A 55,975-nucleotide genomic window follows, 5' to 3' on the forward strand; every position below is an offset into this window, starting at 1 on the left:
GTTCTCCAGCGCGAGATCGGGGTCCATCACCGAGCCGCTTCTCCGAACGGGGGCGGCGCCCGGTCCGGTCACTCGTGGCGGTCGCTGGGCGCGCATCCACATGAAGCTGACGTCGTCCACGAATCGGCCGTACGACTCCCCGCCACGGTCGCCGGCGACCAGCCGCAACAGACCCGCGTTGGCATACGGCGTGCCCCATGGTGTCACGATGATCCCGCCCGGACGGGTCTGCTCGATCCAGGCGCGGGGAACGCTCCGTACCGCGGCCGTCGAGTGGATGCGGTCGTACGGCGCCCCGGAAGGCCACCCGGCCAGGCCGTCCCCGACGACGCGTCGGGGGGCGAAGCCCGCCGCCTTCAGTCGCTTCGCGGCCTCCGTCGCGATCTGCGGGTCGACCTCCACGGTCGTCACATTCTCATCGCCAAGACGTCCTGCGAGCAGAGCACTTGTCCACCCCGTACCGGTGCCGACGTCCAGCACGGTGTCACCGTCGAACACATCCAGATGGCGAAGCATGGTCGCCACCAGGGAAGGCATGGACGCCGAGGACGTCGCGACTCCCGGTCCGCCCTCGGCTCCGTCGTCCAGCTGCGTCACCACGACGCCGTCGGCGTTGACCAGTTCCCACCAGTCGCCACCGGCGTCCCCCTTGACGACCCGGCGGTAACCCGCGGGAGAGGCATCGTCCGGAGCCCATACGGCGTCCGGGACGAAGGCCGACCGTGGGGCGCGCGCGAACGCGCCTCGCCATCCCTCGTCCAGCGCGCCCGTCGAGATCAGACCGGCGGTCAACCGCTCGTAGCCGTCCATGGACCAGCGCTCACTTCTTCGGCGGAATGGGTCTGGTCCACCGGCCGTCGGACTCCTTCGGAGTCTGCTTCTGATCCCCGTCGCTTCCGCCCTTGCCATCTCCATGCGTGCCCACGAACGGTCCTCCTCTCACGTCCCGATTACCTATCGTTCAGCCACAGATGGGACATTACCCACTCCGCTCCTTGACCAAAGGGGCGCGCTGGAGCACACCGGTGTCCTGTCGTCGTGCCGTCGCACTCCCCTGAGGACCACCACACCGGCCCGCCCCCGGCCTCGCGCGTTCCGCGCGCCACGGGACATGCGAGGAGCCCCACGGCCGTGTGCGCGCCGTGGGGCTCCGTCGTCGGGGCGCTTGGCCCCCCTGCGCTACGCCCAGGTGATCAGGCGCTTCGGCTGCTCCAGGATCGCGGCGATGTCCGCGAGGACCCGGGAGCCCAGTGCGCCGTCGACCAGGCGGTGGTCGAACGAGAGCGCCAGCGTGGTGACCTGGCGGGGCTTCACCTTGTCCTTGTGGACCCACGGCTGGAGCTTGATCGCGCCGACCGCGAGGATCGCGGACTCGCCCGGGTTGAGGATCGGCGTACCGGTGTCGACGCCGAAGACGCCGACGTTGGTGATCGTCACCGTGCCGCCCTGCATGGCCGCCGGGGTCGTCCTGCCCTCGCGGGCCGTGGACACCAGCTCCCCCAGCGCTTCGGCCAGTTGGGGCAGCGTCTTGTCCTGCGCGTCCTTGATGTTCGGGACGATCAGACCGCGCGGGGTCGCCGCCGCGATGCCCAGGTTGACGTAGTGCTTGAGGACGATCTCCTGGTTCGCTTCGTCCCAGGCCGCGTTGACCTCGGGGTTCCGCTTGATCGCGACCAGCAGCGCCTTGGCGATGAGGAGCAGCGGGTTGACCCGCAGACCCGCCATGTCCTGGTCGGACTTCAGCTCCTCGACCAACTTCATCGTACGCGTCACGTCGACGGTGATGAACTCCGTGACATGCGGCGCGGTGAACGCGCTGCCGATCATGGCCGCCGCCGTGGCCTTCCGTACGCCCTTGATCGGGATACGGGTCTCCCGGCCGGTCGCCACGCCGGCCGCCTGGGCCGCCGTCGCCGGTTCGGCGACCGCGACCGGAGCGGGAGCGGGGGCAGGTGCCACGGCCGCCGGTTCGGTGGCCGTGGCGGGAGCCGTCGCCGCGTGGACGTCCTCGCGCGTGATGATTCCGCCCGGACCCGTCGGCGTGATCGTCGCCAGGTCCACGCCGAGGTCCTTGGCGAGCTTGCGTACGGGAGGCTTGGCCAGCGGACGGGACTGCGGGGGCGTGCCCGCGTGCCCGTTCATCTCCGCCTGAATGGCCGCGGTCGCGGCCTCCGCGGCCGTCGCCTGCTCCGGTACCGAGGCGCCGGGGGCGCCCCTGCGCGCGCGTCGCTTCGTGGACGCCTCGGCGACCCCGTATCCGACGAGCACCGGCGTACGCCCCGTCGGTTCGGCGGGCTCGGCCGGTGCCTCGGCGACAGCGGCGACAGCCGGGGCAGGAGGGGCGACGGGGGCCGGCTCTCCGCTGCCCGGTGCCACGTCCACCGTGATGATGGACGCGCCGACATCGACCGTCGTGCCCTCCTCGAAGCGCAGTTCGTGCACCACCCCGTCGTACGGAATGGGCAGTTCGACGGCCGCCTTCGCGGTCTCGACCTCGCACACCACCTGGCCGTCGGTGACGGAATCGCCAGGCTGCACGTACCACTTGAGGATCTCGGCCTCGGTGAGCCCCTCGCCCACGTCGGGCATCTTGAACTCGCGGTAGCGAGCGGAAGCGCCGGAAGCGGTGGAAGCGGTGGAAGCGGTGGAAGCGGTGGAAGTGTCAGCAGTCATGGTCACGGCACTCCTCAGTACGCGAGCGAGCGGTCGACGGCGTCGAGCACCCGGTCCAGGCCCGGGAGGTACTCGTCCTCCAGCCGGGCCGGCGGATACGGCGCGTGGTAGCCGCCGACCCGCAGCACCGGGGCCTCCAGGTGGTAGAAGCACCGCTCCGTGAGGCGCGCGGCGATCTCCGCGCCGGAGCCGTAGAAGACCGGCGCCTCGTGCACCACGACCAGTCGGCGCGTCTTCTCCACCGACGTCTGGATCGTGTCGAAGTCGATCGGGGACATCGACCGGAGATCGACGACCTCCAGCGACTTGCCCTCCTCCTCGGCCGCCGTGGCGGCCTCCAGACAGACCTTCACCATCGGGCCGTACGCCGCGAGCGTCAGGTCCGTACCCTCCCTGGCGACCCGCGCCCCGTGCAGCGGGCCGGGGATGGCCTCGGCGTTGACCTCGCCCTTGTCCCAGTAGCGCCGCTTCGGCTCGAAGAAGATCACCGGGTCGTCGCTCTGGATGGCCTGCTGCATCATCCAGTACGCGTCCGACGCCGTGGACGGCGAGACGATCTTCAGACCCGCGACATGCGCGAAGAGCGCCTCGGGAGACTCGCTGTGGTGCTCGACCGCGCCGATGCCGCCGCCGTACGGGATGCGGATCACGACGGGCAGCTTGATCTTGCCCAGCGCGCGGGCGTGCATCTTCGCGAGCTGGGTGACGATCTGGTCGTAGGCGGGGAAGACGAAACCGTCGAACTGGATCTCCACCACCGGCCGGTAGCCGCGCAGTGCGAGACCGATGGCCGTGCCGACGATGCCCGACTCGGCGAGCGGGGTGTCGATGACGCGGTCCTCGCCGAAGTCCTTCTGCAGGCCGTCCGTGACCCGGAAGACGCCGCCGAGCTTGCCGACGTCCTCGCCCATGATCAGGACCTTCGGGTCGGTCTCCAGCGCTTTGCGGAGCGACTCGTTGATCGCCTTGGCGATCGGGAGCTTCTGTACGGCCATGGCTACTTGCCCTCCCCGGCGGAACCACTCTGGGTGTCCTCGAACGACGCCTGGTACGCGGCGAACTGCGCGCGCTCCTCGTCGACGAGCGTGTGCCCGTCGGCGTAGACATGGTCGAAGATCGCCATGGGGTCCGGGTCGGGCATGGCCCGTACTACCTCTCGTACCCGCTTTCCGAGCGTCTCGCTCTCCTCGTCCAGAGCCGTGAAGAACGCCTCGTCGGCATGGCCCTCCCGCTCCAGGTAGCGGCGCAGCCGCAGGATCGGGTCCTTGGCCTCCCAGGCCTCCCGTTCCTCGTCCGCGCGGTACTTGGTCGGGTCGTCGGAGGTGGTGTGCGCGCCCATCCGGTACGTGAAGGCCTCGACCAGCGTGGGTCCCTCGCCCCGGCGGGCCCGCTCCAGCGCGGAGCGGGTCACGGCGAGACAGGCCAGTACGTCATTGCCGTCGACCCGGATGCCGGGGAAGCCGTACCCCTGTGCGCGCTGGTAGAGCGGCACCCGGGTCTGCTTCTCGGTCGGCTCGGAGATCGCCCACTGGTTGTTCTGGCAGAAGAAGACCACCGGCGCGTTGTAGACCGCGGCGAAGGTGAACGACTCGGCGACATCGCCCTGGCTGGAGGCGCCGTCCCCGAAGTACGCGATCACGGCCGAGTCCGCGCCGTCCTTGGCGACGCCCATGGCGTAGCCGGTGGCGTGCAGGGTCTGGGAGCCGATGACGATGGTGTAGAGGTGGAAATTGTTGCTGTTGGGGTCCCAGCCTCCGTGGTTCACCCCACGGAACATGCCCAGCAGATTCGTCGGGTCGACCCCGCGGCACCAGGCCACGCCGTGTTCACGGTAGGTCGGGAAGACGTAGTCGTCGTCGCGCAGCGCGCGACCCGAGCCGATCTGCGCGGCCTCCTGGCCCAGCAGTGATGCCCACAGTCCCAGCTCGCCCTGGCGCTGAAGCGCCGTGGCCTCGGCGTCGAAGCGGCGGGTCAGGACCATGTCCCGGTACAGCCCGAGCAGCTCCTCCGGGGTCAGGTCGATCCGGTAGTCGGGATGCTCGACCCGCTCGCCCTCAGGGCTGAGCAGTTGTACGAGCTGCGGCTCGGAACTCTGTGGCTGCGACGTCCTCTTGGCGCTTGCGCGCTTGGTGCCGCTGCTGCGTCGCGGCTTGCGAGCGGCAGTGCTCTCCACGGTCACGTGCGTGCTCCTCCGTCTGTCCGGCCCCCGGGATCTGCCGGGAACCAGTGCGGCTCGCCTGTTTCCGCCGCGCGCACGGGGTGGGTGCGACCCGGTCGGGGACAGGCGTGACAGGTGCCCCGGCGAGCCCTGTCACAGGCACGTTACCCAGTGGATGGCATTACCGCGTAACCCCATCTGACCTGCAATTTTGCTTGGATTTCCAAGTAAATCGCCGAAGTCTGGAACAACCACTGGTCACAGCCTTGCAGGCCGCCGGAACAACGGCACGTTATCCCGCTGATCTCCGGCAGGGAAGGGGTGAATGTGTGAGACTGGATTCTGTGTACAAAGACGAAAAAATTACGGTATTTCTTGTTGACGACCATGAAGTCGTCCGCAGGGGCGTTTTTGAGCTTCTGTCCGTCGAAGATGACATCGAGGTCGTGGGAGAAGCGGGTACGGCCGCGGACGCGACGGCCAGGATCCCGGCGACCCGGCCCGATGTGGCGGTGCTGGATGTCCGGCTGCCGGACGGCAGCGGCGTGGAGGTCTGCCGGGAGATCCGCTCGCGGGACGAGTCCATCAAGTGCCTGATGCTCACCTCGTTCGCCGACGACGAGGCGCTCTTCGACGCGATCATGGCCGGGGCCTCGGGTTACGTACTCAAGGCCATCCGCGGCAACGAGCTGCTGGCGGCGGTACGGGACGTGGCGGCGGGGCGGTCGCTGCTCGACCCGGAGGCGACGGCGCGGGTGCTGGAGCGGCTGCGTACGGGCAACGCCCCCAAGGACGACAAGCTGGCCGGCCTCACCGACCAGGAGCGCAGGATCCTGAATCTGATCGGCGAGGGCATGACCAACCGCGCGATAGGCGGGGAGCTGCATCTCGCCGAGAAGACGATCAAGAACTATGTCTCCAGCCTGCTCGCCAAGCTGGGGATGGAGCGCCGGTCGCAGGCGGCCGCTTATGTGGCGCGGCTCCAGGCCGAGAAGTCCTGACCCGGACTCCGCGGCCGTGCGTACCGGCCGTGCGTACCGCGACTGTGCGCCCCGCGGCCCGGTGCCCGGCGGCTCTGCGCCCCGCGGCTGTGCGTACCGCATCGGGCCCGGTCCTAATCGGGACCTACGTCCCGCGCATCCGGGGCCGCCTCCTCTGTTGGTGACGTCTTCGGTAACGGACAGTGGACGACATGTTCACCGAGGAGCTCCGAGCCATCGATCTGCTCAGCCGGGTGCGGTACGGGCGGGTGGCGACGAGTATGCGCGCGATGCCGTTCGTGGCACCGGCCCGCCATGTCGTGGCCGGCGGGTCCGTACTGCTGTGCATGCACGCGGGCCTCGGCTACCACCGGGCGTGCGGCGGCGGCGTGGTGGCGTACGGAGCGGACAACTTCAGCAGCGACGAGGCGGACCAGTGGTCGGTGGAGTTCACCGGCACCGCCGAGATCATCGAACCGACGGCCCCCGAGGTGGAAATGTTCGGCGCGGGCCCGCACCGCGTGGACGGTGAACCATTCGTTCCTGTCTATATGCGGCTTGCGCCCCAGTTCGTAACCGTACATACGCTCGACTATTCCGTGGAGCGACGAAGCCAACACGTTGCGTGATCTAACATCTGACAAGTGCCGCGCTCATATGAAATCGCCGCACCTGCTGCGACCGCCGTGATCCCCATTCCCGCGCCTGCCGCCGCTCGTGCATCTCGTACCGTGCTTCCCCCCGTACATCCCTCCGCCCCACCGCATCCCTCCGCCCCACCGCACCCGTCCGCCCCGCTCCACCCGTCCGCCCCACTGCACTCCACCCTCCCGCTCCACGCCCCCGCTCCCCCCGTCCGCGCGCTGCTCCGCCGCTACCGGAACGCGGGCGAGCCGCTCTCCTGCGAACCCGTCGCCCAAGGGCTCCTCAACCGCGGCTACCGGCTCCGCACCACCCGGGGCGCCTACTTCCTCAAGCACCATCTGGACGGCGACCGCGACACCATCACCCGCCAGCACCGCGCCACCCAGCGGCTCCAGACGCTCGGCGTGCCCGTCGCCCCGCCCGTCGAGAACGCCGACGGCGACACCGTCGCGGTCATCGGCGGCCACTGCTACGCCCTGCACCCGTGGATCGACGGACGCCATCGCGACGGCTCGCAGCTGTCCACCGCCGGGTCGGGGCACCTCGGTGCGCTCCTCGGGCTGGTGCACACCTGTCTGGAGCGGGTGATGGAGCCGGACCCGCCGGCGCTCGCGTACGACAGCCCCGATCCCGCCGACACCTTCGACCTCATCGATGAACTGCTCTCCCTGGCCCGCGGGCGTACCCGCAGGGACGTCTTCGACGCACTGGCCGAACACCGCCTCATGGAACGCCGGGACCTGCTGGAACTCCACGCCCACCGCAGGCCGCCCCCCGGCACGGAACCGGCCACGGGCTGGGTGCACGGCGACTTCCACCCGCTGAATCTGCTCTACCGGGGCGACGAACCGGTCGCGATCATCGACTGGGACCGGCTCGGCGTACAGCCGCGCGCCGAGGAGGCGGTACGGGCCGCGGCGATCTTCTTCGTCCTGCCGACGGGTGAGCTGGAGCTGACGAAGGTACGGGCGTACGCGCGCGCCTACCGCCGGGCGGCCGGAGCCCGCACCTCCGAACTGGCCGCGGCCGTGCACCGGGTGTGGTGGGAGCGGCTCAACGACTTCTGGATACTGCGCTGGCGCTACCAGTTGGACGACCGAAGGGCCGACCCGCTGTTCGCAGCGGTGTCGGCCCTGGCGGTGTGGTGGACGCGGGAGTACGAGGCGGTGCGCGAGGCCTTCGCCGGCTGATCCCGGCTCAGACCGGCGCGCCGCCCGCCGGTCAGGGAGTGGTGCCTCCGGCGGTGTCGGCGCCGGTGATGGTGCCGCCGGGGGCACCATTGCCGGTGGTCGTGCCGTCGGTGGTGCCTCCGTCGGTCGTGCCGCCGTCCGAGGTGCCCCCGACCGCAGTGCTCCCGTCGGAGGTGCCCCCGACCGCAGTGCTCCCGTCGGAGGTGCCCCCGTCCGACGTGCCCGCGCTCGTCCCGCTGCTGGAGCCGGTCGAACCCGTCTCCGGAGGGCTCGACGGAGCGTCACTCGTCTTGTCGGACTCGCTCGGCGTCTCCGACGGCGTCTCCCTCGGCGTGTAGTCCGGCTGCTGGTTGCCTCCCGTGGAGGTGTCCGGCTCCGTGGTGTCCTCGCTCTGGGTGTCCGAGGGCGAGGGCGAATCGCTCGGCGTCGACTCGCTCGTGCTGCTCGACGGCTTGTCCTCCGTCGTATCGCGGCCGCCGTCCGTATTGCCCATGCCCTGGACCGCGTAGGCCACCCCCGCCACGATCGCGATCACCGCGAGCGCGACGAAGATCCACATCTTGCCGCGGCCGCCGCCGCTCCGGTGCCCGCCGTCGTACCCGCCGTCGTCCGGGTTCTTCGGCGGCAGGATCGGGCCCTGTGACGTGTCGCCGTGCGGCGGGTGCCCCAGCGCGGTCGTCGCGGCCATGCCCATCGCCGGGGTGTTGCCGCCCATGTGCGGCTCGACCACCCCGGTGTTCCACGTGCCCGTATGGCTGCCGTGCTGCTGGAGCATCTGCATTCCGTACTGGATCAGCCCGCGCATCTCCTCGGCGCTCTGGAACCGGTCGTCCGGCTCCTTCGCGAGCGAGCGCATGACCAGGCCGTCCAGCTCGGGCGGCGCCACGTCCGAGACCTCGGACGGCGGGACCGGGATGTCCTGGACATGCTGGTAGACGACCGAGAGCGGGGTCTCGCCGGTGAACGGGGGCCGCAGGGCGAGCAGTTCGTAGAGCAGACAGCCAGTGGCGTACAGGTCGCTGCGGTGGTCGACGGCCTTGCCCAGCGCCTGCTCGGGGGAGAGGTACTGCGGCGTGCCCATGACCATGCCGGTCTGGGTCATCGTCGACTGCGCGCCGTGCAGGGCGCGCGCGATGCCGAAGTCCATCACCTTCACCGCACCGGCGTCCGTGATGATCACGTTCGCGGGCTTGATGTCCCGGTGCACGATGCCGTGCTGGTGCGAGTAGGCGAGCGCCTCGAGCACCCCGGAGACAATGATCAGCGCCTGCTCGGGCGGCGGGGCCTCCGCGCTGACCAGCAGATCGCGGATGGTGCGGCCCTCGACCAGCTCCATCACGATGTACGGGACTGTCTGGCCGTTGACGGTGTCCTCGCCCGAGTCGTACACCGCCACCACCGCGTGGTGGTTCAGCCCGGCGACCGACTGTGCCTCGCGGGTGAAGCGGGCCTTGGAGACCGGGTCCTCGGCGAGATCCGCCCGGAGCAGCTTGACGGCGACGATGCGTCCGAGCCGTACGTCCTCGGCCGCGAACACCTCGGCCATGCCGCCGCGACCCAGACGGTGGGTCATGCGGTAGCGGCCGTCGCCGACCATCCCGCCGACCAATCCGTTGTCGCCCCAGGAGTCCGCCGCATCCGACACTCCGCCGCCTGCTTCGGGTTCGGGTGCCATCAGTCCTCGCCGTCATTTCTGTCCGCGGAGCGCCGACGCGCGCGGGCGCTCCGCAGTATGTCTGTGTGTCTCAGGGGATGTGTCAGGGGATGTGTCAGGGGTGGCTATGCCACATCACGCTACAGCCTCCGTGTGACAGGCCGGTCCAGGATGGACCGGCCATGAAACCCGCTCACGCGGTATCCATGCAAATTCCATGCTTTTCCTGTAACGCTTCCGAGACGCTTGTTGTGCGTACGGTCACGGAACGGGCACCCGGCTTGACGTGTCACTGCCCTGGGGCAGACTTGGCGCGTATTCGCGTAACCGCGGGATCTATTCGACAACGGGTCATCGCGTGACCACCGCGTCAGCGCGCCGAGGGGGAGCACAGTCATGAGCCAGGACGGCGCACGGGGCCGCTACGCGGGTGGTTCGGTCGCGGGTGGCCGGTACCAGCTCCGCGACCTGCTCGGCGAAGGCGGGATGGCGTCCGTATATCTGGCGTATGACGCGGCGCTGGACCGTCAGGTCGCGATCAAGACCCTCCACACGGAGCTGGGGCGCGAGCAGTCCTTCCGTGAGCGTTTCCGCCGTGAGGCCCAGGCCGTCGCCAAGCTGTCGCACACCAACATCGTCTCCGTCTTCGACACCGGCGAGGACGAGCTGGACGGCGCGCTGATGCCGTACATCGTCATGGAGTACGTCGAGGGGCAGCCGCTCGGCTCCGTACTCCAGGCGGACATCGCCCAGTACGGCGCGATGCCGGCCGACAAGGCGCTGAAGGTGACGGCCGATGTGCTGGCCGCGCTGGAGACCAGTCATGAGATGGGGCTGGTCCACCGGGACATCAAGCCCGGCAACGTGATGATGACCAAGCGCGGCATCGTCAAGGTCATGGACTTCGGCATCGCGCGCGCCATGCAGTCGGGTGTGACGTCGATGACGCAGACCGGCATGGTCGTCGGTACGCCGCAGTATCTGTCGCCCGAGCAGGCGCTCGGGCGCGGTGTCGACGCGCGCTCCGACCTCTACTCGGTCGGCATCATGCTCTTCCAGCTGCTGACGGGCAGGCTGCCGTTCGACGCGGACTCGGCGCTGGCGATCGCGTACGCGCATGTGCAGGAAGAGCCGGTCGCTCCGTCCAGCATCAACCGTTCGATCACCCCCGCGATCGACGCGCTGGTCGCGCGGGCGCTGAAGAAGAACCCGAACGAGCGCTTCCCGAGCGCGGAGGCGATGCGCGACGAGTGCGCGCGGGTGCTGCCCGGCGGGCAGGCGGGCGCGCCGGTGATCGTGCAGGGCGTTCCGGGGAACAGCGGCGCGGGCGTGGGCTCCGCGGTCTTCCCGCCGGTGGACCAGTCGATGCAGGCGCCGCCGAGCGTGCAGGGCGTGCAGACGCCGTACCAGCCGGGTCCTTACGGGCCGCCGACGCCCGCCCCGATGCAGACGCCGGGAGCCGGCGCCGGGCCCGGGTACGGCTATCCGCAGACGCCGCCTCCGGCGTACCAGACCCCCTCGCCGACTCCACAGCCGTACACGATCTCGCCCCAGCCGCAGACGACGCCCGGTTCCGGCCATGGCGCGCACGGCGGCGGGCACGGCGGGCACGGTACGCACGGCGGGGGCGGCCGGCCGGGCGGCCGTCGGAACATGCCGGTCATCGTGGGCTCGATCGCGGTCGCGGTCCTCGCGATCGCCGGGCTGGTCACGGCGCTCTCGATGAACAAGGGCGCGGACGACAACAGGACCGTGAATCCGGGCACCGGCTACTCCGCCACACCGGCCTACGGCGGCCACCGGGCCCCGGAGCGGAACCGGACCATCGACGCGTCCGAGTGCTCGGGCGCCTCGGAGGACGGCCTCGACCCGACCAAGGTGACGGTCCCGGATCTGCGCTACAAGGACATCCTCTCGGTGAAGGACTGCCTCCGCGCCGCGGGGTGGACGTGGTCGGAGCCGAAGAAGCAGAACGACGGCACGCAGGCCGAGGACATCGTGACCGGCCAGTACCCGCGGCCGGGCGCCGCCGTGCTGCCCAGGGAGCAGGAGTTCGAGCTGACCATCTCCACGGGGGACCCGGAGTAATCGGCCTGGACAGGCTCTCTTCGTCGTACGTCTCGTACACCGTCGTACGTCTCGTACGCCGTCGTATGTCTCGTACACCCTCGTAAGCCGTCGTACTTGTGAACGACGTGTAGCACGTACGACGGACTACGGAACATCCGAGATGCCGGACTTATCGCCCCATGTGACGCTAGGTCGGTGACTCCAAGGTTCCGCACCTCTTGCGCGATCGCGGTCGCATCCCTGCTGCTGGCCGCACCAGCCGCGTACGCCGAGGAGTCCGCAGCACCCCCGCCGCGCACGTCCGCCGCCCCCGAGCCTCCGGTCCCCTCGCTGGCCGGGCGTCTCGCCGGGGAGGGGAAGATCCGGCCTGGCAGACCGCCGGAGCCGGATTCCGAGGACACGCCACCCGAGGACATCAGTCCGAGCGCGAGGGCCGAGAGCGCGGCCCCCGTACGGCCCGCCCGGCCGTCCTCCCCGGCGAAGCCGCCCGCCCCTTCGCGTAAGCCGTCGTCCTCCGCCTCCGCGCCTTCCGCGCCCGCGAAGCCGTCCGCGTCCGCCCCCGCACGTACGGACGAGGAGGAGGATACGGCGGAGGAGTGGGACGCGGCCGACGAGCCGGGGGAGGGCCAGAGGCCGCCGGAGGACCACGCGGGTACGGACGAGCCGACGGCGTCCGCGTCCGCGCCGTCCGCCGCCGACCGCAGGCCGGACGCGACGGCCCTCGACAGATCGGCCCCCCGGCCGGTTCCCGTACTGACCCTGGGCGCCGGAATCACGCTGCTCGGCCTGGGACTCGGCTTCCTCGGACTGCGGCTCCGACGTCGCTGAAACTCCCCCGCCCTCCCGACTGTCCTCCTTACGGCGTACTTATGAAGTCCGTCTGAGGTCGCTTGCGGGCGCGGACATACTCGGTATACATACTGAGTATGTCCATTCGCCACGGGCTTCTCGCCCTCCTCGAACGCGGTCCGCGTTACGGCTCCCAGCTCCGTACGGAGTTCGAGTCGCGCACCGGCTCCACCTGGCCGCTCAATGTCGGCCAGGTCTATACGACCCTGAGCCGGCTGGAGCGCGACGGCATGGTCGCGCAGGACGGCGAGGACGAGGCGGGCCACGCGCTCTACGTGATCACGGAGACCGGCCGCGCGGAGCTGCGGTCCTGGTTCCGTACGCCCGTCGACCGCGCCAGCCCGCCCCGCGACGAACTGGCGATCAAACTCGCCATGGCGGTCGGGGCTCCGGGGGTCGACATCCGGGAGGTCATCCAGTCGCAGCGGCACCACACCATCCAGGCGATGCAGGACTACACGCGGCTGAAGGCACAGGCTCTGGAAGCCGTGCCGACCGACCGGGACGAGGTGGCCTGGCTCCTCGTCCTGGAACAGCTCATCTTCCAGACCGAGGCCGAGGCGCGCTGGCTCGACCACTGCGAAGTCCGGCTGATCCGGCTCGCGATGGTGCCGGAGCGCGGCGGCAAGGAGTCGGAGGCGCCCTCGGGCAATCCGGCCGCCGGGTCCACGCCCGGATTCACCCCCGTCGCGGCGCCCCTTTCCGCACCGTCCGCCGGCTCGACGGCCGACTGACCGCGCCGCGACCGCGGACACCACCGCTCGCGGCTCCGGCCGCCACCCGAACCACCTGGCCGGAGCCCATGGGCTCCTGGGGCCGACCGCACCACTCCCGCCCCATCTCACTCTTCACACCGAACCGCTCGTACGTGCGCGTACGCCCACAGGGGGGACCCCTCATGGCTCGCAAATCACATCAGCCACAGCCGTCACAGCCGACGTCGCCGCAGCCGCAGCAGCCACAGCCGTCGGGGCAGCAGCAGCCGCAGCAGCCGGGGCGGCACTCGCAGCAGCGGCCCGTGCTCCAGCTCCAGGAGCTGACCCGCGTCCACGGCAGCGGCGCCACCGAGGTGCACGCGCTGCGCGGTATCAACCTCGATGTGTTCCCCGGCGAACTCGTCGCCGTCATGGGCCCGTCGGGCTCCGGCAAGTCCACGCTGCTCACCATCGCGGGCGGCCTCGACAGCCCCACCTCGGGCCGCGTGATCGTCGAGGACACCGACATCACCACCGCCGACCGCAAGAAGCTCGCGGCCCTGCGCCGCCGCAGCATCGGCTATGTCTTCCAGGACTACAACCTGATCCCCGCGCTCACCGCCGCCGAGAACATCGCGCTGCCCCGCGAACTCGACGGCGTCTCCGCGCGCAAGGGCCGCGTCGAGGCTCTGGCCGCGCTCCGGGAGATGGGTCTGGAGGAGCTCGCCGACCGGTTCCCCGACGAGATGTCCGGTGGCCAGCAGCAGCGCGTGGCGATCGCCCGCGCCCTCGTCGGCGACCGGCGTCTGGTCCTCGCGGACGAGCCGACCGGCGCCCTGGACTCCGAGACCGGCGAGTCCGTGCTCGCGCTGCTGCGCACGCGCTGTGACGCGGGCGCGGCCGGCATCCTGGTCACCCACGAGCCGCGCTTCGCGGCCTGGGCCGACCGCGTGGTCTTCCTGCGGGACGGCGCGGTCGTCGACCAGACGCTGCGCAGCCAGGCGGACTCGCTGCTCACGGGCCAGGCGGCCGAGCTGTGAAGAACTGGTTCCACTCCTGGCGCGCCGCGGTACGGATAGCCCGCCGCGACGCCTGGCGCTTCAAGGGACGCAGCTTCCTCGTCCTCGCCATGATCGCGCTGCCCATCCTCGGGGTGAGCGCCGCGGATCTGACCCTGCGCAGCGCGGAACTCTCCACCACGGAGAGCCTGAACCGCGACCTCGGCCGGGCCGACGCGCGGATCTCCGACCCCTCGTTCGGTGGTGTGCCCCTCCTGCAGAACCCGACGGGTGAGGGGTACGCGCCGGTGGGCGACTTCGAGAACAAGCCGTGGCCCGAGGGTCCCGCGGACATCGAGAAGACCATCCCGGCGGGCGCCACCGTTCTGGAGGACACGCTCGGGTCCGGCAAGCTCCGTACCACGCACGGGCTGCTGCACACCGAGATCCGTGAGCTCAAGGCATCGGACCCGATGGCCCAGGGCATCATGCGCCTGGTCAGCGGCCGCTTCCCGGAGAAGGGCGGCGAGGTCACCGCGACCACACACTTCCTGGAGACCAGCGGACTGCGGGTGGGCTCGAAGCTCACCGCACGTGGCCTCGACGCCGACTACCGGATCGTCGGCGAGTACGAACTCCCCAGCTCTCTCGACACCGACCAGGTCAACGCGCTTCCCGGCGCGTTCCTGGCTCCGCTCGACAAGGCGCTGAAGGCCGACGATCTGCCCGGCACGTCCCCGACCACGACGCAACTGGTGAGCGTCTCGGGCGGTTTCACGTGGAACATGGTGCGGGAGGCCAACACCAAGGGCGTCATAGTCACCTCACGCGCCGTACAGCTGAACCCGCCCGCCGACTCGGACGTCCCGCTGTACCAGCTGGACGGCTGGGGAACGTACGAGCAGAGCACGGCGGCCAAGACCGCCGCGATGGCCGCGGCCGGCACCATCGTCGGTCTCGCGATGCTGGAGATCTGTCTGCTGGCGGGGCCCGCCTTCGCGGTCGGCGCCCGGCGCTCGCGCCGTCAGCTCGGCCTGGTCGGGGCCAACGGTGGCGACCGGCGCCATATCCGGGCCATCGTGCTCGGCGGCGGTCTGGTGATCGGTGTCGCCGCGGCGGTCGTCGGTACGGTCCTCGGTGTCGCCCTCACCGTCGCGCTGCGTCCCGTGCTGGAGGACTACCTCGGCCAGCGCTTCGGCGGCTTCGAGATCCGGCCGCTGGAGCTGATCGGTATCGCGGCGCTGGCCGTGCTCACCGGTCTGCTGGCCGCGATCGTTCCGGCGGTCACCGCCTCCCGTCAGACCGTGCTGGCCTCGCTCACCGGCCGGCGCGGGGCGCGCAGGAGCAGCAGGGTGCTGCCGATCCTCGGACTGATCGCGTTCCTGCTCGGTGCCGCGATCGCGCTGTACGGATCGACGATGACCGACCAGTTCGCGATCGTCGCGGGCGGCAGTGCCCTCGCCGAGCTGGGTGTGGTCGCGCTGACGCCGGCCCTGGTGGGTCTCTTCGGCCGGATCGGCCGCTGGATGCCGCTCTCACCGCGGCTGGCGCTGCGTGACGCCGTACGCAACCGGGGGCGCACGGCCCCCGCCGTGGCCGCGGTGCTGGCCGCGGTCGCGGGCACGGTCGCGGTCGCGACGTACGCCGCGAGCATCGATGCCCAGGGCCGGGCCGGGTACACGCCTCAGCTGCCCCACGGCGCGGTCTCCGCCATGCTCGACGAGGGCGGCGGCCGGGATGTCCCGACCGTCCGTACGGCCGTCCAGAAGACTCTGCCCACCGAGACCCGGGCCGATGTGGACCGGATCTCCGTCGGGAGGCCCAGTTGCCCGGCGTACGGCGGCGGGGAGGACTGCGGGCGGTACGAGGTGGTCGTACCGAAGGCCAACCAGTGCCCGCTGTGGATGAGCGACGGAACCGATGACCCCGCGGAGAAGTTCAGCAAGGCCGAGCGGCGCGAGCTGGCCAAGGACTGGCGCTGTAAGGAGAGCGACGTCTACATCAACGTCGAAGGCGGTGTGCTGATCGGTGACGCCAAGCTGCTGACGGTCCTCGGGATCAAGGACGCGGGCGCCGAAACGGCGCTGGCGGACGGGCAGATCGTGTCCTTCGACAAGCGGAACATCGACACGAACGGCAAGATCGGCATCCGCCTGGTCACCGACATCGAGGCCGCCGACGCGGCCAACGAGAAGGGCAAGGATTCGCCGGGCGTCGTCAAGTCCGTCGCGGCGCACCAGGTCGCGGGGTCGCCCAACGCGTACGGCGTCTCGATGATCCTGACCCCGGCCACGGCGAAGGCGGCGGGCTTCAGCACCGTCCCGCTCGGCGCGTACTACTCGACCGACGCCATGCCGAGCGACGCCCAGAAGCAGAAGCTGGACAGCGAGCTCGACAAGACCGGCAGCGATGTGCAGCTCCATATCGAGGGCGGCTACACCAGCGAGAACAGCATCGTGCTGCTGGCGCTGACCGTCTTCGCCGGGCTGGTCACCATCGGTGCCGCCGGTATCGCCACCGGTCTCGCCCAGGCCGACGCCGAGGCCGACCTCAAGACACTCGCCGCGGTCGGCGCCCCGGCGCGGGTCCGCAGGACGCTCAGCGGGTTCCAGTGCGGGGTGGTGGCCGTGATGGGTGTGCTGCTCGGCACGGCGGCCGGGGTGCTGCCCGCGATCGGGCTACGGCTGACGGACCGGCGCGGCCAGTGGAAGTGGTACCAGCAGGCGCTCGACGAGGGCTGGGGCGGCGTCAGCGCACCCAACGTACCGATCGTGATCCCCTGGGGGACGCTGGCCGCGCTGCTGGTCGCCGTCCCGCTGGGCGCCGCGATCCTGGCGGCGCTGGTCACTCGCTCGCACCGGGTGCTCGGCCGCCGGGCGGCGACGTAACCCCACGGCCCCGCCACCCCACAGGCCCGCCCCGCTGACCGCGCGTTTCCCGGGCTGCCCGCGCCATTCCCGCGTGGATGGCCGCGTGGATCGCCACGTGGACCGCCACGAAACCGTGCCCCCGTACGAAGGTCATCCGCCTTGGTACGGGGGCACACCATGTAGTGACGCACATGTGCGAGACAATGGGCGGCATGGAGATGCCGAGGAACGAACGGACGCAGGAGAGCCCCCACGTCCTCGTGGTGGGACAGGACGGGATGGCGCTCGGCGGTGGAACCGACGACGGCGCGCGTGAGATCCCGGTGACGGAGATGGTCGAGCAGCCCGCGAAGGTCATGCGCATCGGCAGCATGATCAAGCAGCTGCTGGAGGAGGTGCGGGCGGCTCCTCTGGACGAGGCGAGCCGGGTACGGCTCAAGGAGATCCACGCCGGCTCGGTGAAGGAGTTGGAGGACGGGCTCGCCCCCGAACTCGTCGAGGAGTTGGAGAGGCTCTCGCTCCCCTTCACGGACGAGGCCATTCCCTCCGAGGCGGAACTGCGAATCGCGCAGGCCCAGCTGGTGGGCTGGCTGGAGGGCCTCTTCCACGGGATCCAGACGGCGCTGTTCGCTCAGCAGATGGCGGCCAGGGCCCAGCTGGAGCAGATGCGCCGCGCGCTGCCGCCGGGCTCGGTCCAGGAGGACGACGGGGAGCAGGGCCACGGCGCGCTCCGCTCGGGCCCGTACCTGTAAATCTTCCGGATCGCTCCCGTAGATCTCCGGATCGCTCCTATGAGGCTGTCCGGCACGGATCGCTCTGTCAGGCACGGCCCGGCGCACCGAGTGGTGTGCCGGGCCGCGGACGTATCAGGCGCCCGCCGACGTGAGCAGCAGGATCTTGCCGACGTGCGCGCTCGCCTCCAGCGCACGGTGCGCCTCGGCCGCGTCCGACATGGGCAGTGTCCGGTCCACGATCGGGCGGACCTGACCGTCGGCGATCAGCGGCCAGACATGCTCCCGTACGGCCGCGACGATCGCCGCCTTCTCGGCCAGCGGCCGGTTGCGCAGCGAGGTCGCCGTGATGGCCCCGCGCTTGCTGAGCAGGGCGCCCAGATTGAGCTCGGCCTTCGCCCCGCCCTGGAGACCGATCACCGCCAGCCGGCCGTTCACGGCCAGGGCCCGCACGTTCCGTTCCAGATACTTCGCGCCGACGATATCGAGAATGACATCCGCGCCAGCACCGTCTGTGGCCTTGCGGATCTCCTCCACGAAGTCCTGCTCGCGGTAGTCGATCAGGATGTCCGCGCCCAGCTCGGCGCAGCGTGCCAGCTTCTCGGGGCCGCCCGCCGTGACCGCGACCCGCGCGCCCACCGCCTTGGCCAGCTGGATCGCCATCGTGCCGATCCCGCTCGCCCCGCCGTGCAGGAGCACCGTCTCGCCCGGCCGCAGATGCGACACCATGAAGACGTTCGACCAGATTGTGCAGGTGACCTCGGGGAGCGCCGCCGCCGAGACCAGGTCCAGGCCGCTCGGCACGGGAAGGAGCTGCCCGGACGGGACGGCGACTTTCTCGGCGTACCCCCCGCCCGCCAGCAGCGCGCACACCTCGTCGCCGACGGCCCAGCCCGAGACCCCCGGGCCGAGCGCGGCGATCGTGCCCGCGCACTCCAGACCGGGGTACGGGGAAGAGCCGGGCGGGGGATCGTAGTAGCCCTGCCGTTGCAGCAGGTCCGCGCGGTTGACGGCGCTCGCCGCCACCTCGACGAGCACCTCGCCCTCGCCGGGTACGGGATCGGGCACCTCGGCCCATACAAGCGCGTCGGGGCCACCGGGTTCCGGAATCGTGATCGCATGCATGGCCGCGAGGCTACTCCGGCGGGGCGCGAATCGGGCCGCGGGTACGGTCAGTTCGAGTGGTCCGCCACCGGCGGGCTCTGCGCCCGGACGATGGTGATCAGACGGTCGGTCAGCTGGAGGGGGCTGGCGGCGGGGTCGTCGTACCCCATCAGCCGGTGGCCGCGCAGCACGCTCACCACGAGGTCGTCCGTCTCCCGTACGTTCCGGCCCACCTCCGCCTTTATGACGGGGCGTTCGATGATGTCGAGGCCGCTGCCCTGCTGGATCAGATCCTCCATCACCGTGCCCGCGCTCGGACTGAGCACGGACAGCCCCAGCAGCCGACCTGCCGCGCTGGCGCTGGTGATGACCGCGTCCGCCCCGGACTGGCGCAGGAGCGGTGCGTTCTCCTCCTCGCGCACAGCGGCGACGATCTTCGCGGCCCGATTGAGCTGACGTGCGGTCAACGCCACCAGCACGGCCGTATCGTCGCGCTGGGTGGCGATAACTATCTGACGCGCCCGCTGCAACTCGGCGCGGATCAGCACATCGCTCCGGGTCGCATCGCCTATCACGCCCACGAACCCTTCCGCGTTGGCCGCGTCGATGACTTTGCTGGACGGATCGACGATGACGATCTGTTCCTTCTTGAGACCCGTGGCACAGAGGGTCTGCATCGCCGAGCGCCCCTTGGTGCCGAAGCCGACGATGACGGTGTGGTCACGCAAGTGGGACCTCCAGCGGTTCAGCCGCCACTCCTCCCGGGTGCGCTCCGTGAGCACTTCGAGAGTGGTACCGACCAGGATGATCAGGAAAAGCACCCGCAACGGAGTCACCAGCAGCACATTGACCAGCCGTGCGCTGTCGCTGTACGGGACGATGTCGCCGTACCCCGTCGTTGAGAGCGTGACGGTCGCGTAGTAGACGGCGTCAAGAAAGTCGACCGATTCATCCGCGTTGTCGTGGTAGCCGGTCCTGTCGATATAGACGATGAAGACCGTCAGGGCGAGGACGAACAGGGCCATCAACAGCCGTCTGGTGACCTGGCGCAGCGGCCGTACGGCCGTACGGCGCGGAAGCTTCACCCGCGCCGCGACGAGATGTTCGTCGGCGTGCCTGGCCATCGCGTCATGGCCGGGAAGTTTCACGTGAAACACCCTCCATCGACCGGTGCCGCCCACGGCAGGTCGAGAACTTCCAGTTCGTCCCCGGGCCGCGCGCCGCCCGGCGGCACGACCGCGAGTCCATCGGCGGCGGCGATGCCGCGCAGCATGGCGGGACCATTGAAATGCAGCGGTACGAGGCCCTCGTCGTGGTGCACGAACGGCACCAGCCGGGTGTCGTACGGGTGGCCGTGCACCGCGTCCCGCAGCAGTGCACGGTACGGAGGGCGGGGCGCCCGTCCCGCCAGTGCGCGCAGCAGGGGCTCGGCGAGCGTCAGCAGCCCGGAGACCGCGGCGAGCGGATTGCCGGGCAGCCCGACCAGATGCCGCCCCGAGGGCAGCCGGGCCAGCAGCATGGGATGCCCGGGGCGTACGGCGACCCCGTCGACCAGCAGCTCGGCGCCCGTCTTGTCGAGCACCGGGTGGACATGGTCGACCGGTCCGGCGGCCGTACCGCCCGTGGTGAGGACGAGATCCGCCGTGGATCCGGTGACCGCGCGGCGCAGCGCCTCGGCGTCGTCGCGGACCCGGCGGGTGGCGATGACGTCGGCGCCGAGCGTTCGGAGCCAGGGCGCGAGCATGGGGCCCAGCGCGTCACGGATCAGCCCGTCGCGGGGCAGCCCTTCGGTGAGCAGCTCGTCACCGAGGACCAGTACTTCCACGCGCGGGCGCGGGAAGGTGAGCAGTTCGTCGTAGCCGGCCGCCGCCGCGAGCCCCAGGACGGCCGGGGTCACCAAAGAGCCGGCGGGCAGCAGCCGGTCGCCGGCCCGGCACTCCTGGCCGCGCGGCCTGATGTCCTGCCCGGGGATCACCTCGCGGTCGGCGTGGAGATGGCCCCGGCTGTCCGTACGGGCGTGCTCGCTGCGGACCACCGCGGTCGTGTCGGCCGGGATACGGGCGCCGGTGGCGATCCGTACGGCCGTACCGTCCGGGAGCGGAGCCACCGACCCATGACCGGCCAGAATGCCGAGGTCGTCGGCGCCCTGGGTGCCGGGGACGTCCACGCCCTGGATGCCGGGGCCGTCGGCCTCCTGCGTTCCGGGGGCGCCGGCCGTCGCCCCTTCGCGCGGGGAGCCCTTGACGGGCAGCACGGACCAGGGGCCCGGCCCCGAGACCGCCCAGCCGTCCATGGCGGAGGTGTCGAAGGATGGCAGATCGGTGAGTGCGGTGAGCGGCTCGGCGAGTGCCCTGCCCACGGCCCGGTCGAGGGGTACGGAGGCGGCGCGGGCGGCCGGGGCCGACCCGGCTGCGCGGGCCGCGAGGGCGCGGGCGGTGTCCCATGGCTCGGCGCGGTGCCGAGCGGTCGGGGCGGAGCCGGCGCCAGGACCCTGTGTGGCGCCGTGACCCGGTGCGGTGCCATGGGCCTGTGCGGTGCCGTGGCCCTGTGCCGTGCCACAGGTCCGGTCCCGTTCCGGGTCCCGGCCTCGGCTCTGGTCCTGGCCTTGGTCCTGGCTGTGATGCGGGTCGTGGGCCGGGCCGGTGGCCCGGTCCGGCGCACGGCCCGCGCCCGGCTCCCGGCCGACGAGGGCCAGGGCGTCGTCGAACCCGTCGGCCTCGCGGTCCTGGGCCGTCATCCGGCGTCGGCCCCCTTGGCGCCGGGTCCGTCGGTGCCCTCCGTCTCGTCCGCCCAGCGCAGGGCGAGCGCCACGGCCTTGCGGGCGGCTTCGGCGACCGCCTCGGGGCCGTCTCCGCCTGCTTTGGCCGCCGCGTAGCCGACCAGAAAGGTCGTCAGCGGCGCGGCGGGCCTGGCGACCCCGTGCGCGGCGTCGCGGGCGAGATCGAGAAGGAGACGGGTGTCGACATCCAGCTCGATGCCGAGTTCGTCCTTGACTGCGGTGATCCATTCGTCCAGCACAGTCCCATGCTCTCTGATCCTGGCCCGCGCTGTGGAGATGTCTTCCCAGGTGTCGCAGTCGAAGGAGGCGAGCGGATCGGCGTCGACCCGGGCGAGGTCGAGTTCCTGCACGAGGAGACGGAGCGGCAGACCGGGCAGACTGCCGTACTCGGTGGCGAGAAGGGCCAGTTCGCGGCGGAGCGGTTCGGCGCGGTAGGCGGCGACCAGCGGCTGGTCACGCCCATCGGCGTCGGTGAGCAACGCCCCCTCACGGCCTGTACTGTCCAGCGTCCCGATCAGGCGGCGCACCGTCGACTCCCCCAGGAACGGCAGGTCCGCGGAGAGTACGAGCACGGTGTCCGCCTCGGCGCACCGCACCCCCGCGTCGAGCGCGGCGACCGGCCCGCCGCCGGGCGGATCCTCGCGCGCCCAGCGCACCGGCCGCACCGTGGGCCGCCTGCCGCCCACGACTACGGTGCGGGCGGCCCCTTCGCAGGCCGCCAGCACCCGGTCGAGCAGCGACCGGCCCCCGACGCGTACCCCTGGCTTGTCGGCGCCGCCGAGTCTCTTGGCGGCGCCTCCGGCGAGCACGATGGCGTCATAGGCGGTCATGCCTGAAGTATGGGCCGCGACGGGCCGCCCGAAGCATCCGAGGTGGCCTGTTTCCGATCGAGCGTCTCCCTACAGCGTGCGCAGCAGCACCGCTGGCTGTTCGACGCAGTCCGCCACATAACGCAGGAAGCCGCCCGCCGTACCGCCGTCGCAGACGCGGTGGTCGAAGGTGAGCGACAGCTGGACGACCTGACGCACGGCCAACTCACCGTCGTGCACCCAAGGCTTGGGCACGATCCGGCCGATCCCGAGCATCGCCGCCTCGGGGTGGTTGATGATCGGCGTCGAGCCGTCGACCCCGAACACCCCGTAGTTGTTGAGGGTGAACGTCCCGCCGGTCAGCTCGCCCGGCGTGAGCGTGCCCGACCTGCCCGCCTCCGTCAGCCGCGCGAACTCGGCGCTCAGCGACTCCGCCGAGCGGGCGTGCGCGTCCCGTACGACGGGGACGACCAGGCCGCGGTCGGTCTGCGCGGCGAAGCCGAGATGCACCTCGGGCAGGCGCACGATCTCCCGGGCGGCCAGATCCACGGTGGAGTTCAGCTCGGGATGGCGGGCGAGGGCCGCCGTGCAGATCCGGGCGAACAGGGCGAGCAGCGAGATCTTGGCCCCTTCGGCCGCGTTCATCGCCGTACGCGCGGCCAGCAGTTCCGTGGCGTCCGCGTCGACCCAGCAGGTCGCGTCCGGGATCTCGTGACGGCTGCGGGTGAGCTTGTCGGCGACCGCGCCGCGTACGCCCCGCAGAGGCACCCTGGTGACGCCGGGCCGCGCGGACGGGGAGGCCGCCACGGGAGCCGGGGCCGGGGGCGGAGTCGGTGCCGTGGCAGGATCCCGGGCGGGGACGGCGGTTGGTGTCTGCGCGGCGCTCCGGGTGGCGCTGTGGCGGATCGCCTGCTCGACATCGCATCGCAGGATCAGCCCCTCCCGCCCGGAGCCCGTCAGCTCCCGCAGATCGACCCCGTGCTCGCGGGCCAGCCTGCGTACCAGCGGGGAGACGACCGGGACCGGCCCGGCCGCACCGTACACCGGTTCACGAACGAGGGCGGGCGCAGCGGCGGACGCGCTCAACGGCGCCCGGCGGACCCGGCGCCTGCGCACCGCCGGCGCGCCCGTGCCGTACCCGACCAGTACATTGCCCGACGTCTCGTCGGCTGCCGAAGGGGATGCGGGGGCAGACGCCGGGGCCGGGGCCGGAGCGGCGGCCTGTGTCGTGGCAGCCGCCTTCGTCGCTGTCGCGGCGTGGGCCGGTTCCGACGCTCCCACCGCCACTGTCAGCAGCGGCGCCCCGACGGGCAGCTCCGTGCCCTCTTCGCCGAAGCGCGCCGTCACCACACCCCCGTAGGGGCAGGGCACCTCCACCATCGCCTTGGCCGTCTCGACCTCGACCACCGGCTCATCGACGGCGACGACATCCCCCACCGACACCAGCCAGCGGACGATCTCCGCCTCGGTCAGCCCTTCCCCGAGGTCCGGCAGTTTGAATTCCAGCACCTGGGCCATCAGCTCTCCGTCTCCCACTGGAGTCGCGCGACCGCGTCCAGCACCCGGTCCACTCCCGGAAGGTGGTGCCTCTCCAGCATGGGCGGCGGATAGGGAATGTCGAATCCGGCCACGCGCAGCACCGGCGCCTCCAGATGGTGGAAGCAGCGCTCGGTGACCCGGGCGGCGATCTCCCCGCCGGGTCCGCCGAATCCGGTGGACTCGTGGACGACGACCGCGCGCCCCGTGCGCCGTACGGACGCCGCGACCGTCTCGTCGTCGAACGGCACCAGTGAGCGCAGATCGACGACCTCCAGATCCCAGCCCTCGTCGCGGGCCGCCTCCGCCGCCTCCAGACAGACCGGCACGGAAGGACCGTAGGTGATCAGCGTGGCGCTGCTGCCCCGGCGCCGGACGACGGCCCGCCCGATCGGAGCGACCTCGGCCGGCTCGTCCGGCGACCACGGGGCCTTCGACCAGTAGAGCCGCTTCGGCTCCAGGAAGATCACCGGATCGTCGGAGGCGATCGCGGCCCGCAGCAGTCCGTACGCGTCGTCGACCGTCGCGGGCGTGACGACATGGAGGCCGGGGGTCGCCATGTAGTACGCCTCCGAGGAGTCGCTGTGGTGCTCGACCCCGCCGATCCCGCCGCCGTACGGCACCCGCACGGTGATCGGCAGCGGCATCGCACCCCGCGTGCGGTTCCGCATCTTCGCCACATGGCTGATCAGTTGCTCGAACGACGGATAGGCGAAGGCGTCGAACTGCATCTCCACGACGGGCCGCAGCCCGTACATCGCCATCCCGACGGCCGCCCCCAGAATGCCGGCCTCGGCGAGCGGGGTGTCCGTACAGCGGTCGTCGCCGAACTCGGCCGCGAGCCCGTCCGTGATCCGGAAGACCCCGCCGAGCGTGCCGACGTCCTCACCGAGGACGTGGACGGAGGGATCCTCGGCCATCGCGTCGCGCAACGCGCGCCGCAGCGCCTGCGCCATGGCGGCGGGCTTCACCGCGACGGTGGTCATCGCACCTCACCGGATCCTTCCGCGCGTCCCTCTCCGGGTCCTTCGCCGGAGCCGTCTTCCGGCCCTTCCCCGGAGCCTTCCTCGGCCGAGGCGTCCAGCTCGGCACGGAGCTGGGACGCCTGCTCACGCAGTTGGACGGTCTGATCCGCGTAGACATGCGCGAAGAGGTCCATGGGGTTGAGCACCGGCTCGGCGTTCATCCGGTCGCGCAGCCGCGCGGCCATCGTCTCGGCGGCGTCCGCGGCCTTCCGGATGCCGTCCTCGTCGAGCACCCCGCGCGTGGTCAGCTCGTGTTCGAGCAGCCGGACAGGGTCGTGCGCGCGCCAGATCTCAACCTCGTCGCCGGGCCGGTAGCGCGTGGCGTCGTCGGCGTTCGTATGGGCATCGATGCGGTAGGTCACAGCCTCGACCAGCGTCGGTCCCCCGCCACGCCCGGCGCGCGCCAGGGCCTCTCCGAGGACCGTGTGCACGGCGACCACGTCGTTGCCGTCGACCAGCCGGCCCGGCATGCCGTACCCGACGGCCTTGTGGGCCAGAGAGGGCGCCGCGCTCTGCTTGGCGAGCGGCACGGAGATCGCGAAGCCGTTGTTCTGGACGAGGAAGACGACCGGGACCCGCCACACGGCGGCGAAGTTCAGCGCCTCGTGGAAGTCCCCCTCGCTGGTGCCGCCGTCGCCGACGAGGGCGAGCGCGACCACGTCGTCCCCCTTGAGCCGCGCCGCGTGCGCCAGGCCGACCGCGTGCGGCAGCTGGGTGGCCAGCGGTGTCGACAGCGGGGCGATCCGGTGCTCGTGCGGGTCGTAGCCGGTGTGCCAGTCGCCACGCAGCAGCGTCAGCGCCTGTACGGGGTCGAGCCCGCGCGCCACGGCCGCGAGGGTGTCGCGGTAGCTGGGGAAGAGCCAGTCCTGCTCCCGCAGGACCAGCGCGGCGGCGACCTGGCAGGCCTCCTGGCCGGTGCTCGACGGGTAGACGGCGAGCCTGCCCTGCTTGGTCAGGGCCGTGGCCTGCGTGTTGTACCGGCGCCCGCGGACCAGCTCGGCGTAGAGCCGCAGCAGCAGGGCGGGGTCGGCCCCGGCCGCGGCGTCCGTACCCAGCACGCGGTACGGCTCGGTGTCGGGCAGCAGCGGTGCGGGATCGGTATGCGGCCGCCACGCCGGGGGCGGGTGCGGCAGGTGGCCCGCGGCACCGGGCAGTTCCTGGACCGACGTACTGCTTTTCTTCACGCGTGCACCTCCTCGGGGGAGTGGGCGAACGAGTGCCAAAATGTGGCACGTCTCACCTACCGATTGTTCGGTCGACAGGGCATTTTGGCTACACGCGACTCCAGCCTGTGGACAAACGGTTCTCCACAGCTTGGGATGGACGCAGGCCGTCCATGGCGCGGAGGCGAGGAGACAGGAGAGCTGAACAAATGGCCGACGGCACGGACCGCGAGATCGACGGGGTGGGGGTCGGGCCCGGCGCCGGGAGAGGCGTCGGCGGTACGGAAGCCATGCTTCCGGCGCGCCCACTGGACGCCATCGACCAGGACATTCTGCGCATCCTGCGAGCCGACGGCCGCGCCTCGATACGGTCGGTGGCCGAGCGCGTCCATGTCTCGCGCGCCAACGCGTACGCCCGTATCAACCGGCTGATCGACGACGGCGTGATCCGCGGGTTCAGCGCCAGCGTCAACCATGAACGCGCCGGCCAGGGCTCGTCCGCGTACATCACCCTGAAGATCGTGCAGAACTCCTGGCGCACCGTGCGCGAACAGCTCCAGGAGCTGCCGGGGGCCACCCATATCGCGCTGGTCAGCGGTGACTTCGACGTACTGCTGCTGGTGCACGCCCCGGACAACCGCTCGTTGCGGGAGCTGGTCCTGACCAGGCTCCAGTCCATCCCCGAGGTGCTCTCGACCCGCACGCTGCTGGTGTTCGAGGAGACGGATCTGAACGGGCCCCTTCCGTAGAAAACGGCCCCCTCTTGAAGAGGAGGCCGTTGCGGGTTCAGAAGGTGACCACTACGGGCCCTGCTGGGGCTCGGTGCGCAGCCCGTCGAAGGCCAGCCGTACGACCGCCTCCGCCACCTGATCGCGGTCATAGCCGCCGGGCGCGTGCGGCCGGTACCACTCCACCAGCGAGTTGACCATGCCGAAGAGCAGCCGCGTCGCCAGCCTGATGTCCATGTCGGCGCGCAGATCGCCGTCCGCCGCGGCGGCCTTCAGCAGATCGGCGACCCGCTGGTCGAACTCGCGGCGCCGCTCCATGGCCCAGCGCTCGGTCTGGGTGTTGCCCCTGACCCGCAGCAGCAGCGTCACATACGGCAGCTCCGCGATCAGCACCTCGACCGTACGGCGGGTCACGTACTCCACCCGCCCGATGGCCCGTCCGCGCGTCGTCCCCTCCTCTTCGAGGATCCCGAAGAGACCGTCCAGAGCGCGGCTGACCGCACGGCGCAGCAGCTCCTCCTTGCCGACCACGTGGTGGTATATCGAGGACTTGGAGATCCCGGCCGCCTTGGAGAGATGCTCCATGGAAGTGCCGTCGTATCCGCGCTCGTTGAAGACGCGGACAGCGACGGTCAGCAGGGTCTCGGGCGTATACGTGTCGCGCTTCGCCGTGGTCATGACGCGTCGTCCTCCTGCGCGGCGGCCAGGCGGCGCAGTGCCTGGGAGGGGGCGTAGCGGCCCGTGGGGTACTCCTCGTGCAGCGCCTCCAGCGTGCCGAGCGCCCACCGCGCGCCGAGCCGGTCGCCCCAGTCGAGGGGGCCGCGCGGGTAGTTGACGCCGAGCCGCATCGCGAGGTCGATGTCCTCCGGGGCCGCCACCTGGCGCGCTGCCGCGTCGAGGGCGAAGTCCACGAGCATGGCGACCGTACGGGCCACGATCAGGCCCGGGATGTCCCCGATCACGCTGACGTCCTTGCCCAGCGCCTGGAAGAGGCCGACAGCCTCATTCAGGGCCGTCTCCGCCACCCGGGCCGCGGGCGCGAGGGCGATCCGGGTCGCCTCCCGGTAGTCCAGCGCCAGATCGAAGTGGATGACGGGCATCCCCGCGTCGTCGGCGGCCGAGCCGTCCGCCAGGAAGAGACGTGTACCGTCGGACAGTTCGATCCAGCCGGGGTACCCGGGGACTGCGTCCTCCTCGCGGGCGACGGCGATCCCCGCTTCCTCGATCAGGCCGGGCAGCGCGTCCGCCGCGAACAGCTCGCCCTGCACGACGACGGACGCGGGCGCCTTTTCCGGCCCCGCCGTGTGCCCGGCGGCCCTCGGCGTGGCGTCCTCGCCGTACGGGTACCACCCCCGGCCCGACTTGCGCCCCAGCCGCCCCGACTCCACCAGCCGGCGCTGCGCGAGCGACGGCGTGAACTTCGGGTCCTGGAAGAAGGACTCCCAAACCGACCGGGTGACGGCCTCGTTGACGTCCTGGCCGATCAGATCGGTCAGCTCGAAGGGGCCCATGCGGAAGCCGCCGCACTCCCGCAGGACCGCGTCGATGGTCGCGGGGTCGGCGGCCCGCTCCTCGTACACGCGCAGCGCCTCCGCGTAGAAGGGGCGGGCGACGCGGTTGACGATGAAGCCCGGCGTGTCGGCGCAGCGCACCGGCGTCTTTCCCCAGGCCAGCGCCGTCGCGTGGGCGCGCTCGGCGGCCGTCTCGTCGGTCGCGAAGCCGCTGACGACCTCCACGAGCGGCAGAAGCGGGGCGGGGTTGAAGAAGTGCAGTCCCACGAATCGGCCGGGGTGGCGCAGCGCGCCCGCGACTGCCGTGACGGAGAGGGAGGAGGTGTTGGTGGCGAGCAGGCAGTCGTCCGCGACGATGTCCTCCAGCGCCGCGAACAGTTCCCGCTTGACGGCGAGTTCCTCCAGGACCGCTTCGACGACGAGCGCGGCGTCCGCCAGCTCGGCGAGGTCCCGGGCCGGGTGCAGCCGGGCGAGCGCGGCGTCGCGCGTCACGGCGTCGAGCCGGCCTTTCTCGACCAGCCGGTCGAGTCGCCCCGCGAGGATGGTGGCGGCCTGCTCCGCGCGGCCGGGCACGGCGTCGTAGAGCCGTACGGGATGGCCCGCGACCAGCGCCACCTGGGCTATGCCCTGCCCCATCGTGCCGGTGCCGACGACCGCGACGACGCGGCCGGCCTCGATTGCTGTCATGGACGCAATCCTCCCGTATGAGTGAGCCATTGAGTGAGCCAGTTATCCACAGACGGGTTGTCCACGGGCGGGTCACGGACGAGTACGGGCGAGTTATGCACAGGTTCGCCGGGCACCCTTGTCCCGACCGATCGTTCGGTTACTCTAACTCTGTCCGCCAGTTCATGTCCCTGTCCGTGTCTTTGATGCTCAGCCCGACCGAGGAGTGGGTCCGTCATGGCCGCCGCCCAGCTCAGTCCCCAGCAGCTCTCCGACAAGCACCGGCCCACGCTCGACCGGGCTCTCGACGCGATCAGCACCCGCGCCTACTGGTCCCCGCATCCCGAGCACCCCAAGGGGTACGGGGAGACCGCCCCGGCGGACGGACTCGCCGCCTTCCAGGCGCTGCGCGGGACCCGCTTCGAGCTGGACCAGCCGGGGACCGACGGCTGGACCGGTGGCGAGATCTCGCCTTACGGCCCGCCGCTGGAGGTCGAGTATCCGCACGCGGACCTGGATGTCCTGCTGCCCGCCATGCGCGCGGGTATGAGCGCGTGGCGCGAGGCGGGGCCCGAGACGCGCGCCCTGGTCTGTCTGGAGATCCTGGCCCGGATCAGCGCCCGTACGCACGAGTTCGCGCACGCGGTGATGCACACCAGCGGGCAGGCGTTCATGATGGCGTTCCAGGCGGGCGGACCGCATGCCCAGGACCGCGGTCTGGAGGCCGTGGCGTACGCGTATCGGGAACAGATCCGTACGCCGGCCGAGGCCGACTGGTCCAAGCCGCAGGGCAAGCGCGACCCACTTGAGCTGCGGAAGACCTTCACGGCGGCGGGTCGCGGGATCTCGCTGCTGGTCGGCTGCAACACGTTCCCGACGTGGAACGGCTACCCGGGCCTCTTCGCCTCCCTGGCCACCGGCAATCCGGTGCTGGTCAAACCGCATCCTCGGGCGGTCCTGCCGCTCGCGCTCACGGTCCGGGTCGCCCGCGAGGTGCTCGCCGAGGCCGGCTTCGACCCGAATCTGACCGCCCTGGCCGTGGAGCGGCCCGGCGAGGGCATCGCCAAGACCCTGGCCGTACGCCCCGAGATCCGGATCATCGACTACACCGGCTCCACCGCCTTCGGCGACTGGCTGGAGACCCACGCCCGTCAGGCGCAGGTGTACACGGAGAAGGCCGGCGTCAACACCGTCGTGATCGACTCCACCGACGACTACAAGGGGATGCTCTCCAACCTCGCGTTCTCGCTCTCGCTGTACAGCGGCCAGATGTGCACCACCCCGCAGAATCTGCTGATCCCCCGCGACGGCATCACGACGGACGCGGGCGAGAAGTCGTACGACGAGGTGGTGGCCGATCTCGCGGCCTCGGTGAGCGGGCTGCTGGGCGACGACGCCCGCGCCAACGCGCTCCTGGGCGCGCTGGTCAACCCGGACGTGAAGGCCCGCCTCGACGCGGCGAGCGGGCTCGGGGACGTCGCGCTCGCCTCGCGCGAGATCACCAACCCTGACTTCCCGGACGCGGTGGTCCGTACGCCCGCGATCGTGAAGGCCGACGGCGCCCGCAAGTCCTGGGAGAAGGCGTGGGAGGGCGCGGCCGGGGGCGGCAGCGCCACCGACGCGGAGCTGCCGTATCTCACGGAGTGCTTCGGCCCGGTGTCCTTCGCGGTCGCCGTGGACTCGACGGAAGACGCGCTGGAGCTGCTGCGGCGCACGGTACGCGACAAGGGCGCGATGACGGTCGGCGCGTACACGACGTCGGGCGAGACGGAGCGCGCGATCGAGGACGTCTGCCTGGAGGAGTCCGCACAGCTCTCGCTGAACCTCACGGGAGGGGTCTATGTGAACCAGACAGCGGCCTTCTCGGACTTCCACGGCTCCGGCGGCAACCCGGCGGCGAACGCGGCGCTGTGCGACGCGGCGTTCGTCGCGAACCGCTTCCGGACGGTGGAGGTACGCCGCCAGGCCTGAGGCGCCCTGGGCGCCCTCCTCCGGGCGCCCAGGGAAGGGCGCAGCCCCGCCGGTCAGGGGGCGGGCGGCGCCGACTGCCTTTCCGGGGCCCCGGCCACCCCGCCCCAGTGGAACAGCGTCATGGCCACGCTGGTGGCGAGGTTGTAGCTGGACACCTGCGGCCGCATCGGGAGCGACAGCAGGTGGGTGGCCCGGCTCCGGACGTCTGCCGAGAGCCCGTGCCGCTCGGAGCCGAAGGCGAGCAACGCGTCATCGGGGAGGGTCACGGACCGGATGTCGTCGCCCTCCGGGTCCAGTGCGTACAGCGGTCCCGGAGGAAAGTCATCGGGAGAGAGCCGCTCGACGGCGGTGGCGAAGTGGAGCCCGGCGCCGGCGCGCACAGCGTTCGCGTGCCAGGGGTCCATGTCGCCGGTCGTGATCACGCCGGTCGCCCCGAACCCGGCGGCGAGTCGCACCACGGCCCCGACATTGCCCAGGTTGCGCGGGTTGTCCAGGACGACGACGGGGGACGGACGGGGCAGCGCGGACAGCGCGTCCAGGTTGGTCCGGCGAGGGCGCCTGACCGCGAGAGCGGCGATCTGGGTGGCGTGGACGCGCGGCACCAGTTCCCGCAGGACGTGGGCCGGTATCTCAACGACGGATTCCTTGATCGCGTCGATCAGATCGTCGGCGAGTTCCGCGGCCAGAGCGAGGGCCGAATCCTTGTCGCTCGTGACGGCCGACCGTACGTCCGCCCCGAACCGGAGCGCGTGTTTCAGCGCATGGAAGCCGTCGAGCACCACCAGATCAGGACCGGCCTCGCGCCACCCGCGTACGACGAGGGAGGCATCAGCGTCGTTCATCGCCTCAGAGTACGGCGTGCCCACTGTGACCAGGCAGTTCGCGGGCCCCGGCACAGCGCACACACGTCGTCGCCGCCGGTCGCGCCTCCAGACGCTCCGCGGGGATCGGCTCGCCGCACCCCGCGCACCGCCCGTAGTCGCCTCGCTCCAGCCGTTCGAGCGCCCGGTCCAGATCGACCAGATGATCACGCGCCCGTCCCAGCAGGGCCGCGACATGGGCCCGCTCGAAGGCAGTGCTCGATCCCTCGGGGTCGTGCTCGTCGTCGACCGCCACCAGGGCGTTCGCCTCGACGATCGCGTCGAAGTCACGGCTCAATGCCGCGATCCGCGCGTTCGTGTCGGCCCGTTCCGCCGCCAGCCGCTCACGGACGGACTCGTAATCGATGACCGGAAAAGGTACATCTCGGGGCACATCATTCATTGCTCCGAGAACGTCCGTCGCCACGCTCGCATTCCGCACGGCTCGCGCGGCGACTGCCGGGAACCCTGGCCATCACCGGTGCGTGCGGGTTCTCACGACCGGCCGTCCGGCCCGACGAGGGTCCGGAGCTGGTCGGGGCTCTCGCTCCGCTGCTCCGGCAACGGTTTGCCCGGCCGGAGGAAGAACCGGCCCCACGGGCCCGCGATCCGGCCGCCGAGCCATCGCAGGAAGTTCGTCGGCAGGAACACCGCGTCGGCGGCGATCATCGCGAGCGAGAAGAAGGGCAGCCCGAGCAGCACGGCGATGCCCGCGTGCTCCACCATCATCGCGACCAGCAGCACATTCTTGACGCGGCGGTTGAAGAGCGTGAACGGGAAGGCGACCTGCACGATGACCGTGCCGTAGCCGACCAGCATGACCATGACGCCGCTGGAGGCGAGCAGCCCGGAGAGATCCGGCCAGGGCGAGAAGTAGTCCAGCTTGAGCGGGTAGTACAGGGCGGTGCCGTCCTGCCAGCGCGAGCCCTGGATCTTGTACCAGCCGGCGGTGGCGTAGACGAGACAGACCTCTGCCATGATCACGGCGAGTCCGGCATTGTGGACAAGGTTGGCGAGGATGTCGAGCAGGGCGCGGGGCTCGCTGTCCGGCGCGTACCGGTTCGCCGCCCACCACAGCCCCTGCACGAACCAGAGTCCCCAGAACAGGATCAGCATCCAGAGCTCGACATGGACCTGGTCCGCCCAGGTGCCGATAACGAGGAACCCTCCGAGAACGATCCACAGGACCGCTCCGACGCGGTCCGGTACGGCGCGGTCCGGTACGGCGCGGTCCGGTACGGCGCGGTCCGGTACGGCGCGGTCCGGTACGAGGCTCTGCGGTGTGTCGCCGTCCGGTACGGCACTGGCCGCCTTGCGGGCGGCACGCGCCGCGCGCCTGGCGTCCAGCGACCAGACCTGACCGCATCGCGTCAGCACCAGATAGATCGCGATCAGATGGATGATGTTGTCGCCGCCGTCACCCATGAAGATGGACCGGTTCTGCAGCGACAGCACCCCGAACATGAAGAGCACGGACATCGTGCGGGTGCGCCAGCCCAGCAGCAGCAGCACGCTGGACAGCACGGCGATGGCGTACACGATCTCGAACCACACCGTGCTGTCCGACCACATCAGCGCGGTGAAGGCACCGTTCTTGGAGATCAGCTGCTGGGCGAGGTCCCAGCCCCACGGGCCGTCGGGCCCGTACATCTCCTGGCGGTGAGGCAGCTCGCGCAGCAGGAAGAGCAGCCAGGTACCGGCGAACCCGATCCGGACGACGGCGCTCTGGTACCGGCCGAGGGGGCCGGCGGTCACGCGCTGGATTCCGCGGGCGGCCCAGCGGTCGAAGGTGACCCGCTTGCCGATCCGGTCGCCCTTCGTCGCGCCCGGCGGCCTGTCCGGCGCCCCGCCCGGCGGACCGTCCAGCGCCGCGCCCGGCAGACCGTCCCGCAGATGCTCCGACCGCTCGCTCATTCGCCCGCCTCCGTACGGCCGTTCCGTACACCCCCGGGAAGATCCGACGCGTTCACCGTCCACCAGGGAAAGACCCGGTAGAACGGGCGGGTGTTGACCTTCTCCGTGCTCCAGGAGGGGGCCTCGATGGCGGTCGTGACGGACCTGAGCTGGAGCCGTTCCACGGAACCGCCCAGATCGTGGTCCTCCAGGCGCAGCATCACTATGCGGCGGACATAGCTCTCGGAGAGCTGCCCGCGCAGACCGTTGGGACGGTTCTTGTCGTCGTGCGATCCGGTGAAGAAGTCCCAGCCCCGGCGCAGCTCGTTCTGGTCGACATGGCTGGGCAGGAGATTGCCGCGGATGGCCTCGCCGTCCTCGGCGGAGAGATCGATCCAGTCGGTGGTCCTGCGTGCACCGTCGAGGGTCTCGACCTCGGCGCGCGCCTCGACAGAGACGTTCTGCTGGAGCGGGTTGGGCGCGAAGAGCTTCCAGTTCTGTTCGAACTCGGGATAGATCCAGCCGTCGACGGTCTCGCCGTGCTGCTTGGTGAGCGTGTTGGACGGGGCGACATGCAGAAACACCAGGGCCACATGACCGCAGGCCAGCACCCCGATGACCGCGAGAGCCACGGCGGCCACCACCTGGTAGCGCAGGGAGAGGCCGGCTATCCCCGCGCCCGGTGGTGGCCCGGCCGGCACACCCTCGTCGTCGTACGAATCCATCCCGCCCCGATCCCCGTTGGTGCCACAGTCAGTTCCAGAGTCAGTTATCCACAGCGGTTGACACCCTACGGGCCGCCGACTCACCATTGAAGTCCATGAACCGAACGATCGGTCGGTAGGGGGCCCGGATGACGGCAGTGACCGCGAGGACAGCTGGGGAAGCGACGATGGAGACGACGGCGGAGGGGTTCGAGGCGGTGTTCGACGCCGCGGTGGCCGCCGATGAGCGCATCGAGCCGCGCGACTGGATGCCCGAGGCGTACCGCGCGTCGCTGGTCCGCCAGATCGCGCAGCATGCCCACTCCGAGATCATCGGCATGCAGCCGGAGGCGAACTGGATCACGCGCGCTCCGTCGCTGCGCCGTAAGGCGATCCTGATGGCCAAGGTGCAGGACGAGGCGGGACACGGCCTGTATCTCTACAGCGCGGCCGAGACGCTGGGCACCGGCCGCGAGGAGCTGCTCGACAAGCTCCACACCGGCCGCCAGAAGTACTCGTCGATCTTTAACTATCCGACGCTGACCTGGGCCGATGTCGGCGCGATCGGCTGGCTGGTGGACGGCGCGGCGATCACCAACCAGGTGCCGCTGTGCCGCTGCTCCTACGGCCCCTACGCCCGCGCGATGGTCCGGATCTGCAAGGAGGAGTCCTTCCACCAGCGGCAGGGGTACGAGCTGCTGCTCGCGCTCAGCAATGGGACCCCGGCGCAGCACGACATGGCGCAGGACGCGGTGAACCGCTGGTGGTGGCCGTCGCTGATGATGTTCGGCCCGCCGGACGACGAGTCGGCCCACTCCGCGCAGTCAATGGCCTGGAAGATCAAGCGGCATTCCAACGACGAGCTGCGGCAGCGCTTCGTGGACATCTGCGTCCCGCAGGCCGAGGCCCTCGGGCTGGCCCTCCCGGATCCGGATCTCCGCTGGAACGAGGAGCGGGGCCGGCATGACTTCGGCGCCATCGACTGGGCCGAGTTCCGCGAGGTCCTGAAGGGCAACGGCCCCTGCAACGAGCAGCGCATCACCCAGCGCCGCCGGGCGCACGAAGAGGGTGCCTGGGTACGGGACGCGGCGGCGGCGTACGCGGCGAAGCGCGGCGCCGACGGCGTGATGGCGGAGGACAAGGTCCGGATGATGGAGGCGACGGCATGAGCAGCTCGACCGACTGGCCGCTGTGGGAGGTGTTCGTACGCTCCCGCCGCGGGCTGTCCCACACCCACGCGGGGAGCCTGCACGCCCCGGACGCGGAGATGGCCCTCCGCAACGCGCGCGATCTCTACACCCGGCGCAACGAAGGGGTCTCGATCTGGGTCGTCCCGTCCTCGGCCATCACCGCCTCCTCCCCCGACGAGAAGGACCCGTTCTTCGCGTCGGCCGCCGACAAGCCCTACCGGCACCCGACCTTCTACGCGATCCCGGAAGAGGTGAAGCACCTGTGAACGACGCACCGGCGAGTGCCCCGCTGACCGCCCCGCCCCGGGCCGCGGCCCTCGCGCTCGGCGATGACGCCCTGGTGCTCTCGCACCGGCTGGGCGAGTGGGCGGGACACGCGCCCGTGCTGGAGGAGGAGGTCGCGCTCGCCAATATCGCGCTGGATCTGCTCGGCCAGGCACGGATCCTGCTCTCCCTCGTCGGGGACGAGGACCAACTGGCCTATCTGCGCGAGGAGCGGGCTTTCCGAAATCTCCAGCTGGTCGAGCAGCCCAACGGCGACTTCGCCCAAACGATCGCCCGCCAGCTCTACTTCTCCACCTGCCAGCTCTTCCTGTACCGGCAGCTGGCCGCCGGGGACAGCGCGTTCACCGGCCTCGCGGCCAAGGCCGTCAAGGAGGTCGCCTACCACCAGGATCACGCCGCGCAGTGGACGCTGCGGCTCGGCGACGGCACGGCCGAGAGCCATGAGCGGATGGCGCGGGCCTGTGGGTCGCTGTGGCGGTTCACCGGTGAGATGTTCGAGCCGGTGGAGGGGCTGGAGGTCGACTGGCCGGCCCTGGAGGACAGTTGGCGCGAATCCGTCACCGGCGTGCTGGAGCGGGCGACGCTGCCGCTGCCCGATGGGCCGCGCTCCGGCGCCTGGCGGGCGGGCGCGGGCCGGCAGGGACTGCACACGGAACCGTTCGGGCCGATGCTCGCCGAGATGCAGCATCTGCACCGCAGCCACCCGGGCGCGTCATGGTGACCGGCACGGGCTCCCGGACCGCCCCCTCCTCGCCCTCCGCCCCGGGCACTTCGGGCGATACGCGACCGACCGCGCTGGAGACCGAACTGCGCGCGCTCGCCGGGGCGGTGCCCGACCCCGAGCTGCCGGTGCTGACGCTGGAGGAGCTGGGCGTGCTGCGTACGGTCGTGATGTCGGGCCCCGGCCAGGTCCGGGTCGAGCTGACCCCGACCTACACGGGCTGCCCGGCCATCGAGACGATGTCCGAGGACATCGAGCGCGTGCTGCGTGAGCGCGGCATACCGGACGTCTCGGTCGTCACGGTCCTCTCCCCTGCCTGGTCGACGGACGACATCAGCGCCGAGGGCCGACGCAAGCTCGCGGAGTTCGGCATAGCCCCGCCCCGCCCCCACGGCGCGGACGGGCCTGTACCGCTCTCGCTCTCCATCCGCTGCCCGCACTGCGGCTCGACCAACACCGAGCTGCTGAGCAGGTTCTCCTCCACCGCGTGCAAGGCGCTGCGCCGCTGCGCGGCCTGCCGTGAACCGTTCGACCACTTCAAGGAGTTGTAGATGTTCCATCCGCTCCGGGTCAGCGAGGTCGAGCCGCTCACGGACGACGCGGTGGCCGTCACCTTCACCGTCCCGCCCGAGCTGCGCGAATCCTTCCGCCACACCCCCGGCCAGCACATCGCCCTGCGCCGTACCGACGAGCAGGGCGAGGAGATCCGGCGTACGTACTCGATCTGCGCGCCCGCCGGAGCCGATCCCGTGCTGCGGGTGGGGATCCGGCTGGTCGAGGGCGGCGAGTTCTCGACGTACGCCCTCAAGGAACTCGCCGTGGGCGACCTGGTCGACGTCATGGAGCCGACAGGCCGTTTCACGCTGGAGCCGCGCGCCGGGCACTTCGCGGCGGTCGTCGGCGGCAGCGGCATCACGCCGGTGCTGTCGATCGCGGCCACCCTGCTGGCGCGGGAGCCCGGTGCCCGGTTCTGTCTGGTCCGCAGTGACAGGACCGTCGCGTCCACGATGTTCCTGGAGGAGGTCGCCGATCTCAAGGACCGCTATCCGGACCGGTTTCAGCTGGTCAGCGTGGTCTCCAGGGAGGAGCAGCAGGCGGGGCTGCCGTCCGGCCGGCTGGACCGGGAGCGGCTGACGGAACTGCTGCCCGCGCTGCTGCCGGTCGCCGAGGTCGACGGCTGGTTCCTCTGCGGTCCGCTGGGTCTGGTGGTCGGCGCCGAACGAGCGCTGCGCGGTCTCGGCGTGGCCCGCGGCCGTATCCACCAGGAGATCTTCCACGTCGACGACGCGATGGCCGCGACCACGGCGGCGCCGGGCACGGCCGCCGCTCCGGTCCCCGCGCACAGCACGCTCACCGCGACCCTCGACGGCCGCTCGGGCAGCTGGCCTGTCAGGGACGGGGATTCCCTGCTGGAGACCGTGCTGCGCAGCCGCGCGGACGCGCCGTACGCCTGCAAGGGCGGGGTCTGCGGGACCTGCCGGGCGTTCCTGGTCTCGGGCGAGGTCAGGATGGACCGCAACTACGCGCTCGAACCGGAAGAGACGGAAGCGGGCTATGTACTGGCCTGCCAGTCCCATCCGGCCACCACGGAAGTGGAGTTGGACTTCGATCGCTGAGCGACCGTGACCGCCGAGCCGGGTCCCGGCTCACTCCCGCCCAGGAAGGGCCCTGGGTCGGGTCTCAGAGGACGAACGCCGGGCTGCCGTTGTCGGTGACCATCGGACGCCCGGCGCCGTCCCAGGCGAGCATTCCGCCGTCCACGTTCACCGCGTCGACGCCCTGCTGAACCAGATACTGGGTGACCTGGGCGGACCGGCCGCCGACCCGGCACATGACATAGGCCCTACGGCCCTCGGCCACCGCCTCGGTCACCTCACCGAAGCGGGCCACGAAGTCGCTCATCGGGACATGCAGCGCGCCCTCGACATGGCCGGCCGCCCACTCGTCGGTCTCCCGGACATCCAGCACCAGTCCGTCGGCCGGGACCGCCGCGACATCGACCGAGGGCAGCGGGGCGAAGTTCATGGGTAGCGCCTTCTCTCATACGTGACCGGGGCGAGCGGAGTTCCGGACCAGCACCAGGACCAGGACCTGGGGACCGGCACCGGCCTCACGGGCTCCCGGACGGACCAGCGGGCTTGCGAGCAGACCAGCGGGCTCCCGCCCGGATCAGCGGGCTCCCGGCCGGGGGCTCCGAAAAAAACCTACTGCACCAGCCTGGCCAGTTCCGTCTCACGCTCGGAGACCTCCGCGAGCAGTTGCTCGGCGATCTCCTCCAGCAGCCGGTCCGGGTCGTCCGGAGCCATCCTGAGCATCGCGCCGATCGCGCTCTCCTCCAGTTCCTTGGCGACCACCGTCAGCATCTCCTTGCGCTGTGCCAGCCACTCCAGCCGCGCATAGAGCTCCTCGCTCTCGCTCAGCCGGGGAGCCCGCGGCGCCGGCCCCGCCGCCCATTCCGCGACGAGTTCCTGGAGCAGCGGCTCGTCCCCGCGCCCATAGGCGGCGTTCACGCGTGTGAGGAACTCCTCACGCCGTGCCCGCTCCTTCTCGTCCTGCGCCAGATCCGGATGCGCCTTGCGCACCAGATCGCGATAGAGCTTGCGGGCCTCGTCGCTCGGCCTGACCCGCTTGGGCGGCCGCACCGGCTGATCCGTCAGCATCGCCGCCGCCTCGGGCGACAGGCCGTCGGAGTCGAGCCAGTCGTGGAACAGCTCCTCCACGCCCGGCATCGGCTGCACCAGCGCACGGGCCTCGCGCGCCTTGCGCAGATCCTCCGGATCGCCGGTGCGCGCCGCGCGGGCCTCGGCGATCATCGCGTCCAGCTCGTCGAGCCGGGCATACATCGGGCCGAGCCGCTGGTGGTGCAGGCGGGAGAAGTTCTCCACCTCGATCCGGAAGGTCTCCAGCGCGATCTCGAACTCGATCAGCGCCTGCTCAGCGGCGCGCACGGCCGTCTCCAGCCGGGCCTCCGGACGCGGCGCCACCCCCGCGTCGGGCGCGTCTCGTACGTCCTGCTCATCGTCGTTTCGGATCGTCGGCTCCCCAGGGGCGTCGTGCATCACCCGTCCAGCGTAAGGGCGAACGCGATGGCCCCCGCCCCGCCCCGGGCCGTCCCCCCTGGACCCGGAAGTCCGAAGTCACGTCTGCCGGGGGACCGCACCCCGGCCGGACGACGTCACCTCGGGACCTACTGGTCCAGCTCGGCCGCTACCCGCCCGCTCCTGACGGCCGCCAGCAGGTCGGCGTGGTCCGCCTCCGTACGGTCCGCGTATGCCATGGCGAAGGCCGCCACGGCCCCGTCCAGCTCTTCGCTCTTGCCGCAGTATCCGGCGATCAGCCGCGGATCCACGCTGTGCGCATGGGCCCTGGCCAGCAACGCGCCGGTCATCCGTCCGTAGTCGTCTATCTGGTCGGCCGGAAGCGCCGCCGGGTCCACGCTCCCCTTGCGGTTCCTGAACTGCCGTACCTGACAGGGCCTGCCCCGGACCGTCGTCCACCCCAGCAGGCTGTCGCTGACCACCTGCATCCGCTTCTGCCCGAGCACCACACGGCGCCCTTCGTGCACCGCCTCGGGCGCCTCGAACCCCACGGCCGGCAGATGAGGCAGCAGGGCGGATGCCCGCGCCTCCTTCACCTGGAGCACCAGCGGCTCACCCCGGTGGTCGAGGAGCAGCACCACATACGACCGCGTCCCGACACTGCCGGTACCGACCACCCGGAACGCCACATCCTGGATCGCGTACCGCGCGAGCAGCGGCAGCCGGTCCTCCGAGAGCGTGCCCAGATACTCCTCCAGCGAGGCGGCGACGGCCGCCGCCTCCTCGTCGGACACCCGCCGCAGGACGGGCGGCGCGTCCACGAACCGCCGCGCGGCCCGGCCGGCGCCCCTGCCCTCGCCCTCGCCATCGCCGGACACCGTCTCGGTGGACTTGGCCGCGAACCGCGCACTTGTGTTGTTGCGCGCCTTCTCCGATACGCGTTCCAGCGTGCCGACCAGATCGCGCGCGTCCGCGTGCGAGACCAGCTCCTCATCCGCGATGGCGTTCCACGCGTCGAGCACGGGAAGCTTCGCCAGCAGCCGCATCGTCCGCCGGTAGGCACCCACCGCGTCGTGCGCCCCCTGCCGGCAGGTGTCCTCGTCCGCGCCCGCCTCGCGGCCTGCCAGCACCAGTGAGGTGGCGAGCCGCTTGACGTCCCATTCCCAGGGGCCGACCACGGTCTCGTCGAAGTCATTGAGATCGATGACGAGCCGCCCGCGCGCGTCCCCGTACAGACCGAAGTTCGCCGCGTGCGCGTCCCCGCATATCTGCGCGCCGACCCCGGTGACCGGGGTGCCCGTCAGATCGTGGGCCATCAGCCCGGCGGAGCCCCGCAGAAAGGCGAACGGGGTCGCGGCCATCCGCCCCACCCGCAGCGGCGCCAGCTCGGGCACCCGGCCCCGGCTCGACTCCTCGACGGCGCGCACGGCGTCGGGCCGCCCCGCCATGAACACCACCGAGTCGTGCGCGGACCTCGGCACCCGGCGCCGGAGCGCCTTCCCTCGGCCCTTGGGCGTCTGCGTCCCGTCCACGGCCGTACGCGGCGCGAAACCCGGCACCACCGGAATGCGCTCGCTCCCGGAAACCCACGAGCCCCCGGAACGCGAGCCCTCAGAAACCGTGCGCGGCTTCTCCACCGCCGACCCGACATCGCCCATGGCGTGCCGCCTCCCCCCGTACTCGTGCGAGATCAACAGCACACGACGTTACCGCCGGGCCCGACCGCCGTCTTCCCCTGTGGACAACCAGGCCCGCTCACGCGGCCGGCCCTGTGGACAACGCCGGTCCGCCCACGTTGGCGGTCCTGTGGACAGGCCCTAGCAGCCGCCCTCCGGGACCCCTCCCAGATGGGATTCGGCCCACAACGAGAGCTCCTTCAGCGCGGGTTCCATCGCCGCCCCCGCCTTCGTCAGCCGGTACGAGACCCGCAGCGGCGGCCCCTCATCGACCTCGCGCAGGACCAGCCCCGCCGCCCCCAGCTCCGTGAGCCGGTCCGAGAGCATGCGTTCGCTGATGCCGGGGATCGCCCGGCGCAGCTCCGCGAAGTAGACCGCTCGTTCCATCAGCACGGAGATGATCGGCCCGGTCCACCGCTTGCCGAGCAGTTCGAAGACGCGCGTGATGCTCACGTCGACCTTCTTGCACGCGTCCTCACTGTGGTCCGCCATACGCACAGAGTACTGGTTTCCCGATGAGGGATGAAGAAAAGTAAGGGACTATGTTATTCATAGGAGCGAACGGAACTTCCATCCGTTCGCCGTCATACGCCACCCCTCATGGAGACCCTCATGGCCACGCTTCTGCACATCGACTCCGCCGTCTTCCCCGAAGGCTCCGCCTCGCGGGACATCACCGCCGCCTTCGTCCAGTCCTGGCGGGAGCAGCACCCCGACGGCAAGGTCATCTACCGCGACCTCGCCGCGACCCCGCTGCCCCACCTGGACGTCAGCGCCGCCGCCGCGGGCGCGGACGACGCGCTGCGCGCGGAACTGGCCGCCGAACTGGCCGCGGCGGACGCCGTACTGCTCGGCGCGCCGATGTACAACTTCACGATTCCGTCCACCCTGAAGGCATGGCTCGACCAGGTGATCATCGTCGGCCACAACGCGGGCCGCCCCGACGCCCCGCTGGCCGGCACCCCGTTCACGATCGTCGCCAGCCGCGGCGGCTCGTACGCCCCCGGCACCCCGCGCGAGGACAGCGAGTTCGTGCAGAACTACCTGGAGAAGGTGCTGGCGAACATGTTCGGCACCACTCAGATCGACTTCATCGTCCCCGAGCTGACCCTGGCCCACACCAACCCGGGCATGGCCGACCTCATTCCGCTCGCCGAGGCGTCGCGCGCCAAGGCGGAGGAGGAGGCCGCCCAGAAGGGCAAGGCCCTGGCCGCCCGCCTCGCCGCCTGAGCGCACAGCCCAAGCGCACAGCCCAGGCGCACAGCCCGAGCGCACAGCCCGAGCGCACAGCCCAGGCGCACAGCCCGAGCGCACAGCCCGAGCGCCCCGGCGCCCAAGCGCGCGCATCGCCCACGCGCACTCACGCGCACGGCCCCGTGCGCACAGCGCTCACACAGCACGCGCAAAGACATGCCTCCCGCGGGACCCGCCCGCGGGAGGCATGTCTCACACCCGCGACACCGCGAGGCCCCCGCCCCCCGACCCACAGGAACCCCAGGGCACGACGAAGAAGCCCCGTAGGTCGATGACCTACGGGGCTTCCATCTGTGCGCGAGGGGGGAGTTGAACCCCCACGCCCTTTCGGGCACTGGAACCTGAATCCAGCGCGTCTGCCTATTCCGCCACCCGCGCATTGGGTGTGTCGCCCGGTGCCTCACCTGCTGGTGTGCGCTCCTGGCGACATCGAGAAGATTAGCACGGTGCCGAGGGTGGGTTCACATCCGTTTGTTTCGATGACCCGGTCGCGGAACAGGGAACGAACAGCGGCCGCCCCCCACTCCTCCTGAGTGCACCCCGGGTGCGGGACACTGGCGTCAGGCCGCCTCTACGATCCGTGTGAGAGGTGACACTCATCGACGGGGCAGACAAGGGGAACCAGCCGATTTCCCGACGCGTGGATACGATCAGTAAGCAGTACCAGGACGGCCACTACGAAGGAGGTGCCCCATGGGAGTCATGAAGCGTTTCGAACAGCGTCTCGAAGGTTTGGTCAATGGCACCTTCGCGAAGGTGTTCAAGTCCGAGGTCCAGCCCGTCGAGATCGCGGGTGCCCTCCAGCGCGAATGCGACAACAACGCGACGATCTGGAACCGCGAGCGGACCGTCGTACCCAACGACTTCATCGTGGAGCTGAGCACGCCCGACTACGAGCGCCTCAGCCCGTACTCCGGCCAGCTCGGCGACGAGCTGGCCGGACTCGTCCGCGACTACGCGAAGCAGCAGCGCTACACCTTCATGGGCCCGATCAAGGTCCATCTGGAGAAGGCCGAGGATCTCGACACCGGCCTGTACCGTGTCCGCAGCCGCACGCTGGCGTCCAGCACGTCCCAGGCGCCCGAGCGCGGTCCCGCGGGCTCCCCGGTGCCCGCCTCCCCCCAGGGTGGCGTTCCGGGTGGTGCTCCCGGCGGTTACGGGTACCCGCCCGCCGCGGTCCCTCCCATGCCGGCCGCCCCGCCGCCCGGCGGCGGCCACGCGCCCGCGGCGCACCGTGCCCCGGCCCCCGGCCCCGGCGTGCTGCCGCACAGCCAGGTACGCCGCTGGATCGAGATCAACGGCACCCGCCACCAGATCTCCCGCGCGACGCTCGTCCTGGGCCGCAGTACCGACGCGGACGTACGGATCGACGACCCCGGTGTATCGCGCAGGCACTGCGAGATCCGGGCCGGAACGCCCTCGACCATCCAGGATCTCGGGTCGACCAACGGCATCGTGGTAGACGGGCAGCACACCACCCGCGCTACGCTCCGCGACGGCTCGCGGATCGTCGTGGGCAACACCACCATCGTTTACAGGCAAGCCGAAGGGTGAAGCGGGGGCAATGTCAGAGCTGACCCTGACGGTCATGCGGCTAGGTTTTCTGGCCGTTCTGTGGCTGTTCGTGATCGTGGCCGTACAGGTCATCCGCAGCGACCTGTTCGGAACACGCGTCACGCAGCGCGGCTCACGCCGCAACGCCGACGCCCGACCGCAGCAGGCACGCCAGACAGCGGCGCCGCCCCAGCAGCGCCAGCAGCAGCAACAGGGGGGCAGGCAGCGCCGAGGAGCCCCCACCAAGCTGGTCGTGTCCGAGGGCAATCTCACAGGCACCACGGTGGCGCTCCAGGGACAGACCATCACGCTGGGCCGCGCGCACGACTCGACGATCGTGCTGGACGACGACTACGCGTCCAGCAGGCATGCCAGGATCTACCCGGACCGCGACGGCCAGTGGATCGTCGAGGACCTCGGCTCCACCAATGGCACGTATCTCGACCGGACCCGGCTCACGACCCCGACACCGATCGCGCTTGGCGCTCCGATCCGCATCGGCAAGACCGTCATCGAGCTGCGGAAGTAGTACGACAATGAGCGAGCGGAGCGAGCGAGCCGCGGCGGTACCCACGGCGGACCGCGGCCGGCTCCCGACCGGAGGGTGGGCAGTGTGGCTCGAGACCGGCTGGCGCGACAGTCGACTGGCGAGCCGACGGGCGAGGTGCGCATGAGTCTGTCTCTGCGCTTCGCCGCCGGATCGCACAAAGGCATGATCCGGGAGGGAAACGAGGACTCCGGTTACGCCGGTCCCCGGCTGCTGGCCATCGCCGACGGCATGGGCGGCCAGGCCGCGGGCGAGGTCGCCTCCTCCGAGGTGATCTCCACCCTCGTACAGCTCGACGACGATGTGCCGGGTTCGGACATCCTCACCTCGCTCGGCACGGCGGTACAGCGCGCCAACGACCAGCTGCGCGTGATGGTCGAGGAGGACCCCCAGCTGGAGGGCATGGGCACCACGCTCACCGCCCTTCTCTGGACCGGCCAGCGCCTCGGCCTCGTCCATGTCGGCGACTCCCGCGCCTACCTCCTGCGCGACGGCGTACTGACCCAGATCACCCAGGACCACACCTGGGTGCAGCGGCTGGTCGACGAGGGCCGGATCACCGAGGAAGAGGCCACCACCCACCCGCAGCGCTCCCTGCTGATGCGCGCGCTGGGCAGCGGCGACCACGTCGAGCCCGATCTCTCCATCCGTGAGGTCCGGTCCGGCGACCGCTATCTGATCTGCTCCGACGGCCTCTCCGGCGTCGTCTCCCACCAGACGATGGAGGAGACGCTCGCCAGCTACCAGGGCCCGCAGGAGACCATCCAGGCGCTCATCCAGCTCGCGCTGCGCGGCGGCGGCCCCGACAACATCACCTGCATCGTGGCCGACGTCCTGGACGTGGAGTCCAACGACACCCTGGCCGGGCAGCTCAACGACACCCCGGTCGTGGTCGGGGCGGTCGCCGAGAACCAGCTCCCGCTCAGCTCCGCCGAGAACGCCGCCGCGATGCAGACCCCGGCGGGCCGCGCCGCCGGCCTCGGCCGCGCCGTACCGCCGCAGCCCGGCGGGGGCGGCTTCGGCCCGCCCGGCAGCGGCGACAGCGCCGGCTACGACGGAATGCCGCCCGGAGGGGGCTTCGGGGCCTACGACGACGAGGAGTTCGTCAAGCCCCGCCCGCGCCGCCGGTGGCTCAAGACATCGTTCTACGCCGTCCTCGCGCTCGCCATCGTCGGCGGCGGTCTGTACGGCGGCTACTACTGGACGCAGACGCAGTACTACGTCGGCGCCAACAAGGAGCACGTCGCGCTCTACCGGGGTATCAGCCAGGATCTCGGCTGGGTCTCCCTCTCGAAGATCGAGAAGGAAACCGACATCGAACTCAAGTACCTGCCGGACTACCAGCGCAAGCAGGTCGAGGCCACCATCGCCGAGGGCAGCCTCGCCGGCGGACGCGACAAGATCGATGAACTCGCCGTCCAGGCGTCGGCCTGCAAGAAGGACGAGCAGCGCCGTCTGGCAGACCGTGACGCCAGTGTGGTCACCGGCGAAGGACAGGCCGGCGGCACGACCGGCACGAACACCTCCGCGAAGACCACCGACACCAAGTCGAAAGCAGCCACTCCCACTCCGGGCCCCAGCCTCTCGGAAGAGGAGCAGAAAGTGGCCTCGAACTGCGGTAAGCAGTAGGAGCCGGCCGTAGGGGGCCTTTCACCACCATGAGCGTAGTCACCAACACGACCACCATCGGCGCCATCGAAGCACCGAGCCGCCGCAACACCGAGCTTGCCCTGCTCGCCTTCGCCGTCGCCATCCCGGTGTTCGCGTACCTGAACGTCGGGCTCGCGCTCAACGGCAAGGTGCCCACGGGCATGCTCGGTTACGGCCTCGGCCTCGGCCTGCTCGCCGGCGTCGCCCACCTCGTGGTGCGCAAATTCGCCCGCTACGCCGACCCGCTGCTGCTGCCTCTGGCGACGCTGCTCAACGGCCTCGGGCTGGTGCTGATCTGGCGTCTGGACCAGTCACCCCGGCTCATCCGGCTCGCCGAGCTCAGTTTCGGCGCCTTCAGCCCGTCCGCGACGAAGCAGCTGATGTACTCGGCGCTGGGCATCGCGCTCTTCGCGGCCGTCCTGATGCTCCTCAAGGATCACCGCATCCTCCAGCGCTACACGTACATCTCGATGGCCGCCGCGCTGTTCCTGCTGATCCTGCCCATGTTCTTCCCCGCCAGGAACGGCGCCAAGATCTGGGTCAGCATCGCGGGCTTCAATGTCCAGCCCGGTGAGTTCGCGAAGATCATCATCGCGATCTTCTTCTCCGGCTATCTGATGGTCAAGCGCGATGCCCTGGCCCTCGCCAGCCGCCGCTTCATGGGGCTCTACCTGCCCCGCGGACGCGACCTCGGACCGATCCTCGGCATCTGGGCCCTCTCGATCCTCATCCTGGTGTTCGAGACCGACCTCGGTACCTCACTGCTCTTCTTCGGCCTCTTCGTGGTCATGCTCTACGTCGCCACCGAGCGCACCAGCTGGATCGTCTTCGGCCTGCTGATGTCGATCGGCGGAGCCGTCGGCGTCGCCACCTTCGAACCGCACGTCCAGGCCCGCGTCAACGCCTGGCAGGACCCGTTCTCCTGCTACACCACCGACGGCGCCTGCCAGCAGATCGGCGACGCCCTGCTGTCCTTCGGCTCCGGCGGCACACTCGGCACAGGGCTCGGCCAGGGCAACTCCGACCTCATCGGCTTCGCCGCCAACGCCGACTTCATCCTCACCACCGTCGGCGAGGAGCTCGGCCTCGCCGGGACGATGGCGTTCCTGCTGCTGTACGGGCTGATCGTGGAGCGCGGCGTACGTACCGCCCTCGCCGCCCGCGACCCCTTCGGCAAGCTCCTCGCCATCGGCCTCTCCAGCGCCTTCGCCATCCAGGTCTTCGTGGTCGCGGGCGGCGTCATGGGGCTCATCCCGCTGACCGGTATGACCATGCCGTTCGTCGCGGCCGGCGGCTCCTCCGTACTCGCCAACTGGGCCCTGATCGGCATCCTGATCCGTATCAGCGACACCGCGCGGCGGCCCGCCCCGGCCCCGGCCCCCTCACCCGACGCCGAGATGACCCAGGTGGTCCGACCGTGAACAAGCCCCTGCGCCGCATCGCGATCTTCTGCGGGCTGCTCGTCCTCGCTCTGCTGATCCGGGACAACTGGCTCCAGTACGTCCGCGCCGACGAGCTGAACTCGCACGAGAACAACCGGCGCGTCCTGATCGAGCGGTACAGCAACGAGCGCGGCAACATCATCGTCGACGGCAAGCCCATCACCGGCTCCGTCAAGACGGACGACACCGACTTCGTCTACAAGCGCACATACACCAACGGGCCCATGTGGGCGCCCGTCACCGGCTACGCCTCCCAGGCCTTCGACGCCAACCAGATCGAGAAGCTGGAAGACGGTATCCTCACCGGCAACGACGACCGGCTCTTCTTCGACCGCACCCTGGGCATGTTCACCGGCAAGGAGAAGAAGGGCGGCAACGTCGTCACCACCCTCAGCGGCGCCGCTCAGAAGGCCGCCTTCGAGGGACTGGGCGACAAGAAGGGCGCTGTCGCCGCGATCGACCCCCAGACGGGCAAGATCCTGGCGCTGGCCTCGACCCCCAGCTACGACCCCGCCACGTTCGCCGGAAACAGCAGCAAGGACACCAAGGCCTGGGTCGGCCTGGACAAGAAGAACAACCCCGACGACCCGATGCTCAACCGGGCGCTGCGCCAGACCTACCCGCCCGGCTCCACCTTCAAGGTGGTCACCGCTGCCGCCGCCCTGGAGCACGGCCAGGTCACGGACATCGACTCGGCCACCGACACCCCGCTGCCGTGGATCATGCCCGGGACCACCACCCCGCTGCCGAACGAGGGCAACATCCCCTGCAAGAACGCCACGCTGCGCACCGCGCTGCGCGTCTCCTGCAACACCGTCTTCGGCAAGCTCGGCGCGGACCTCGGCAAGGAAAAGATGCTGGAGACCGCGAAGAAGTTCGGCTTCAACCAGGAGCAGTTCATCCCGGTACGCGCCGACGCCTCGGTCTTCCCCGAGGAGCTGAACGACTCCCAGACCGCGCTCTCCTCGATCGGCCAGTTCGACACCCGTGCCACCCCGCTCCAGATGGCCATGGTCACCGCCGCGATCGCCAATGACGGCAAGCTGATGAAGCCGTACATGATCGACCGTCTTGAGGCGCCGAACCTGGACGTGCTCGACAAGAACGAGCCCGAGGAACTGAGCCGGCCCCTCACCCAGGAGAACGCGCAGAAGCTCCAGAGCATGATGGAGACGGTCGTCAACGAGGGCACCGGCGGAAACGCGCGCATTCCGAACGTGACCGTCGGCGGCAAGACCGGTACCGCCCAGCACGGCGAGAACAACAGCAAGAACCCGTACGCCTGGTTCATCTCGTACGCCAAGGCGGACAACGGCTCCCCGGTCGCCGTCGCGGTCGTCGTCGAGGACAGCGGCGCCAGCCGTGACGACATCTCCGGCGGCGGCCTCGCGGCCCCCATCGCGAAGAGCGTGATGAAGGCCGTCCTCGACAGCAAGAAGTGACGCCGGTCACGGCTCACGTCCATTCCTGCACATTGCGATACCGGTCGTATATCAGGTCACCGTTACGGGCCAACCGCATGCGGAGTGCCCGGTAGCGTAGGCGCGAACAGCACACCGCCGGACCACACACGGGTGCGGTCGGGACTGACGGAGAGGGCTGGAACGTTATGGAAGAGCCGCGTCGCCTCGGCGGCCGGTACGAGCTGGGCTCGGTGCTCGGCCGTGGTGGCATGGCGGAGGTCTACCTCGCGCATGACACCCGGCTCGGTCGCACCGTCGCCGTGAAGACGCTCCGGGCGGACCTCGCCCGCGATCCGTCCTTCCAGGCCCGGTTCCGCCGAGAGGCCCAGTCGGCCGCCTCGCTCAACCACCCGGCGATCGTCGCGGTCTACGACACAGGCGAGGATTACGTCGACGGGGTGTCCCTCCCGTACATCGTGATGGAGCACGTCGACGGCTCGACCCTGAGAGAGCTGCTGCACTCCGGGCGCAGACTCCTGCCCGAGCGCACGCTGGAGATGACGGTCGGCATCCTCCAGGCGCTGGAGTACTCCCACCGCAACGGCATCGTCCACCGTGACATCAAGCCGGCCAACGTCATGCTGACGCGCACCGGCCAGGTCAAGGTCATGGACTTCGGCATCGCCCGCGCCATGGGCGACTCCGGTATGACGATGACGCAGACCTCGGCCGTCATCGGCACCGCCCAGTACCTCTCCCCCGAGCAGGCCAAGGGCGAGCAGGTCGACGCGCGGTCCGACCTCTACTCCACCGGCTGTCTGCTCTACGAACTGCTGACGGTCCGGCCCCCGTTCATCGGGGACTCCCCGGTCGCCGTCGCCTATCAGCACGTACGGGAAGAGCCGCAGACGCCCAGCGTCTTCGACCCGGAGATCACGCCCGAGATGGACGCGATCGTGCTGAAGGCCCTCGTCAAGGACCCCGACTACCGCTACCAGTCCGCCGACGAGATGCGCGCCGACATCGAGGCGTGCCTCGACGGCCAGCCCGTCGCCGCCACCGCGGCCATGGGCGCGGTCGGCTACGGCGCCGGCGGATACGGCGGCCCCCCGGACCAGCCCACGACGGCGATGCGCCAGGGCGACCCGGGCGGCCAGACGTCCATGCTCCCGCCCGTCAGGCCGGACGACAGCGGATACGGCGGCTACGACGACCGTCCGGCACGGCGCCGGCAGAAGAAGTCCAACACCTCGACGATCCTGCTGGCCGTCGCGGGCGTCCTGGTACTGGTCGGCGCCATCCTGATCGGCAAGTCGGTCTTCGGCGGCGACAGCGGCACCGCCGAGCTGGAAGTCCCCCAACTCGTCGGCAAGACGCTCACCGAGGCCCAACAGCTCGCGGACAACGCGAGCGTGAAGGTCGCGCAGTCCGGCTCGGAACGCTGCGACGTGCCCAAGGGCTCCATCTGCAGCCAGGTCCCGGCCACCGGCAAGATGAGCCAGGGCGAGACCATCCAGGTCGTCGTCTCGGAGGGTGCTCCGCAGGTCAAGGTCCCGGATGTCACCGACAAGCAGAAGCAGGGCGCGACGGACATCCTGGAGGCCGAGAACTTCACGGTCGACTACAAGACGGAGGAGTCGGACGAGGATCCCGGGACGGTGCTCTCGCAGGACCCGGAGGGCGGCTCCATGGTCGAGAAGCAGTCCAAGGTCACGCTGACGATCGCTACCAAGAGCCAGATTCCGGTTCCTCCGGTGGTCGGCGGACTCTACGACAACGCACAGAACCAGCTGCAGCAGCTCGGCTTCACGGTCGTACGGAACGACGTGGACTCGCCACAGCCCCTGGGCACCGTTCTTGAGCAGGACCCGAAGGGCGGCACCAAGGTCGACAACGGCTCTCAGGTCACCCTGAAGGTCTCCAAGGGCCCGCAGCAGCAGAAGGTCCAGATCCCCGGTGACATCCGCGGCAAGACCTTCGGAGAGGTCCAGGGCACGCTCCAGGGCCTGGGGCTCAATGTCGCCCTCGCGCAGAACTCGCCGAACGACCCCAACGCCATAGTGATAAACAGCGATCCCCAGCCCGGTCAGGAAGTCAACAAGAACGACACCGTCACCCTGACCACCATGGGCGGCCAGGGCAACGGTAATAACAACGGCGGAGGCGACAACAACGGAGGCGGCTTCTTCGGCGGCCCGTCCGGCGCCATCGTCCGTAACAAGAACTGACAAGCTGGACAGACAGAACGCGAACAGCCCCGGCACCCTTGCGAAGGGTGCCGGGGCTGTTCCGTACCGTCCCCAGGGGCGGACCCAGAGCTTGGGTGAGCCGGGCAGGCGGAACGTTGAAGCCAGGGCCCAGGGCCTGTCCGGACAGGCCCTAGCGAAGCTCGGGCGGGGGCGTACGGTTCTTGTCGACCTTCTCCGTACGCTCCAGCTCGGCCCAGACGATGTAGCGGTACTCCGAGGTGTAGACCGGCGTGCAGGTCGTCAGGGTGAGATAGCGGCCGGCCTTCTTCTTCCCCGACTCCTTGGGGATCGGCTGGAGGACGTCCACGTTGTACTTCGAGGTCTTCGGAAGCTCCTTGAAGACCTTGTAGACGTACCAGGTGTCGCGGGTCTCGAAGACGACCGGATCGCCGGTCTTGAGCTTGTGGATGTTGTGGAACCTCGCCCCGTGGCCGTCCCGGTGCGCGGCCAGCGTGAAGTTGCCCTTCGCGTCCCAGGGGAGCGCCGACTTGACCGGCTCGGTGTAGTAGCCGGCGATACCGTCGTTCAGCGACGAGGTCGTGGTGCCCTTCTTGACCAGCACCTCACCGCTGCCCATCGCCGGGACGTGCAGAAAGCCGATGCCGTCCTCGGAGTCGTAGGTCGGGGGGGCAGCACCCGGCTTCTTCTCCTGCGCCCAGCCGTTGCGTACGTCATCGCCCTGCTTGGCGGCCTCGCGGTCGGCCAGGACGTTCGTCCACCACAGCGAGTAGGCGACGAAGAGACCGAGCACCACGCCCGCGGTGATGAGCAGTTCGCCGAAGACGCTGACGGCGGCCGCGAGCCGGCTCCTGGGACGGAGGGCCCGTACCGGCGCCGAGGCGGTGGCCGCCTCCGGGGCCCGGCGCGCCGCGTCCTCCCGGCCCGAGCCCCCGTCCGGCGGCAGCGGTGCCTCGGCCTGCTCGTCGTGCTCGGTACTCGCTGCCACCGCACCCGTCCCCAAGTCCCTGAAGTCTGTCCGCGCGCGGACCGGGCGTCAGCCGACGAGAGCGTCGGGCTTGCCCTTGCTGCGCGGCCGTTCGTCCACCATCTTGCCCCACACGATCAGCCGATAGGTACTGGTGAACTCCGGGGTGCACGTCGTCAGCGTGATGTAGCGACCGGGCTCCGTGAAGCCCGAACCCGGCGGCACGGGACCGATCACGCTCACATTCGACGGTGACGTCTGCGGCAGGATGCTGGTCATGTCGTACGTGTAGTACGCGTCCCGCGTCTCGACGATGATGTCGTCGCCGGGCTTCAACTGGTTGATGTAGCGGAAGGGTTCGCCGTGGGTGTTGCGGTGGCCGGCCACCGCGAAGTTGCCCTGCTTGTCGGCGGGCATCGCCGTCTTGAGGCGGCCCTCGGCGTAATGGCCGACCATGCCGTGGTCGAGGACCTTCGACTTGCTGATGCCCTCGGCGATCGGCACGACGACGTCCAGCTTCGGGATATGCATGATGGCGAAGCCCTGTCCCGGCTCGAAGGCGCCCGGCTGCCGGTCCTTCGTCCAGCTGTCCTGGATCTTGTTCGTCTCCTTGCCGGCGTACTGGCCGGCCTGGACGTTCGTCCACCACAGCTGGTACGTGACGAACAGCAGCATCAGGACGCCGAAGGTGATGAACAGCTCGCCGACCGCCCGGCTGGCGATGACGGCGGGGCTCTCCTTGAGGGCACGCGCCGCGCGCCGCGCTTCGACCCGGGAGAGCGGCCGGGCGAGCGCCTGCTCCCCGGAGCCGTGCCCGGCGTCGGTCCCGGCGGGCTCGGCGCGTCTACGGCCCCGGCCGCCGCCCTTGGCGGCCCTGCGCCGCTCGGCCCGGCCCCCTGGCACGGACTCCGGCTCGGCCGCCCGGCGCGTGTCCGCCGTCCGGAGTCCTACGGTCTGATCATCCAGCCCGGGCTCAGGTACGGGTATCGGGGCCGGGTCGGCCGTCGGATTCGTACCGGCCCCGCCCGCGTAGTACGAGGGGGCGCCGGGCTCCGCTGCGCGGGGGGTTTCCGCCGCGTACTGGCGGTAGTAGTCGCCGGACCACTCCGGCTCCGGGGCCGGGACCGAGGCCGGGGCTTCCGGTGCGGACTCCGGCTGCCGGGGGCCCCGGTGCCGCCCCTGCTTCCGTACCGGCTGCTGTCCCAGCTCCTGCCCCTGACCCTGTCGTTGGCCCGGGAGCGGATCGTTCAGTGGGTCCGCCAGCCCGTCCACCGCCGCCTCGAACGCCCCGGAGACCTCGTGCCCACCCTGCTCGTACGAGGCTCCGTAACCCACTTCGTGTTCGGGGCGGAGTGCCGTCACGCGAGCGCCTTGCCCACCACCGGCGCCAGCCCCGTCGACCGGCCCACCGCACCCGGATCGCCGCACTGCGCCAGCCAGTTGGCCAGCATCAGATGCCCGTGTTCGGTGAGAACCGACTCCGGGTGGAACTGCACGCCCTCGACGGGCAGTTCACGGTGGCGTACGCCCATGATGATTCCGTCCGCGGTGCGCGCCGTGACCTCCAGCTCGTCCGGCAGCGCGGCGGGCTCCGCCGCGAGCGAGTGGTACCGGGTCGCGGTGAAGGGCGAAGGCAGCCCCGCGAAGACGCCCTTGCCCTCGTGCGTGACGAGCGACGTCTTGCCGTGCAGCAGCTCGGGGGCCCGGCCCACGACACCGCCGTACGCCACCGCCATCGACTGCATACCGAGGCAGACCCCGAAGACGGGCACCCCGGTCCCGGCGCAGTGACGCACCATCTCGACGCAGACACCGGCCTGTTCGGGCGTGCCGGGCCCGGGGGAGAGCAGAACGCCGTCGAAGCCGTCCTGGGCGTGAGCGGTCGTCACCTCGTCGTTGCGCAGCACCTCGCACTCGGCGCCGAGCTGGTAGAGGTACTGGACGATGTTGAAGACGAAGCTGTCGTAGTTGTCGACGACAAGAATGCGCGCGCTCATCCGGCTGCCCCCGCTCCCTCTCCGTCAACCGTCACGTCGTTGAACGGCAGCAGCGGCTCCGCCCACGGGAAGACGTACTGGAACAGCGCATAGACGACGGCGAGCGCCAACAGGAGCGAGAGCGCCGCCCGCAGCCACACGTTGCCCGGCAGATGCCGCCAGATCCAGCCGTACATGCTGTCCCTTCCGTCCGGTACCGCGCCAGGCGGTACGCCACCAGACTAAAGGGCTCCACCGACACATGGGCGGTTCATCGGTCAGCTGCACAGAGGTTCGGGGTTGCTCTTCGTCACAAGCGCCCGCGACGCGCGCTACCCGACCGACTTCGCGTAGTGCAGATCCACCGTGCCCGTGTAGCCCAGCAGCGTCTCCTTGTCGCGCTCGTCGACCTTCCAGCCGAGGCCGTACGCCTTCACGTACAGCTGGTAGTTCTGGATCGCCGGGGAGTCGGCGAGCGCCTCCCGGAGCTTGCCCTGGTCACCAACAGCGGTGATCTTGTAGGGCGGCGAGTAGACGCGGCCCTGGAGGATCAGTGTGTTCCCCACGCACCGCACGGCGCTGGTGGAGATCAGCCGCTGGTCCATGACGCGGATGCCCTCCGCGCCGCCCTTCCACAGCGCGTTGACGACGGCCTGCAGATCCTGCTGGTGGATGACGAGGTCATTGGGCTGCGGCTCGGGATAGCCGGGGTTGGCCGTGGCGTTCGGCGGGGCGTCGTCGAGTGTGACGGTGAGCGACTGGCCGGTGACCTTCTTGGTGCCCGCGTCCTTCTCCAGGGCGTTCAGCCTGGCTTCCTCGGCCGCGGTGGTGCCATGGTCGCGGCTGACGAGGCTGTCGATGTCGTGCCGTACCGCCGCGTTGGCATCGCCCAGTTCGGCGTTCTTGCGGTCGCGCTCGTGGATCAGATCGGAGAGCTTCAACAGCGAAGTGTCCGTACGGATGTTGGTGCCCTTGGCCGTGTTGAAGCTCGTCACGAAGATCAGCCCGGCGAGGGCGAAGACGGCAGCCGTGAGCAGCCGGACGGGCCGCCTGTTCGGTCGGCGGACCGGCCCTGGGGGAGAGTCGGCAGAATTGCTCAACGTACCCTTATCTCCTTAGGCGCCGCGGAAGCACTACGCTAACGGACGCCCGGGGGCGGCGGTGTTCCCCCTGCTCTCCGCCCCGGCACACCGTTTCAGTCCCCCTGCGCGGTCACGCAGCGCATCGACAGGAGAGTCCCTCGTGCCGAAGTCACGTATCCGCAAGAAGGCCGAGTTCACGCCGCCTCCGGCCGCGAAGCAGACGGTCAACCTCAAGCTGACCAACCGGAGCTGGGTCGCCCCGGTCATGCTTGCCCTGTTCCTGATCGGGCTGGCCTGGATCGTCGTCTTCTATGTGACCGAGGGCGATCTTCCGCTGCAGAGCTTCGGAAACTGGAACATCGTGGTCGGGTTCGGCTTCATCGCCGCCGGCTTCGGTGTCTCGACCCAGTGGAAGTAGCGGGTCCACCGCTCCACCGTCAAGCTCCGCCTCCACTTATCCACAGCGTTGTCCACAGCAGGGGAAAAGGTCAGACGATCTGTGGATAACTCCACGGGACGTTGACGCCGGTGTGACTACATCCCCCATTCTGATGGCGCGCTCGCCCCTTGTCGCTACTGGTCAAACCCACATCAGCGACAAGGGGCACGCACGTTCCCCACAGGATGCACAAGATCCGCCACACACTGTGGACAACTGTGGAGTACGGGCCGTCCTCACGAGGTCACGCTCAGGTGAGTGAGGCGGTTCTGGCCACGATCG

52 protein-coding genes and 1 tRNA gene (2 of these 53 only partly in view) are annotated in these 55,975 nt (G+C 70.4%); 24 read left to right on the top strand and 29 right to left on the bottom strand.

Translation table 11 applies throughout. The features are described 5' to 3' along the window. From ACIRQP_RS20515 to pdhA, 4 genes are all read right to left on the bottom strand, one after another. A protein-coding gene (locus tag ACIRQP_RS20515; protein ID WP_403891898.1) for a methyltransferase domain-containing protein crosses the window boundary here: on the bottom strand, positions 1–810 show its 5' portion. 345 nt of this gene lie to the left of the window's left edge; 810 of the gene's 1,155 nt are visible here — the first part of the coding sequence; its start codon is at positions 808–810; the stop codon falls past the left edge of the window. Between the two features lie 369 nt (positions 811–1,179). Then, positions 1,180–2,673 carry a dihydrolipoamide acetyltransferase family protein gene (locus ACIRQP_RS20520; RefSeq protein WP_403891901.1) on the bottom strand — a complete coding sequence of 498 codons (1,494 nt, stop codon included), beginning with the start codon at positions 2,671–2,673 and terminating at the stop codon, positions 1,180–1,182. Between the two features lie 14 nt (positions 2,674–2,687). Continuing rightward, positions 2,688–3,668, bottom strand: coding sequence for an alpha-ketoacid dehydrogenase subunit beta (locus ACIRQP_RS20525; RefSeq protein ID WP_403891903.1), 981 nt, complete (start codon positions 3,666–3,668; stop codon positions 2,688–2,690). Between the two features lie 2 nt (positions 3,669–3,670). Continuing rightward, positions 3,671–4,852 (bottom strand): pyruvate dehydrogenase (acetyl-transferring) E1 component subunit alpha, encoded by a 1,182-nt coding sequence (pdhA, locus tag ACIRQP_RS20530; protein WP_403891906.1) that lies wholly within the window; start codon positions 4,850–4,852, stop codon positions 3,671–3,673. A gap of 323 nt (positions 4,853–5,175) precedes the next feature. On the opposite strand from pdhA, the gene ACIRQP_RS20535 reads away from it, so the two are divergent. The 3 genes from ACIRQP_RS20535 (at position 5,176) to ACIRQP_RS20545 (ending at position 7,646) form a co-directional block, all read left to right on the top strand. After that, a complete protein-coding gene (locus ACIRQP_RS20535; RefSeq protein WP_403891909.1) occupies positions 5,176–5,832 on the top strand; it encodes a response regulator in 657 nt (218 codons plus the stop codon). 191 nt (positions 5,833–6,023) lie between these two features. Further along, complete coding sequence (locus ACIRQP_RS20540) at positions 6,024–6,440, top strand: pyridoxamine 5'-phosphate oxidase family protein (protein ID WP_403891912.1); 417 nt, start codon at positions 6,024–6,026, stop codon at positions 6,438–6,440. A 186-nt stretch (positions 6,441–6,626) separates the two neighbouring features. After that, positions 6,627–7,646 carry a phosphotransferase gene (locus ACIRQP_RS20545; protein WP_403892131.1) on the top strand — a complete coding sequence of 340 codons (1,020 nt, stop codon included), beginning with the start codon at positions 6,627–6,629 and terminating at the stop codon, positions 7,644–7,646. Positions 7,647–7,677: 31 nt separating this feature from the next. Here ACIRQP_RS20545 and ACIRQP_RS20550 read toward each other — a convergent pair whose 3' ends face one another. Beyond that, positions 7,678–9,321, bottom strand: coding sequence for a protein kinase (locus ACIRQP_RS20550; protein ID WP_403891915.1), 1,644 nt, complete (start codon positions 9,319–9,321; stop codon positions 7,678–7,680). A 375-nt stretch (positions 9,322–9,696) separates the two neighbouring features. Here ACIRQP_RS20550 and ACIRQP_RS20555 point away from each other — a divergent pair, with 375 nt between their 5' ends. From ACIRQP_RS20555 to ACIRQP_RS20580, 6 genes are all read left to right on the top strand, one after another. Continuing rightward, positions 9,697–11,388: a protein kinase gene (locus ACIRQP_RS20555; RefSeq protein ID WP_403891918.1), complete on the top strand. Its 1,692-nt coding sequence runs from the start codon at positions 9,697–9,699 to the stop codon at positions 11,386–11,388. A gap of 177 nt (positions 11,389–11,565) precedes the next feature. Next, positions 11,566–12,198 (top strand): hypothetical protein, encoded by a 633-nt coding sequence (locus tag ACIRQP_RS20560; RefSeq protein ID WP_403891921.1) that lies wholly within the window; start codon positions 11,566–11,568, stop codon positions 12,196–12,198. Between the two features lie 98 nt (positions 12,199–12,296). Then, a complete protein-coding gene (locus tag ACIRQP_RS20565; RefSeq protein ID WP_403891923.1) occupies positions 12,297–12,953 on the top strand; it encodes a PadR family transcriptional regulator in 657 nt (218 codons plus the stop codon). 164 nt (positions 12,954–13,117) lie between these two features. Next, entirely contained in the window at positions 13,118–13,954 is an 837-nt protein-coding gene (locus ACIRQP_RS20570) for an ABC transporter ATP-binding protein (protein WP_403891926.1), read from the top strand. Beyond that, on the top strand, positions 13,951–16,800 hold the full coding sequence (locus tag ACIRQP_RS20575) for an FtsX-like permease family protein (RefSeq protein ID WP_403891929.1): 2,850 nt from the start codon (positions 13,951–13,953) through the stop codon (positions 16,798–16,800). The genes ACIRQP_RS20570 and ACIRQP_RS20575 overlap by 4 nt, the downstream gene beginning before the upstream one ends. A gap of 194 nt (positions 16,801–16,994) precedes the next feature. Beyond that, on the top strand, positions 16,995–17,534 hold the full coding sequence (locus tag ACIRQP_RS20580; protein ID WP_403891932.1) for a bacterial proteasome activator family protein: 540 nt from the start codon (positions 16,995–16,997) through the stop codon (positions 17,532–17,534). Positions 17,535–17,648: 114 nt separating this feature from the next. Here ACIRQP_RS20580 and ACIRQP_RS20585 read toward each other — a convergent pair whose 3' ends face one another. The 7 genes from ACIRQP_RS20585 to ACIRQP_RS20615 all read right to left on the bottom strand — a co-directional run bounded on the left by ACIRQP_RS20585 (position 17,649) and on the right by ACIRQP_RS20615 (position 25,950). Beyond that, a complete protein-coding gene (locus ACIRQP_RS20585; RefSeq protein ID WP_403891935.1) occupies positions 17,649–18,638 on the bottom strand; it encodes an NAD(P)H-quinone oxidoreductase in 990 nt (329 codons plus the stop codon). 47 nt (positions 18,639–18,685) lie between these two features. Then, entirely contained in the window at positions 18,686–19,741 is a 1,056-nt protein-coding gene (locus ACIRQP_RS20590; protein WP_403892134.1) for a potassium channel family protein, read from the bottom strand. Between the two features lie 20 nt (positions 19,742–19,761). Next, positions 19,762–21,354 (bottom strand): molybdopterin molybdotransferase MoeA, encoded by a 1,593-nt coding sequence (locus ACIRQP_RS20595; RefSeq protein ID WP_403891938.1) that lies wholly within the window; start codon positions 21,352–21,354, stop codon positions 19,762–19,764. Beyond that, complete coding sequence (locus ACIRQP_RS20600) at positions 21,351–22,226, bottom strand: NTP transferase domain-containing protein (RefSeq protein WP_403891941.1); 876 nt, start codon at positions 22,224–22,226, stop codon at positions 21,351–21,353. Before ACIRQP_RS20600 ends, ACIRQP_RS20595 begins: the two co-directional genes overlap by 4 nt. A gap of 69 nt (positions 22,227–22,295) precedes the next feature. Continuing rightward, on the bottom strand, positions 22,296–23,723 hold the full coding sequence (locus ACIRQP_RS20605) for a dihydrolipoamide acetyltransferase family protein (protein WP_403891944.1): 1,428 nt from the start codon (positions 23,721–23,723) through the stop codon (positions 22,296–22,298). Further along, the gene (locus ACIRQP_RS20610) at positions 23,723–24,727 is read right to left on the bottom strand and encodes an alpha-ketoacid dehydrogenase subunit beta (RefSeq protein WP_403891947.1); all 1,005 of its coding nucleotides are present in this window, start codon (positions 24,725–24,727) and stop codon (positions 23,723–23,725) included. The genes ACIRQP_RS20605 and ACIRQP_RS20610 overlap by 1 nt, the downstream gene beginning before the upstream one ends. Further along, positions 24,724–25,950 carry a thiamine pyrophosphate-dependent dehydrogenase E1 component subunit alpha gene (locus ACIRQP_RS20615; RefSeq protein ID WP_403891950.1) on the bottom strand — a complete coding sequence of 409 codons (1,227 nt, stop codon included), beginning with the start codon at positions 25,948–25,950 and terminating at the stop codon, positions 24,724–24,726. The genes ACIRQP_RS20610 and ACIRQP_RS20615 overlap by 4 nt, the downstream gene beginning before the upstream one ends. Positions 25,951–26,138: 188 nt before the next feature. Between ACIRQP_RS20615 and ACIRQP_RS20620 the strand changes: the two genes are divergently transcribed. Next, positions 26,139–26,678: an Lrp/AsnC family transcriptional regulator gene (locus tag ACIRQP_RS20620; RefSeq protein WP_403891953.1), complete on the top strand. Its 540-nt coding sequence runs from the start codon at positions 26,139–26,141 to the stop codon at positions 26,676–26,678. A gap of 51 nt (positions 26,679–26,729) precedes the next feature. On the opposite strand, the gene ACIRQP_RS20625 is transcribed toward ACIRQP_RS20620, so the two are convergent. Both ACIRQP_RS20625 and ACIRQP_RS20630 read right to left on the bottom strand, forming a co-directional pair. Next, on the bottom strand, positions 26,730–27,335 hold the full coding sequence (locus tag ACIRQP_RS20625; protein WP_403891956.1) for a TetR/AcrR family transcriptional regulator: 606 nt from the start codon (positions 27,333–27,335) through the stop codon (positions 26,730–26,732). Further along, positions 27,332–28,855 carry a 3-hydroxyacyl-CoA dehydrogenase gene (locus ACIRQP_RS20630; protein WP_403891959.1) on the bottom strand — a complete coding sequence of 508 codons (1,524 nt, stop codon included), beginning with the start codon at positions 28,853–28,855 and terminating at the stop codon, positions 27,332–27,334. The genes ACIRQP_RS20625 and ACIRQP_RS20630 overlap by 4 nt, the downstream gene beginning before the upstream one ends. 216 nt (positions 28,856–29,071) lie before the next feature. On the opposite strand from ACIRQP_RS20630, the gene paaN reads away from it, so the two are divergent. Beyond that, complete coding sequence (gene paaN / locus ACIRQP_RS20635) at positions 29,072–30,805, top strand: phenylacetic acid degradation protein PaaN (protein WP_403891962.1); 1,734 nt, start codon at positions 29,072–29,074, stop codon at positions 30,803–30,805. Between the two features lie 53 nt (positions 30,806–30,858). On the opposite strand, the gene ACIRQP_RS20640 is transcribed toward paaN, so the two are convergent. The 4 genes from ACIRQP_RS20640 to ACIRQP_RS20655 all read right to left on the bottom strand — a co-directional run bounded on the left by ACIRQP_RS20640 (position 30,859) and on the right by ACIRQP_RS20655 (position 34,370). Further along, positions 30,859–31,647, bottom strand: a complete 789-nt coding sequence (locus ACIRQP_RS20640) for a TrmH family RNA methyltransferase (RefSeq protein ID WP_403891965.1) — start codon at positions 31,645–31,647, stop codon at positions 30,859–30,861. Positions 31,648–31,651: 4 nt separating this feature from the next. Beyond that, on the bottom strand, positions 31,652–32,059 hold the full coding sequence (locus tag ACIRQP_RS20645; protein WP_403891968.1) for a TraR/DksA family transcriptional regulator: 408 nt from the start codon (positions 32,057–32,059) through the stop codon (positions 31,652–31,654). 101 nt (positions 32,060–32,160) lie between these two features. Next, positions 32,161–33,579 carry an HTTM domain-containing protein gene (locus ACIRQP_RS20650; protein WP_403891971.1) on the bottom strand — a complete coding sequence of 473 codons (1,419 nt, stop codon included), beginning with the start codon at positions 33,577–33,579 and terminating at the stop codon, positions 32,161–32,163. Continuing rightward, positions 33,576–34,370 (bottom strand): DUF5819 family protein, encoded by a 795-nt coding sequence (locus tag ACIRQP_RS20655; RefSeq protein ID WP_403891974.1) that lies wholly within the window; start codon positions 34,368–34,370, stop codon positions 33,576–33,578. Before ACIRQP_RS20655 ends, ACIRQP_RS20650 begins: the two co-directional genes overlap by 4 nt. Before the next feature lie 41 nt (positions 34,371–34,411). Between ACIRQP_RS20655 and paaA the strand changes: the two genes are divergently transcribed. From paaA to ACIRQP_RS20680, 5 genes are read left to right on the top strand one after another with little or no spacing between them, the layout of a single operon-like run. Beyond that, positions 34,412–35,431, top strand: coding sequence for a 1,2-phenylacetyl-CoA epoxidase subunit PaaA (paaA, locus tag ACIRQP_RS20660; protein ID WP_403891976.1), 1,020 nt, complete (start codon positions 34,412–34,414; stop codon positions 35,429–35,431). After that, entirely contained in the window at positions 35,428–35,718 is a 291-nt protein-coding gene (paaB, locus tag ACIRQP_RS20665; RefSeq protein ID WP_403891981.1) for a 1,2-phenylacetyl-CoA epoxidase subunit PaaB, read from the top strand. The genes paaA and paaB overlap by 4 nt, the downstream gene beginning before the upstream one ends. Beyond that, a complete protein-coding gene (paaC, locus tag ACIRQP_RS20670) occupies positions 35,715–36,458 on the top strand; it encodes a 1,2-phenylacetyl-CoA epoxidase subunit PaaC (RefSeq protein ID WP_403891984.1) in 744 nt (247 codons plus the stop codon). The genes paaB and paaC overlap by 4 nt, the downstream gene beginning before the upstream one ends. Further along, positions 36,452–37,009, top strand: a complete 558-nt coding sequence (gene paaD, locus ACIRQP_RS20675; protein ID WP_403891987.1) for a 1,2-phenylacetyl-CoA epoxidase subunit PaaD — start codon at positions 36,452–36,454, stop codon at positions 37,007–37,009. Before paaC ends, paaD begins: the two co-directional genes overlap by 7 nt. After that, entirely contained in the window at positions 37,010–38,074 is a 1,065-nt protein-coding gene (locus ACIRQP_RS20680; RefSeq protein WP_403891990.1) for a 2Fe-2S iron-sulfur cluster-binding protein, read from the top strand. A 64-nt stretch (positions 38,075–38,138) separates the two neighbouring features. On the opposite strand, the gene ACIRQP_RS20685 is transcribed toward ACIRQP_RS20680, so the two are convergent. From ACIRQP_RS20685 to ACIRQP_RS20700, 4 genes are all read right to left on the bottom strand, one after another. Then, the gene (locus ACIRQP_RS20685) at positions 38,139–38,483 is read right to left on the bottom strand and encodes a rhodanese-like domain-containing protein (RefSeq protein ID WP_403891993.1); all 345 of its coding nucleotides are present in this window, start codon (positions 38,481–38,483) and stop codon (positions 38,139–38,141) included. 179 nt (positions 38,484–38,662) lie between these two features. Next, complete coding sequence (locus ACIRQP_RS20690) at positions 38,663–39,517, bottom strand: J domain-containing protein (RefSeq protein WP_403892137.1); 855 nt, start codon at positions 39,515–39,517, stop codon at positions 38,663–38,665. A 128-nt stretch (positions 39,518–39,645) separates the two neighbouring features. Further along, positions 39,646–41,154 carry a DUF2252 domain-containing protein gene (locus ACIRQP_RS20695; protein ID WP_403891996.1) on the bottom strand — a complete coding sequence of 503 codons (1,509 nt, stop codon included), beginning with the start codon at positions 41,152–41,154 and terminating at the stop codon, positions 39,646–39,648. A gap of 159 nt (positions 41,155–41,313) precedes the next feature. Then, positions 41,314–41,664 (bottom strand): winged helix-turn-helix transcriptional regulator, encoded by a 351-nt coding sequence (locus tag ACIRQP_RS20700; RefSeq protein ID WP_403891999.1) that lies wholly within the window; start codon positions 41,662–41,664, stop codon positions 41,314–41,316. 120 nt (positions 41,665–41,784) lie between these two features. Here ACIRQP_RS20700 and ACIRQP_RS20705 point away from each other — a divergent pair, with 120 nt between their 5' ends. After that, complete coding sequence (locus ACIRQP_RS20705; protein WP_403892002.1) at positions 41,785–42,402, top strand: FMN-dependent NADH-azoreductase; 618 nt, start codon at positions 41,785–41,787, stop codon at positions 42,400–42,402. A 318-nt stretch (positions 42,403–42,720) separates the two neighbouring features. Here ACIRQP_RS20705 and ACIRQP_RS20710 read toward each other — a convergent pair. Continuing rightward, positions 42,721–42,804: transfer RNA gene (locus ACIRQP_RS20710), tRNA-Leu, on the bottom strand. Between the two features lie 315 nt (positions 42,805–43,119). On the opposite strand from ACIRQP_RS20710, the gene ACIRQP_RS20715 reads away from it, so the two are divergent. The 6 genes from ACIRQP_RS20715 (at position 43,120) to pknB (ending at position 51,250) form a co-directional block, all read left to right on the top strand. Further along, positions 43,120–43,980, top strand: coding sequence for an FhaA domain-containing protein (locus tag ACIRQP_RS20715; protein WP_403892004.1), 861 nt, complete (start codon positions 43,120–43,122; stop codon positions 43,978–43,980). Between the two features lie 10 nt (positions 43,981–43,990). Then, positions 43,991–44,509: an FHA domain-containing protein gene (locus tag ACIRQP_RS20720; protein ID WP_403892007.1), complete on the top strand. Its 519-nt coding sequence runs from the start codon at positions 43,991–43,993 to the stop codon at positions 44,507–44,509. Positions 44,510–44,650: 141 nt separating this feature from the next. Further along, complete coding sequence (locus ACIRQP_RS20725; RefSeq protein WP_403892009.1) at positions 44,651–46,156, top strand: Stp1/IreP family PP2C-type Ser/Thr phosphatase; 1,506 nt, start codon at positions 44,651–44,653, stop codon at positions 46,154–46,156. Between the two features lie 29 nt (positions 46,157–46,185). Beyond that, positions 46,186–47,598, top strand: coding sequence for an FtsW/RodA/SpoVE family cell cycle protein (locus ACIRQP_RS20730; protein ID WP_403892012.1), 1,413 nt, complete (start codon positions 46,186–46,188; stop codon positions 47,596–47,598). Further along, complete coding sequence (locus ACIRQP_RS20735; protein ID WP_403892015.1) at positions 47,595–49,061, top strand: peptidoglycan D,D-transpeptidase FtsI family protein; 1,467 nt, start codon at positions 47,595–47,597, stop codon at positions 49,059–49,061. The genes ACIRQP_RS20730 and ACIRQP_RS20735 overlap by 4 nt, the downstream gene beginning before the upstream one ends. Before the next feature lie 167 nt (positions 49,062–49,228). Further along, complete coding sequence (gene pknB, locus ACIRQP_RS20740; RefSeq protein ID WP_403892018.1) at positions 49,229–51,250, top strand: Stk1 family PASTA domain-containing Ser/Thr kinase; 2,022 nt, start codon at positions 49,229–49,231, stop codon at positions 51,248–51,250. Between the two features lie 151 nt (positions 51,251–51,401). Here the strand turns inward: pknB and ACIRQP_RS20745 are convergent, their stop codons facing one another. The 5 genes from ACIRQP_RS20745 to ACIRQP_RS20765 form a co-directional block, all read right to left on the bottom strand. Next, complete coding sequence (locus ACIRQP_RS20745) at positions 51,402–52,217, bottom strand: class E sortase (RefSeq protein ID WP_403892021.1); 816 nt, start codon at positions 52,215–52,217, stop codon at positions 51,402–51,404. A gap of 48 nt (positions 52,218–52,265) precedes the next feature. Beyond that, the gene (locus tag ACIRQP_RS20750; RefSeq protein ID WP_403892024.1) at positions 52,266–53,558 is read right to left on the bottom strand and encodes a class E sortase; all 1,293 of its coding nucleotides are present in this window, start codon (positions 53,556–53,558) and stop codon (positions 52,266–52,268) included. Then, complete coding sequence (locus ACIRQP_RS20755) at positions 53,555–54,193, bottom strand: aminodeoxychorismate/anthranilate synthase component II (protein ID WP_403892026.1); 639 nt, start codon at positions 54,191–54,193, stop codon at positions 53,555–53,557. Before ACIRQP_RS20755 ends, ACIRQP_RS20750 begins: the two co-directional genes overlap by 4 nt. Beyond that, positions 54,190–54,369 (bottom strand): hypothetical protein, encoded by a 180-nt coding sequence (locus tag ACIRQP_RS20760; protein WP_403892029.1) that lies wholly within the window; start codon positions 54,367–54,369, stop codon positions 54,190–54,192. The genes ACIRQP_RS20755 and ACIRQP_RS20760 overlap by 4 nt, the downstream gene beginning before the upstream one ends. Positions 54,370–54,504: 135 nt before the next feature. Beyond that, on the bottom strand, positions 54,505–55,272 hold the full coding sequence (locus tag ACIRQP_RS20765; protein WP_403892032.1) for a DUF881 domain-containing protein: 768 nt from the start codon (positions 55,270–55,272) through the stop codon (positions 54,505–54,507). A 142-nt stretch (positions 55,273–55,414) separates the two neighbouring features. On the opposite strand from ACIRQP_RS20765, the gene crgA reads away from it, so the two are divergent. After that, positions 55,415–55,672, top strand: a complete 258-nt coding sequence (crgA, locus tag ACIRQP_RS20770) for a cell division protein CrgA (RefSeq protein WP_030350948.1) — start codon at positions 55,415–55,417, stop codon at positions 55,670–55,672. A 271-nt stretch (positions 55,673–55,943) separates the two neighbouring features. On the opposite strand, the gene ACIRQP_RS20775 is transcribed toward crgA, so the two are convergent. Then, positions 55,944–55,975, bottom strand: the 3' end of a protein-coding gene (locus tag ACIRQP_RS20775; RefSeq protein ID WP_403892035.1) for a rhomboid family intramembrane serine protease. It continues 880 nt past the right edge of the window; 32 of the gene's 912 nt are visible here — the last part of the coding sequence; its start codon lies beyond the right edge, outside the window; the stop codon is at positions 55,944–55,946.

Source organism: Streptomyces sp. NPDC102274, from assembly GCF_044766385.1.
Taxonomy (GTDB): Bacteria; Actinomycetota; Actinomycetes; order Streptomycetales; family Streptomycetaceae; genus Streptomyces.

What these genes read in the sequence shown, in the direction of transcription:
- pknB (WP_403892018.1), top strand. Translation starts at nt 49,229, where the DNA reads ATGGAAGAGCCGCGTCGCCTCGGCGGCCGGTACGAGCTGGGCTCGGTG.
- paaN (WP_403891962.1), top strand. Translation starts at nt 29,072, where the DNA reads ATGGCCGCCGCCCAGCTCAGTCCCCAGCAGCTCTCCGACAAGCACCGG.
- ACIRQP_RS20655 (WP_403891974.1), bottom strand. Translation starts at nt 34,370, where the DNA reads ATGGTGAGTCGGCGGCCCGTAGGGTGTCAACCGCTGTGGATAACTGAC.
- ACIRQP_RS20620 (WP_403891953.1), top strand. Translation starts at nt 26,139, where the DNA reads ATGGCCGACGGCACGGACCGCGAGATCGACGGGGTGGGGGTCGGGCCC.
- ACIRQP_RS20755 (WP_403892026.1), bottom strand. Translation starts at nt 54,193, where the DNA reads ATGAGCGCGCGCATTCTTGTCGTCGACAACTACGACAGCTTCGTCTTC.
- ACIRQP_RS20700 (WP_403891999.1), bottom strand. Translation starts at nt 41,664, where the DNA reads ATGGCGGACCACAGTGAGGACGCGTGCAAGAAGGTCGACGTGAGCATC.
- ACIRQP_RS20715 (WP_403892004.1), top strand. Translation starts at nt 43,120, where the DNA reads ATGGGAGTCATGAAGCGTTTCGAACAGCGTCTCGAAGGTTTGGTCAAT.
- paaD (WP_403891987.1), top strand. Translation starts at nt 36,452, where the DNA reads ATGGTGACCGGCACGGGCTCCCGGACCGCCCCCTCCTCGCCCTCCGCC.
- ACIRQP_RS20540 (WP_403891912.1), top strand. Translation starts at nt 6,024, where the DNA reads ATGTTCACCGAGGAGCTCCGAGCCATCGATCTGCTCAGCCGGGTGCGG.
- paaA (WP_403891976.1), top strand. Translation starts at nt 34,412, where the DNA reads ATGACGGCAGTGACCGCGAGGACAGCTGGGGAAGCGACGATGGAGACG.
- ACIRQP_RS20685 (WP_403891993.1), bottom strand. Translation starts at nt 38,483, where the DNA reads ATGAACTTCGCCCCGCTGCCCTCGGTCGATGTCGCGGCGGTCCCGGCC.
- ACIRQP_RS20585 (WP_403891935.1), bottom strand. Translation starts at nt 18,638, where the DNA reads ATGCATGCGATCACGATTCCGGAACCCGGTGGCCCCGACGCGCTTGTA.
- ACIRQP_RS20525 (WP_403891903.1), bottom strand. Translation starts at nt 3,668, where the DNA reads ATGGCCGTACAGAAGCTCCCGATCGCCAAGGCGATCAACGAGTCGCTC.
- ACIRQP_RS20695 (WP_403891996.1), bottom strand. Translation starts at nt 41,154, where the DNA reads ATGGGCGATGTCGGGTCGGCGGTGGAGAAGCCGCGCACGGTTTCTGAG.
- ACIRQP_RS20680 (WP_403891990.1), top strand. Translation starts at nt 37,010, where the DNA reads ATGTTCCATCCGCTCCGGGTCAGCGAGGTCGAGCCGCTCACGGACGAC.
- ACIRQP_RS20625 (WP_403891956.1), bottom strand. Translation starts at nt 27,335, where the DNA reads ATGACCACGGCGAAGCGCGACACGTATACGCCCGAGACCCTGCTGACC.
- ACIRQP_RS20705 (WP_403892002.1), top strand. Translation starts at nt 41,785, where the DNA reads ATGGCCACGCTTCTGCACATCGACTCCGCCGTCTTCCCCGAAGGCTCC.
- ACIRQP_RS20610 (WP_403891947.1), bottom strand. Translation starts at nt 24,727, where the DNA reads ATGACCACCGTCGCGGTGAAGCCCGCCGCCATGGCGCAGGCGCTGCGG.
- ACIRQP_RS20595 (WP_403891938.1), bottom strand. Translation starts at nt 21,354, where the DNA reads ATGACGGCCCAGGACCGCGAGGCCGACGGGTTCGACGACGCCCTGGCC.
- ACIRQP_RS20730 (WP_403892012.1), top strand. Translation starts at nt 46,186, where the DNA reads ATGAGCGTAGTCACCAACACGACCACCATCGGCGCCATCGAAGCACCG.
- ACIRQP_RS20580 (WP_403891932.1), top strand. Translation starts at nt 16,995, where the DNA reads ATGGAGATGCCGAGGAACGAACGGACGCAGGAGAGCCCCCACGTCCTC.
- ACIRQP_RS20690 (WP_403892137.1), bottom strand. Translation starts at nt 39,517, where the DNA reads ATGCACGACGCCCCTGGGGAGCCGACGATCCGAAACGACGATGAGCAG.
- ACIRQP_RS20725 (WP_403892009.1), top strand. Translation starts at nt 44,651, where the DNA reads ATGAGTCTGTCTCTGCGCTTCGCCGCCGGATCGCACAAAGGCATGATC.
- ACIRQP_RS20565 (WP_403891923.1), top strand. Translation starts at nt 12,297, where the DNA reads ATGTCCATTCGCCACGGGCTTCTCGCCCTCCTCGAACGCGGTCCGCGT.
- ACIRQP_RS20640 (WP_403891965.1), bottom strand. Translation starts at nt 31,647, where the DNA reads ATGAACGACGCTGATGCCTCCCTCGTCGTACGCGGGTGGCGCGAGGCC.
- ACIRQP_RS20760 (WP_403892029.1), bottom strand. Translation starts at nt 54,369, where the DNA reads ATGTACGGCTGGATCTGGCGGCATCTGCCGGGCAACGTGTGGCTGCGG.
- ACIRQP_RS20650 (WP_403891971.1), bottom strand. Translation starts at nt 33,579, where the DNA reads ATGAGCGAGCGGTCGGAGCATCTGCGGGACGGTCTGCCGGGCGCGGCG.
- ACIRQP_RS20555 (WP_403891918.1), top strand. Translation starts at nt 9,697, where the DNA reads ATGAGCCAGGACGGCGCACGGGGCCGCTACGCGGGTGGTTCGGTCGCG.
- ACIRQP_RS20550 (WP_403891915.1), bottom strand. Translation starts at nt 9,321, where the DNA reads ATGGCACCCGAACCCGAAGCAGGCGGCGGAGTGTCGGATGCGGCGGAC.
- ACIRQP_RS20720 (WP_403892007.1), top strand. Translation starts at nt 43,991, where the DNA reads ATGTCAGAGCTGACCCTGACGGTCATGCGGCTAGGTTTTCTGGCCGTT.
- ACIRQP_RS20590 (WP_403892134.1), bottom strand. Translation starts at nt 19,741, where the DNA reads ATGGCCAGGCACGCCGACGAACATCTCGTCGCGGCGCGGGTGAAGCTT.
- ACIRQP_RS20570 (WP_403891926.1), top strand. Translation starts at nt 13,118, where the DNA reads ATGGCTCGCAAATCACATCAGCCACAGCCGTCACAGCCGACGTCGCCG.
- ACIRQP_RS20600 (WP_403891941.1), bottom strand. Translation starts at nt 22,226, where the DNA reads ATGACCGCCTATGACGCCATCGTGCTCGCCGGAGGCGCCGCCAAGAGA.
- paaB (WP_403891981.1), top strand. Translation starts at nt 35,428, where the DNA reads ATGAGCAGCTCGACCGACTGGCCGCTGTGGGAGGTGTTCGTACGCTCC.
- ACIRQP_RS20630 (WP_403891959.1), bottom strand. Translation starts at nt 28,855, where the DNA reads ATGACAGCAATCGAGGCCGGCCGCGTCGTCGCGGTCGTCGGCACCGGC.
- ACIRQP_RS20605 (WP_403891944.1), bottom strand. Translation starts at nt 23,723, where the DNA reads ATGGCCCAGGTGCTGGAATTCAAACTGCCGGACCTCGGGGAAGGGCTG.
- ACIRQP_RS20520 (WP_403891901.1), bottom strand. Translation starts at nt 2,673, where the DNA reads ATGACTGCTGACACTTCCACCGCTTCCACCGCTTCCACCGCTTCCACC.